Source organism: uncultured Porphyromonas sp. (assembly GCF_905372525.1).
GTDB lineage: Bacteria > Bacteroidota > Bacteroidia > Bacteroidales > Porphyromonadaceae > Porphyromonas.
Genome location: NZ_CAJPPN010000002.1, coordinates 1 through 57671 on the forward strand (window position 1 = coordinate 1; position 57671 = coordinate 57671).

Below are 57671 nucleotides of genomic sequence, written 5' to 3' on the forward strand. Positions count from 1 at the left end.
TACACAACTGTATACCCACGTGTACACAACAGTATACACGCGTGTACACTACCTCACTCTAAGTATCTCCTCTGTAGGGCTCGCTTGTATGTCTGTTTCTTGGGAATAATGCCTAGGATCTTTAGTGATGGGCTAAGGCTCCCTGGGATATGAAATAATGCCCCCGAAGATCCAAAGGCAGGAGTGCGAGCGAGATCATGCGTCGACCCTGGAATGTGGCATCCCGACGGTGTGGGCATCAGACTCGCTTTATTCTGAGAAATCATTAACTTTGTGCCCTGATAGCTAGAGGGGATTGTACACCCCTGGACTAACAGAATAACATATATAATATAGATACAATAGATATGGACAAGGTTAGCTACGCCCTAGGGCTGAGCATCGGTCAAAACTTCCGAGCCTCAGGCTTCGATGAGATCAACTTTGAGGACTTCCTCTCGGCCTTTCGTACTGTGTATGAGGAAGGGGAGCCCAAGATGAGCTACGAAGAGGCCCGAGAGGTCGTCAATAGCTACTTCCAGGACGTACAGCGCCGTGCCATAGAGCGTAACAAGGAGGCTGGCGAGGAATTCCTCAAGATCAACGGTCACAAGGCCGGTGTGACGACCCTCCCTAGTGGCCTCCAGTATGAGGTGATCAAGATGGGAGATGGCCCCAAGCCTCAGCTCACGGACTCCGTAGAGTGCCACTACCACGGCACACTCATCAATGGCCAGGTCTTCGACAGCTCGATGGATCGTGGAGAGACAGCCACCTTCCCTCTGCAGGGCGTCATCAAGGGCTGGACAGAGATCCTGCAGCTCATGCCCGTAGGATCCAAGTGGAAGGTCGTGATCCCCGCTGACCTAGCCTATGGCGATCGTGGAGCAGGGCAGATGATCCAGCCAGGGAGTACCCTCATCTTCATCATCGAGCTCATCGCCATCGTCAACAAGTAAGCTATGAAAGGCTCTACCCCACTCTTCTATGCCCTTCTGGTCGGGGGGCTCAGCCTCGGACTCGGAGCATGCTCCCTCGGGAAGAAGGCTAGCACTGTAGGCCTCGCCACCCAGCGGGACTCCATATCCTATGCCTTTGGGTTGCTCGGTAGCGAAGCCTTTCGCGAGGCTACAGCTCAGGCTCCAGGGGACTCACTAGATCGGCGACAGGTTCTTCAGGGCTTCTCAGATGCCTTCTTAGGAGGGGCAACTAAGATCACAGCAGAGGATGCCAAACGGCTCTTCGAGGACTACTATATGGAGGTAAGAGAGGCTGAGCGCAAGGCCTCTATAGCCAAGGCAGACTCTATCCTCAATGCCAATAAATCCAAAGAGGGAGTCAAGGTCACCGAGAGCGGACTACAGTACCGTATACTACGAGCCTCTCAGGGGCCTCGTCCTACACAGCGGGATACGGTGGTGGTAAACTACATCGGGAGACTGGCCGGGGGGAAGGTCTTTGACAACTCCTACGACCGTGGCGAGCCCGCGACCTTCTCTCTCGGAGACGTCATCCCCGGATGGACAGAGGGTATGGCCCTAATGACCCGGGGGGCAAAGTATGAGTTCCTCATCCCACCCGCTCTCGCCTATGGAGAGCGAGGAGCAGGAGGTGTGATACCAGCCAATGCCCCACTACTCTTCGAGGTAGAGCTCCTCGAGATCAAGCCCTACCAGAGCAAGGATACCGTAGCCTCACCTCAAGAGCAGACAGTGGAGTCCTCGGTCAAGACTATCCCAGCGAAGAAGAAGTCCCCCGAACGAAAAAGATAGCAACGAATACAAACTATTAATATCAAATAGATAACAATGAAGAAGATTTCAATCCTCCTAGCTGCCACAGCTATGGCCCTCGGTCTCTACTCCTGTGGAAAGGGGGGAGACGCCAACCTCAAGGACAACGCAGACAGCGTCTCCTATGCCGTCGGATTTGGCAGCGCAAGTGAGCTCCTCAACGCCATCAAGGGCGCACAGGCTCAGGGTGAGAACGTAGACTCTACCCTATTCTTCAAGGGCTTCGAAGAAGGCTTCAATAGCGACACCACCAAGCTCTGGTACTACGTCGGTCAGATGCAGGGGGTACAGGCTGCTATGCGCTTCAAGGACGACTCTGTCCTAAAGAAGGCTGTCTTCATGGCAGGCTTCAAGAAGGCTCTGAGTGCCGACTCTGCTTCACGAGCTAAGCTAAGTGATAGCCTCGGTGCAATCGCCCAGAAGTACTACGATATCAAGGCTGAGGCTGACCGCAAGAAGTACGAAGCTGAGATGGAGAAGCAGATGGAAGAGCAGTATGGTGAGAATAGAACCAAGGGTGCTGCCTTCATCGCTGAGTTCAAGAAGGAAGCTGGCGTACAGACCACGGCAAGTGGCCTTGCCTACAAGGTCCTCAAGGAAGGTAATGGTAACGCCCCCGCTGCTACGGATGTAGTCCAGGTGAACTATGTCGGGAAGCTCATTGATGGTACGGTCTTCGACGAATCAAAGGGCAAGCCCGCAGAGTTCCGCGTAGACGGCGTGATCAAGGGCTGGACCGAGATCCTACAGCTCATGAAGCCTGGTGGTAAGGTCAAGGTGGTCATCCCCTCAGACCTAGCCTATGGTGCACGCTATGCAGGAGAGAAGATCCCTCCCTTCAGCACCCTCGTCTTCGAGATTGAGCTCGTGAGGATCATGCCTGCCGTCGCTGAGGCTAGTGCAGACTCTACAGAGCTCTAGTCGAGGCACACGCCACGAGCACAATACAGAAAGGCTCAGGAGATTCCCCCACGAGGGGGAGTCTCCTGAGCCTTTCTATAGGGGCTCCTCTACTAGTTCTTTGAGATAAATGACGTATCTTTGCGCTAACGAGAAAAGTAAATATTCAGACAGCATAGATTAAGAAATGAATATCTTAGAGCTGAGCGAGCAGGAAATCTTCCGCCGTCGTAGCCTAGAGGAGCTTCGCAGCCTTGGTATTAACCCCTATCCCGCAGAGGAGTATAAGGTCACGGGGTATGCCCGTGAGATACTAGATACCTTCGAGGACGAAGCACCTCGCCGAGCCGTCAGTGTAGCAGGTCGAGTGATGAGTCGCCGTATCATGGGCAAGGCCTCCTTCCTAGAGCTACAGGACTCGACTGGACGTATCCAGATCTACATCACGAGAGATGACCTTTGCCCAGGCGAGGACAAGACCCTATATAATAGTATAGTGAAGAAGCTCATGGACATTGGTGACTTCATCGGTGTCTCGGGAGAAGTTTTCCGCACACAGATGGGCGAGATCTCCGTACAAGCTCACTCACTCACCTTCCTATCGAAGGCTCTGCGTCCCCTCCCCGTCGTCAAGGAGAAGGATGGCGAGGTCTTCGACAGCTTTACTGACCCCGAGCTACGCTTCCGCCAGCGTTACGTAGACCTCGTAGTCAACCCCCATGTCCGGGAGATCTTCCTCAAGCGTACTCGCATCTTCAATGCCATGCGTCAGTTCTTCAACGACCGTGGTTACATCGAGGTCGATACACCCGTCCTACAGCCCATACCCGGTGGTGCAGCAGCTAGACCCTTCATCACGCACCACAACGCACTAGACATCCCCCTCTATCTGCGTATCGCCAATGAGCTCTACCTAAAGCGCCTCATCGTGGGTGGCTTCGAGGGGGTCTATGAGTTCAGCCGTAACTTCCGCAACGAGGGCATGGATCGTACGCACAACCCCGAGTTCACCGCTATGGAGATCTATGTCTCCTACAAGGACTATGACTGGATGATGAGCTTCACGGAGCAGATGCTAGAGCATATCTGCCTGAGTGTGCTTGGTACCACAAAGGTCAAGGTCGGAGAGCGTGAGATCGACTTCAAGGCTCCCTATCGCAGAGTCACAATGCTCGATGCTATCCACGAGCATACGGGTATCGACGTCAGTGGTATGAACGAGGAGGAGCTACGTGCTACCTGCAAGAGCCTTGGCATAGAGGTCGATGATACAATGGGCAAGGGTAAGCTCATCGACGAACTCTTCGGAGAGAAGTGTGAGGGGAGCTATATCCAACCAACCTTCATCACCGATTACCCTAAGGAGATGTCCCCTCTAACTAAGGAGCATCGCACGAATCCACTCCTCACCGAGAGATTCGAGCTCATGGTCAACGGTAAGGAGCTTGCCAACGCCTACTCCGAACTGAATGACCCCATCGACCAGCGTGAGCGCTTCGAGGATCAGCTCCGTCTCTCGGAGAAGGGCGATGACGAGGCTATGTTCATCGACCACGACTTCCTCCGTGCCCTAGAGTACGGCATGCCGCCCACTAGCGGTATGGGCATAGGGATGGATCGTCTGGTCATGCTCCTGACAGGACAGGAAAGCATTCAGGAAGTACTACTCTTCCCTCAGATGCGCCCCGAGAAGGTCCTACCCCGTGACAAGAAGGAGGTCTTTACCTCCGCAGGTATTCCCGAGGAATGGGTACCCGTACTGCACAAGGCTGGCTACCTGACACTCGCTGCAGTAAAGGCAGAGGAGAAGCCCGGTCGCCTACTCCAGCAACTCATGGACATCAAGAAGAAGTATAAGCTAGAGCTCCCAGCCATCACCCTAGATGAGGTGACGGCTTGGACTGAGTAAAAGGACTATGGAGAGGCCTTTATTAGAGGCCTCTCCATAGCCGCTTCGACAGCGAAGATGTACGTAGCATCGCTAGTTAATATCTCCACTCTACAGGGTACATATAGAGTGCAAAAGCATAATATATGTAGTGCCACTGCAGGTATCACGAGCCATCCGTGTGACCGCCATTGGGCAGAGTCACAGATAGCTCAGCCAGCTTTGGAGTACCCTATTCACTGCACTGCAAGGATTTAGTATCATGGCAGAAGTCTCTTCAAACCTACCCGGACGTATAGGTATCCTCGGAGGAGGGAGCTGGGCAACAGCCTTGGCTAAGATCGTCCTGACGAGGCAGCCACACCTCAACTGGCTCCTTCGTACGGCCAATCATATCAAGGAGTTTACCCGCCTCAAGCACAACCCCAGCTATCTGACCTCGGTGACGTTCGATACCTCTCGTATCACCTTCTTCACTGACTCGGATATCAATGACTTCTTCCGTGCCTGCGACACAGTGATCCTGGCGACGCCCTCCCCCTATATCCGCTATTACCTGAAGCGGGTACGTACCTCGGTCATCCGCACCAAGCTCATCATCAATGCGATCAAGGGGATGGTACCAGAGGAGAACATCCTCATCTCCGACTACCTACAGGAGTACAAGGAGCTACGCCCAGGTCAGATCGGTGTTATCGCAGGGCCCTGCCATGCCGAAGAGATAGCTAAGGATCGGATGTCCTACTTGACTGTAGGATGCTTCGACCTCGGCAAGGCCAAGGTGCTTAGCGAGGAGCTCTTCAGCAACGACTACGTCCACTGTGCCGTAAGCCGTGACGTCGTGGGCATCGAGTACGCTGCCGTGCTCAAGAATATCTACGCTATCGCTGCTGGTATCTGCCATGGCATGAACAAGGGAGACAACTTCCAGTCTGTCCTTATCTCCAACGCGATTGCAGAGATGAGTCACTTCGTCGGGACAGTTCACCTGCTGAACCGTGATGTCACTGAGTCCGTCTACCTCGGAGACCTACTCGTGACAGCTTACTCGAGCTACAGCCGTAACCGCACCTTTGGGAACATGATCGGGAAGGGCTACAGCGTACGTGCAGCCCAGATGGAGATGAACATGGTGGCCGAAGGCTACTACGGAGCTAAGTGCATCCACGAGATCAACCAACGCTACCAAGTGACCATGCCCATCTGCGACACTGTCTACGGGATCCTCTACGAAGGTGCCCCAGTCGAGGAGAGCATCACGAAGCTAGCTGCGCTCTTTAAGTAAGTCATCTAATCTCACTAGATAAAAACTAAAAAGCTATGTATTTCAAAGACATCACCATTGATAATTTCCGTGGCATAGATCATCTTGAAGTCAAAGAGTTTGCCCCAATAAATGTCTTCGTTGGAGGGAATAACATCGGAAAAACCTCTATCTTAGAGGCAATCTTCCTACTGTCAGGAATGTCAAACCTCCCGTTATCTATCCAGATCAATAGAGCGCGAGGTATTTCCAGCCCTCAGCAACAGATGGGTATTCGCTATCTCTTTCATAATATATCCTTAGATCGGATATCTATCAAGGGAAATACAGTGGATGGGGAATATGAACTTGAAATATCGCCCAAGTTCAAAGCCATTGAGACAGATATACAAAGTTCCTTCATTCCTCAATCTACCAAGAATGCCCCCAAAAGACAAATAGAAGGATTGATCGCATCGTATGGTATAGAGGGTGATCTACATGAAAATGAATTATTGCTACGAGAAGACGGCTTCAAGTTTGCACATGAAAAAGATTATGAGGAAGCCATCCTTTGTACATTCCTATCTCCCATACAGCGTGCAAACAGCACCACACGGGAAGATCTAGATAAGCTAATAAAAGAAAGAAGGAAAGAAGAGATTATTGATTACTTAAAGAACTTCGACCCAAAGGTTACAGATCTTGAGTCGACCTCTTCTGGTATATTTATCGCGATTGATGATGTAAGGGAATTACTCCCTCTAGAAATGATGGGGGACGGTATATCGAAGTACTTAAATGTACTGACGTCTTCCCTAGAGCCCGTGTTCACGAAAAAAGTTATACTCATCGATGAGTTCGAAAATGGATTGCATTATACAGCTCTTAGGAAGCTTTGGAGGATTTTGCTGGATGTAGTTAAGAAGATAGAATTACAGCTATTCATCACCACACATAGTCTAGAAACACTACAAAGCCTAGCAGACGAAATCACAGATACAGGCCTTGATGATGATTTCATGAGCCTATATAGGATTGCTATGACCAAGCTTGGTGGACTACAAGCCTACAGATATAATACTGCAGGAATAAGAACTGCGATAGAGAATGAAACCGAACTGCGCAAATAGCATTATGTCGCAAAAAAAGGCACTGATTGTAGTAGAGGGAGAAGCTGATAAACGCTTCCTCGAGGAGTATATAGCTCATTTAGGTTATTCAGACTTTTTCAAAGAAATACACTCTGCTGGAGGATGGGGAAACTGGAGTACCTCAGCCTCTACACTAAAAGAGGCTGAGGATGATGGTCTACTTACGGCACTGATTTTCGATGCTGACGTGAATGTATCCACTAGGCGATCCCAGCTACAAAGCAAGCTTGATGAATTTGGTTCTAAAGCTCGCATCTTCCTAATTCCTGATGATGCGAATAGTGGTTGCCTTGAGGATCTCTTGGAGCACCTCGTACCTAAGGCGTACCAACCCGTTATTGACTGTTGGGATAATTTCATTAGTGCACTCCGTGGGCTAAAACCGTCTCTTGTCCCTTCGCATAATCTTCCTAGCTCTAAGACGAAGTTCTATTCCTATGCTAGCCTACTTCGAGATGAGAAGGATGAGAAAGTTGCAGCAGAAGGAGCCAGGCACTACAAGGACGTTAAACATTGGGATCTTAATGCACCTTACTTGGATCCTCTCAAGAAGTTTATCGACGGACTCATATAAGGCGATGAATAAACGAAAACCGTATATCCTCCTCAGCTTTGACATTGAGGAGTTCGACGTACCGAGGGAGCATGGTGTGGAGCTACCGATGGAGGAGCAAGCACGTATCTCGGTAGCGGGGACAGAGGCTATCCTAGACATCCTAAAAGAACATCAGGTAAAAGCAACCTTCTTCTCTACGGCTAACTTTGCTCAACTTGCCCCAGCTGTCATCACCCGTCTCCTCGACGAAGGACATGAACTTGCCTCACATGGCTACTATCACTGGACCTTCGAGGCGGCAGATCTAAAGCGAAGCAAGGATGCCCTAGAGACACAGACAGGTGTCACTATACGTGGCTATCGTCAGGCACGTATGATGCCCGTAGCAGAGCAAGAGGTGCAGAGGGCAGGATATACCTACAATTCTTCCCTAAACCCCACCTTCATTCCAGGGCGGTACATGCACCTATCTACACCTCGGACCTACTTCATGAAGGAGGGCATACTTCAGATCCCTGCTTCGGTAACCCCCATCTTACGTTTCCCTCTCTTTTGGCTATCGTGTCACAACCTACCCTTTGGGCTGTATCGCTGGCTCTGTAGACGCACGCTTAGGCATGATGGCTACCTCGTTGTCTACTTCCATCCATGGGAGTTTTATCCACTGGGTGACCATCCTGAGCTCAAGCTCCCCTTCATCGTCCGCAATAATGCCGGAGATGGCATGAAGGAGCGTCTCAGCAAGTGGATCTCAGCCTTCAAGGAGGAAGGGACAACCTTTGTCACCTTCACCGAATTTACTGATAGCCTAAATAGCCTTAGCTAACATGCCCCCTCGCCTTACGATTGTCTCCCCGTGTTACAATGAGGAGGCAACGCTCTCCCACTCTGCTGGCGCACTCTCTGCCTTCCTTGAGCGTATGATTAGCCTTGGGAAGGTTACCCCTGAGAGTCGTATCCTTTTCATCAATGATGGGAGTCAAGACCAGACATGGCCTATCATCAAGGAGCTACATCGTACCTGCCCCTATGTAGACGGGCTTAGCCTTGCAGGTAATGTAGGTAGCGAGCTAGCAATCATGGCAGGAATGATGCAGGCTCGTGAGTACTCAGATGCAGTAGTCACCATCGACTCCGACCTACAAGACGATTTGGATGCCGTAGAGGAGATGCTGGACAGGCTTGCCGAAGGCTACGATATAGTCTATGGAGTGAAGGTATCTCGTGCGGCAGATCCCTTCCTCAAGCGGACGACGGCACAAGCTTTCTATCGTCTACAGCAGGCAATGGGCATACGTATGATCTACAATCACACGAACTTTCGCCTTATGAGCCGTCGAGCCCTCGATGCTCTCGCCCTATACCCTGAGCGAAACCTCTATCTCAGGGGAATTATTCCTCAACTTGGCTTCCCCTCCACTACTGTGGATGACGTAATACGAGAGCGAGAGGCAGGTACCTCGAAGTACAACTATCGTAAGCTCCTCTTACTAGCCGTAGATGGGATTACGTCCTTCACTACACGCCCTATTAGTTGGATCATCGGTATGGGCTTAGCCTTCCTCCTCATCAGCATATGTATGGCGGTGTATGTCGTGGTCTCCTATGTAGAGCATCTCTCTGTGCCAGGCTGGGCTTCGCTAATGCTCTCCCTATGGTTCATCGGGAGTATCCTACTTTTATCCATCGGGGTCATAGGGCAGTATATCGGCAAGATCTATATAGAGATCAAGCAACGTCCCCGCTATCATATCGCACAGTTCCTCAAGCACAATGACGATGATCGATAAGCTCGTTATCCTATGGAATAAGGTCTACACCTTCCTCCGACGACCTTTCTTTTCTGACCCTCGCACGTTACTTGGTCTTTGGACTCTGCTTCCTATCCTAGCGGGCTTAACCAAGATAGTAGCACATAGGCATAATAACTTCTTGATCTTTCGTGGTGTCTTTTGGCACACCATTCAGCAGGTCTCACTCTACAACCCTTACCCCAACGAGTACAATGACCATAACTATTATGGGCCATTCTTTAGCCTCGTAATCGCTCCCTTTGCGCTGGTACCTGATGCCATCGGCTTGCTCCTATGGCTTGTCGCTCTCTCACTGGTGATGTACTATGCTGTACGCCGATTACCCTTGGAGCAAGGAAAGCAAATATTCCTCTATTGGTTCTGTGCTCACGAGCTCTTGACGGCTCTACAAATGCAGCAGTTTAACATAGCTATCGCTGCGATCATTATCGGTGCCTTTGCTGCTATCGAACGCAAACAAGAGGTATTGGCTGCCTTCCTCATCATTCTAGGGACTTTCGTCAAGCTCTACGGCATTGTAGGACTAGCATTCTTCTTCTTTGTCAAGCGAAAGCCCCGCTTCATATTAGCTCTTATTGGGTGGTCGGTCGTGTGCTTTGTTGCCCCGATGCTTCTAAGCAGTCCCGACTATGTACTTGGGCAATACGTCGAATGGTTCACAAGGCTAGCAGCTAAGAACGGAGAGAACCACTTCTCGCTCATGCAAAACATATCCCTCCTCGGGATGATACGCAAGGGGACGGGCTGTGCGACCTACTCTGATCTAGCAGTGATTTTGCCAGGGCTGGCGGTCTTTGCCCTTCCTTACCTGCGCATCAGCCAGTACAAGCACCTAGCCTTCCGCTATGCGATCCTTAGTTCGACGCTACTTTTCACTGTGCTCTTTAGTACGGGGAGCGAATCCAGCACATATATTATAGCCCTTGCTGGGGTTGCTTTGTGGTATATGACCTCTCCTTGGAAGCGCAATGGATGGGATATAGCACTTCTTGTCTTTACGTTCATTCTCTCAAGTCTTTCACCCTCGGATTTATTCCCAAGGTCTCTCCGAGAGAGCTACGTAATCCCCTATGCGCTAAAGGCTCTACCCCCGACCCTCGTTTGGCTACGGCTCTCGTGGGAGCTCCTCACGAAGGATTATAGCGACAGGAAGGAACAAGCATCCCTAACTCCAGCACAAGGCTAGCGAGCAAGCCCTCCCCACCCCAGCTAGGTCTACCCCAGGCATCACCCTCGTAGGATGCCTGGGGTAAATCGCTTTATACCTCAGCCGAAGGGATAGGGTGCTCTATGCCCCATCCTTCATATCCACTCCACAGAATGGTAGCGACGCACTATATAGGGCTATGGGGAGACCTTCGATGAAGGGGATCGTAGACCTATCAACGAGACGTAAGGGCAGGGCTCCCCATGAGGCTACTAGAGGTCAAAAAGCCTGCGGTCGAAGGGCATACACACGAGGTAGCAGTATACATACCCAGGTGTAGACGGATCGAGCATCGCCCTACTACCTAGGAGGGAAAAGTGTACACGTGAGTACACTAAGGTATACACACGTGTATACTACTATGTATCCACGTGTACACTACCTAGCTCTAAGTATCCTCGATAGAGCTCTCTCCTTTGGCACATTTCTCGGGGCGAACAGTTCGTCGCTCCAGAGAGTAGAGTTAAGCCTTCCCCGAGTATAAAATGACACACCCAATAGTGTCAGAGAGTGGAGGAGACTAAAAGGGGGCATACGTCTCCCTCCCCATTCACGAGAGGACTATTCCTAGGGATACTGCACCGCTTTTAGTATCTTTGTGAAGTACAAATTACACTATAGCAATTATGCGCAAATTACTCTCTCTCTCACTTCTGGCCCTTAGTCTTGGGGTAGGAAGTCTCTCTGCTCAGAATGGCTCCCGTATCATGACGATCGAGGAGATCAATGCTGGCATATTCTCTGCTCGCCCTGCAGGACGAGGTATGCGCTCCATGAGTGATGGTCTGCACTACACAATGATGGATGCGGGACATAGGGCGATCCTCCGGTATAGCTTTGCCACGGGGAAGCTCATCGACACCTTGTTCAGCGTAGATAGGGCTAGGGACTGTGAGTTCAAGCACTTCGACGACTACCTCCTCGAGCCAAAGGGGCATCACATCCTCCTGATCACCAACCGAGAGTCCATCTATCGTCGCTCGTGGAAAGGCAACGCTTACCACTACGACGTACGACGCAATCGTATCGAACCGCTCAGTCAGGAGCCGGGCAAGGTAATGATACCGACCTTCAGCCCAGATGGCAAGATGGTTGCCTTCGTACGTGAGGGGAACATCTTCATCAAGAAGTTTGAGTTTGATACCGAGGTACAGGTAACAAATGATGCCACACGTAACAAGGTCATGAACGGTATCACCGACTGGGTCTACGAGGAAGAGCTGGAGACGACCCGGCTAATGAGCTGGAGCGAAGATAGTGGCTACTTAGCCTTCGTCCGTACCGACGAAAGTGAGGTAAGCGAGTATAGTATGCCCATGTACGGAGAGGGGCAGTATCCCACCTCCTACACCTACAAGTATCCCAAGGCGGGTACCCCCAACTCCAAGGTATCCCTACATATCTACAACGTGACAGATCGATCACGCAAGGAGGTCTCCTTCCGTGATGGTGCCCCCTACTACATCCCCCGCATTACCTTCGTCGGGAGAGAGGGGCAGCTAGCGGTCTTCACCCTCAACCGCCAACAGAACCACCTACGCCTCTTCTACGTACAGGACAAGACCCTCCTGCCCAAACTCATCCTCGAGGACAAGAGCAAGACCTACGTAGATAGCCACAACATCACTTGGTGTCGCTTCATTCCCACAGGCTTCGTCTATCCCAGCGAGCGAGACGGCTACAGACACCTCTACCACTACTCCGACAAGGGAACACTCCTAAGGCAGGTAACGACTGGAAAGTATGATGTGACCAACTTCTACGGGGCAGACGCTTCGGGCAACCTCTATTACCAGGCTGCCGACGAATCTCCTATGACACGTAGCATCTATCGTGTCGATACGAAGGGGAAGCGCACTGCTCTACATCCAGATAAAGGCTCGAACCAAGCTATATTTAGTGATAGCTTCGCTTACTACATCAGCATCTTCAACAGCTCTACCACCCCCACCCGTACAGCTGTCTATGCTACCGGTAGCCTAAAGCCCCTACGAGTCCTAGAGGACAACCAAGCCCTCCAGACCAAGCTCTCTCAGTACAAGGTCTCTCCGAAGGAATTCATCACGCTGACCAATGCAGAGGGGCAAGAGATGAATGCCTGGATCGTCAAGCCCCACAGCTTTAACCCATCGACCAAGTACCCTGTCCTCATGGTTCAGTACAGCGGTCCCGACTCTCAGCAGGTACTAGATCAGTATGGATATGGATGGGAGCAGGTACTGGCTAGCCAAGGCTTCGTCGTCGTATGTGTAGACGGGCGAGGCACTGGAGCCCGAGGAGAGGAATGGCGTAAGTGTACCTACCTACGCCTCGGGGTCAAGGAGAGCGCAGACCAGATAGCTGCAGCCAAGGCTCTGGGACGTCTCTCCTACGTTGATCCTAGCCGTATAGCTATATGGGGCTGGAGCTTCGGTGGATATAATACCCTTATGAGCCTTTGCCATGGGCAGGGCACCTTCAAGGTGGGCATAGCAGTAGCTCCAGTGACCGACTGGCGATTCTACGACACGATCTACACGGAGCGGTTCATGCGCACCCCGCAGGAGAACCCCGAGAGGTACAAAGCCTCCTCCGTACTCGAGGCAGCAGGGAACCTTCAGGGGAAGCTCTTGTTAATTCATGGGAGCGCAGATGACAATGTCCATGTACAGAACTCGATGGACCTAGCTGAGCTCCTTGTCCAGCGGGACATCCCCTTTGACATGGCCGTCTACACAGACAAGAACCATAGCATATACGGAGGGAAGACTCGAGACCACCTCTACAAGAAGATGATCTCCTACCTCCGCGCACATCTCTAACCGCAGAGCTTCTCCACTCATGGAGAGGCTCTCTACCCTACTCTCTAGGGACTTTATACTTATGACGCAAGACGAACAGCGAGCAATCCCAAAGCGTACAGTGGTGCGCGTACGTAAGCCTGAGTGGCTCAAGATACGCCTGGGTGATAACTCTACCTTCACCGATACTAAGCAGACCATCGAAGGTCATGGACTCAACACGATCTGCCATAGTGGTCGGTGCCCCAACCAAGGCGAATGCTGGAGCGCTGGGACTGCAACCTTCATGATCGGGGGGGCAGTCTGCACACGTGCCTGCCGCTTCTGCAATACCCTCTCTAGCAAAAATCCAGCCCCCCTTGACCCGCTTGAACCGATGAAGGTGGCACAGAGCATCAAGAAGATGAACCTCAAGCATGCTGTCATCACTAGCGTGGACCGTGACGATCTCGCAGACTATGGTGCTGGGCACTGGGTACGTACCATAGAGGCTATCCGCCGTACGACTCCAGAGGTGACGATAGAGGTGCTCATCCCAGACTTCAACGGTAGGCTCGACTACGTGGATCAGATCATCGCCTGCAAGCCCCGTATCATATCTCACAACCTAGAGACTATCCGACGCCTCACCCCCGAGGTGCGCCATGTAGCTACCTACGATCAGAGCCTCTCTGTCCTAGGGCGTATCGCAGAGAGTGGGATACCGGCCAAGACCGGTATCATGCTTGGTCTCGGTGAGACTGAGGATGAGGTACTGGAGCTCATCGATGATGCCCATGCCGTAGGGGTATCCATCATGACTATAGGGCAGTATCTACAGCCTACGAGGCGTCACCTGCCGGTCGTAGAGTATATCCGTCCTCAGCAATTCGCCCGCCTGCGTACCCTTGGGCTAGAGAAGGGTCTTCGCCACATAGAGAGTGGCCCCCTCGTCCGCTCCTCCTACCACGCAGAGCGTCACGTCCTAGACTAGAGCCCAAGCGAGGAGAATCCGTATCACCTCCTACTACCCGCGACTTAGGAAGGAAATCACAGGAGAGCCCAGAGACTGTATGTACCTAACAGTGTGCAGACAGTCTCTGGGCTCTCCATTTCTACCTATGGCTCACCTATGTACTTGCCCGATTATCCCCCTTGAGCGAAGTATGTACCAACAGTGTGCATACAGTCTCTGGGCTCTCCATTTCTATCTAAGGCTCACCTATGTGCTTGCCCAATTATCCCCCTTGAGCGAAGAGAGCTGGGAGGAACAAATACCTAATTATATGGATTTTCTTCCTCCCCTAGGGTCTTTCCGGGGAAAATAGGCTATCTTTGGCAAACTTTGTATAAGGAAATAGAAGTATGGAAATAAGAAACTTCGACCTAGCGATCATCGGAGGGGGGCCAGCGGGGTACAATGCCGCAGCCAACGCCTCCGCCAACGGTCTACAGGTCGTACTCTTCGAGCACACCACCCTCGGAGGCGTCTGTCTCAACGAAGGGTGCATCCCCACAAAGACACTCCTACACACAGCGAACCTCTTCGATGAGATCCGCTCCTGCTCAGCCTATGGCATCTACATCGACGGCACAGTCTCAGCCCGCTACGAGGAAATAGCGAAGCGCAAGGACAAGGTCGTACAGACCCTCACCGCAGGCGTTGCTTACAAGCTCAAGAGTGCAGGCGTACATATCGTACCGGCCTCCGCACACCTCGATGGAGAGGAGGGAGAGCTGATACGTATCACAGCTGATGGGGAGACCTATCTAGCGAGCTTCGTCCTACTAGCGACTGGTAGTACGACCGTCATACCTCCTATACCCGGGCTAGACCAAGTCTCTTACTGGACGAGTCGGGAGGCTCTATCCGCCACAGAGCTCCCCGAGGACATCACGATCATCGGGGGCGGAGTCATCGGTATGGAGTTTGCTGGGATTTACTCGTCCCTCGGAGTCCCCGTGCAGGTCGTAGAGATGGCTCCCGAGATCCTCGGAGCTATGGACAAGGAGACCTCCGCTATGCTGCGTAAAGAGTATGTAGGGCGTGGGGTGAAGTTCCACCTAGGAGCAAAGGTCACCGCCGTCTCTAGCGAAGGTGTGACGATCCAGGACAAGGAGGGGAAGAGCGAACTACTCCCTGCCTCGCAGATTCTCCTGAGCGTAGGGCGTCGCCCCCAGACAGAGGGACTTGGACTAGAGACTTTAGGCATCGATACCGATCGCTCTGCTGTAGTAGTAGACCGATACATGCGGACTTCGCACCCCAGAGTATATGCGGCGGGCGACATCACGGGCTTCTCCCTACTAGCTCACACTGCGATCCGAGAGGGTGAGGTAGCCATCAACCATATCGTGGGTGGCGAGGATGACCCGATGCGCTACGAGGCTGTCCCCGGAGTCGTCTACACGCACCCAGAGATAGCAGGTGTGGGAGCGACCGAAGAGCAGCTCCAAGCTGAGGGGAGGTACTATCGTACCCTCAAGCTCCCCATGGCCTATGCTGGACGCTACGTCGTGGAGAACGAGAAGGCAGGAGGCCTCTGTAAGCTACTCGTCGATGAGAACAATGTCCTACTCGGGTGTCATATCCTGGGTAATCCCGCCTCTGAGCTTATCCTCATCGTAGGTATTGCCATCGCTGATGGCTCTACCGTAGAGGAATTCCGCAGACACATCTTCCCCCACCCTACAGTCGGAGAGATTATCCACGAGGTCCTCTTCTCCTAGTGTGAGGATTGATAGCATAGATACACATTACAGATAGACAATGGCAACATTCGATATTAAGATGCCCAAGATGGGCGAGAGTGTAACCGAGGGAACGATCACTGTGATCAACGTCAAGGTAGGTGACTTCGTCGAGGAGGACACAGAGCTCTTCGAGATCACCTCGGCAAAGACTGCAGCTACTATCCCCTCCCCCGTAGCAGGAAAGGTCGTCAAGATCAACTATGAAGAGGGGGATACCGTACCTATTGGTCTCCCCGTGATCGTAGTCGATACCGATGGAGAAGCCTCGGCAGAGCCCTCAGAAGGGCTGAGTCAGGAGCAGGCCAAGGAGGCAAGCACCGCCCCCAAGCCCACAGTCTCCCACCCGACTACCGAGGTACGTAGGGGCTCCGTAGAGCGGTGGTATTCCCCCGTAGTGCTTGAGCGAGCTAAGGCTGCCAAGGTGAGCCAAGAGGAGCTCGACAGCATCCAGGGAACTGGCTTCGGCGGACGAGTAAGTAAGGCTGATATTATCCGCTATATCGAGCAGAAGAAGGGTGCCCCCGCTCCTACCCCCCGTGCCGCACGCAGCACGACGAGCGTAGCTCCCAGCCCCGCACGCCCACAGGTCACAGCTCCTACGATCCAAGTCGGGGCAGAGGATCGGGTGATCCCTATGGATCCTATCCGCAGGATCATCGCCGACCGCATGACGCAGTCTGTACAGGTGGCGCCCCATGTCACGAGCTTCCTCAAGGTCGATATCACCGACCTCGTCCACTGGAGAGAGGCAGAGAAGGATGCCTTCAAGAAGCGCGAAGGCTTTGCCCTCACCTACATGACTCCCGTAATAGAGGCCGTCTCCCGTGCCCTCAAAGCATATCCTCGGATCAATGCCTCCGTCGATGGCTACAATATCGTAGAGCGGAAGCACATCCACGTAGGGATGGCCGTGGCACTCCCTGACGGCAACCTCGTCGTACCCGTGGTACGTGATGCCGATCGTCTCAGTAGGACTGGTCTGGCCGAGCAGATCGCACAGCTCGCGGATAAGGCTCGTCATAACAAACTCACCCCAGACGAAATGACGGGGAGTACCTTCACGATATCCAACTATGGCTCCTCGGGGACACTCTTCGGGACACCCATCATCAACCAACCCGAAGTGGCGATCCTCGGTATCGGTGCCATCGAGAAGGAACCCACCATCCTAGAGACCGAGGCTGGGGATGTAATCGCTGTACGACACAAGATCTACCTGTCCTTCTCCTATGACCATCGGATCATCGATGGGATGCTGGCTGGAGCCTTCCTACAGCATATCGCACATTACCTAGAGGACTGGAAGACAAATAGAGGACTATGAGCTCAGAGAAGAATTTAGTAAAGAAGAGATACGGTATCAAGACCACCGACAAGGAGACCCTCAGTCGCTGGTACTACCTCCTATATCTAGGTCGTCTACTAGACGAAAAAGCCCCCTCCTACCTCCTACAGTCTATCGGCTGGCAATTCCATGCCTCCAATGCTGGGCACGATGGTATCCAGCTAGCTATCGGCCAGGTATTCCAGCGTGGGAAGGATCACCTTTTCCTCTACTACCGAGACCTGCTAGCTGCCCTCTCGGCAGGTATGACAGCAGAAGAGATGATACTCAATGGGATCTCTAAGGCTACAGACCCAACTAGTGGCGGGCGACACATGTCCGACCACTATGCCAAGGTAGACTGGGGTATCCATAATGTCTCCTCGTGTGTCGCTGCACATGACTCGCAGGCTGTGGGGATCGCTCGAGCCCTAGACTACTACGGAGTGGACGGTGTCGCTATCGCCTCACACGGAGAGTCCTCGGCGTCCGAAGGCTATGTCTTCGAGGCTATCAATGGAGCTGCTCGGGAGCGGCTACCCGTGATCTTCGTCCTACAGAGCAACGGCTACGGGATCTCCGTACCCACCCACCAGCAGACAGCCAATCCCCGTGTAGGACAGAACTATGCTGGCATACGACACCTCAAGACACTCTTCTGTGACGGGAAGGACATCTTCGACTCTATGAATACAATGGCCGCCGCCCGAGAGTATGCAGTAGAGCACCGTACCCCAGTCGTCGTCACCGCCGAGTGCGTGCGCATCGGAGCACACTCCAACTCTGATAAGCATACCCTCTACCGAACCGAGGAGGAGCTAGAGCGAGCCAAGGCGGCTGATCCACTACCCAAGTTTCGCCGTATGCTCCTCCGCTATAATCGCTTCACCGAGGAGGAACTACAGCAGATAGAGCGGGAGGCCAAGGAGGAGCTCAAGATAGCCAACCGCAATGCACTCAAGGCCCCAGATCCCACCTCCGATACCGTCCTAGATAACGTAATCGGAGAAGCCTACCCTGCGCTCAAGTATGGCTCGGGGCTACCTGATGGCTCAGGCGAACAGCTCACTCTAGTACAGGCCCTGAATAAGACTCTAAAGCAGGAGTTCCGTCACAACCCCGATACCTTCATCTGGGGACAAGACGTAGCCAACAAGGAGAAAGGTGGGGTATTCAACGTCACAAAGGGGATGCTTCAGGAGTTCGGCCCTAAGCGTGTCTTCAGTGCCCCTATTGCAGAGGACTACATCGTCGGTACGGCGAATGGGATGAGTCGCTTCAGCGACAAGATCCGGATAGTCATCGAGGGGGCTGAATTCTCAGACTACTTCTGGGCGGCTATGGAGCAGTTTGTCAATTCCACTCACGACTTCTGGCGAAGCAATGGACAGTTCTCCCCTAATATCACCATCCGTCTCTGCACTGGAGGGTACATACAGGGTGGGCTCTATCACTCACAGAGCATAGAGGCAGTGCTGACCACATTCCCTGGGGCTCGAGTCGTCTATCCTTGCTTTGCCGACGATGCAGCAGGGCTACTGCGCACCTCGATGCGCTCCCGTGGAGTCACTGTCTTCCTCGAGCCTAAGGCGCAGTACAATAGCGCTGAGTCTACGGCCCTTGTCCCCGAGGACTTCGAGGTGCCCTTTGGCAAGGCTCGTATTCGGCGTGAGGGGACAGATGCGACGATCGTCACCTATGGCAATACGCTCCACTTCTCCCTCAACGTGGCCGAGCGTATCCAGCGAGAGCTCGGCAAGAGTATCGAGGTCATCGACCTACGCTCCCTATCTCCATGGGACGAGGAGACCGTCTATGCCTCGATTAAGAAGACCTCTAAGGTACTGATCGTACATGAGGATCGTCTCTTCGGGGGCTTCGGGGCGGAGCTAGCAGCCTCTATTGCGAAGAACGCCTTCCGCGATCTGGATGCTCCCGTCTTCCGTGTAGGTGCACTCTTCACTCCTGTAGGCTTCCACAAGTGCTTCGAGCTCACGACGCTCCCTAGCGAGGAGAAGATCTATCAGTCTGCCAAGGAGCTCATCGAGTACTAACCCTCAATAGCAACGAATATATGAAGACAATAGGCTTGCTCTATAGCAAGAAGACTGTCCAGACCGCAGAGCTCGGACAACGTATCGCAGAGGCTTGGGGCGAAGGTATCGAGTACGTAGACATCGAGACGGCTCGCCTAGCTGACATCACGAAGCATAGCAGCCTCATCCTCGGCACTCCCACCTACTTCAATGGCGAGCTACCCTATGCTTGGAGTGAGATGCTCCCCGAGCTAGAGGGCGCAGACCTCTCAGGCCTCCAAGTGGCGGTCTTTGGTACGGGTGATCAGGTACACGCTCCTATGAGCTTTGCCGATGGTGTCGGGCTACTTGCCGAATACTTCGAGGCACTCGGAGCGCAGATCGTCGGCAAGACCTCTACTGTAGGCTATAGCTATGAGCAGTCTCTGGCGGAGCGGGACGGAGCATTCCTTGGGCTCGTGATTGACTGGGTAAATCAGCCCGAGCTCACGGACTCTCGGCTCTCGGCTTGGCTAGAGCAGCTCCACAGCGAACTAGCTCAGTAGGCAAAGTAGCCGTAGGTACGACACTCTCTGACAGATAGCTGGGGGGAGGAGACCAAGGTTGGGGAAAGCCCCACCTAAGGTCTCCTCCCCCTATTCCTTACATGTATTGGCAAATAGGACAAAGGTAGATATGCTGAGCCCCCAGCCTCCTGCTAAGCAGGAGACTGGGGGCTCTGTCATATACTCTAGTCGGGATGAGAAGACTCGAACTTCCGACCTCCACGTCCCGAACGTGGCGCGCTACCAACTGTGCTACATCCCGAGTGTCTTAGTATCGATACTCCCTCGCTACCCTCTCAGAAGAGGGCATTGGGTAAGTCCCAGAAAGACGCCACAAAGGTAGTCAAAATACCCATATACCCGACAGCTGGAAGAAAAAAAGGAGGCTACACCGATACGATCAGTGTAGCCTCCCTTAGGTCGCTCCTCCCACTTTCGCTACGGAGGAGGCGTATCTATTACTTCCTGAGACGAGCTAGGATCTTAGAGGAAGACTCGGAGAGAAGGACGATAGCCCCTGCGAGGATAGCGGTATCCTTGATCACGAGGCGTCCTGCACCCGAGAGGAAGGGGAAGCCATCCGCCCACTCCCCAGCAGCTAGAGCCTCGGGAGAAGCGTGTACCCACACCTCTGGTGTCGTGACGAGGAAGCTCAGCGTACCGATGGTCATGATGATACAGAGCACCTCACCGATGAGCCCGAGATAGGGAGAGAAGAGGCCGAGGAAGACGAGGATACCGATCGACATGATCAGGATACCGAGCCCGTGGGAGAAGAGGTAGGTGCGGTTCTCTACGTGCCAGTTGTGCTTAGCTTCGTTGTACTGACCCTCGGGCATCTTGTTCAGGGTATATTCCTTGACGACCTTGCCTTCGTCGGTGGTTACCTTGTTGTTAGCATCCTTGAGGAAGAAGCTCATCAGAGGGCTATTGGCCACGAAGGGGATGATCCCATTAGCCTCGTAGTTAGCGAACTTGAGACCACCGATCCATACGAAGATGATGAGGATAGCGACTCGGATTAACTTGTACCCAAGACCCTTCAGTGTGCTTGCACACTCGAGGAACTTAATGAATGCAGCTTGCATCGATAGATTATTTCTTAGTTTGTTATTATTACGTACGGATAGATAACCTTACATTCTAGCTAAGGTTCATTTACTCCTCTCTCGACATAGCCCATTCTAGGGAAAGAATGAAGCCTATCTACCTCGAGGGGTAGATAGGCTTCACTGAGGGATGTTGGTCGGGAGGGACTAGAGTGCAGTGATGCAGGCTGCTAGCCCGAAGACAATCCCTGGAGCATTAGCCACCACGATAGGCCAGTCTATCTTGGGCTTCTTCAGCAGACCATAGGCGACCCAGAGGGTGCAGTTGATAGCCGCGACGAGGGGTTGTATAGGATCTCCCTTAGCTCCGGAGAGGTTATGCTGGATCGTAGTGATGTAGGAGACGTACATCAGGATAGCCGTGATGGAGGCTACGATACCGAGGATGGTGAGGAATCGATTTTTGTCCATTTGTTACTAATGTTTGGTGTAGATGACTCTTTGTTTACACAAAGGTATAAAAAAGCGAACACGCAAACACGTTATACACTCTTCACCCTCAGCTCCGAGCTAAACATCACTAACCAAACCAGCGAGAGAAGAGCGGGAGAAGGAGTGAGGTGATGAGCCCCATAATACCAATCGCTAGCCCACTGAGCGCTCCCTCGATCGCCCCCATCTGGATAGCCGCTGCCGTACCGATCCCGTGAGAGGAGGCTCCCATAGCGAGCCCCTTTGCCACTGGGCTCTTGATCCCCATGAGCTTCATGATCGGCGGGCCGATGATGCTACCGAGGATCCCGGCACATACCACGATGACAGCCGTGAGGCCGGGGACACCTCCGTTATTCCCAGCTAGTTCCATCGCGATCGGTGTCGTGACAGACTTCGGGGCGAGTGAGGCGATCAGAGCCTGCTTGACACCTAGTAGGTGGCCAATGCCGACGATAGAGGCGATACCGACCATAGCGCCTACTGTGATAGCCACCATGATAGAGATCACATTCCCCTTGAGGTGCCCCACCTGCTGGTAAAGGATGTAGCCAAGGGCAACCACTGACGGGCCAAGCATGAAGTGGATCATACGACTCCCCTCTCTGAAGGTCTGGTATGGCACACCGAGGCTCATCAGAAGTACAATGAGGATGATGATCGTCAGGAGTACAGGGTGGAAGAGGGCAAAGCGAACCGTACGATAGAGCTTGATACACGCTAGGTATAGCCCGATGACGAACATGATCGTGAAGACCTCACTCTGGAATAGCTGCTGTATCATATTACTTCGTTCTCCTCCTTTCCATCTGTTCTTGTATATAGGCCACTGAGGCGATGACCAGCACCGAGCTCACGAGGACGGCGACGAGAATCACCCACCAGTTCGCCAGCACGGTATCCATCTGAGCCATGAGGCCGACACCCGCGGGGATGAAGAAGAGTCCCATATTGTCCGTCAGAGCCTTCGCTGGGGCATCGACTTGCTCTTCCTTGATGAGCTTGGTCTGTAGTGCTAGGAAGAGGAGCACCATGCCGATAACACTCCCAGGGACGTAGTCGCCCGTGAGATGTGCGATAGCTTCTCCTAGTGCGTAGAAGAAGAAAATAAAGAATATCTTGATCAGTATCTTCATAAGCGATTATAGTGCTACGGGTTTACCCTACTTCAGGTCTCGCAGTAGTGTATCTTGTGCCACCTGATAGAGCGACTCGTAGGCATGTGAGCGAGCCCTCCAGGCAGGCTCATGTGCCCCCTCTGGGTGTAGGGGGATAGCCTCACTCCCGGAGCGGTCAATAGCATTCAGTAGATAGCCCAGCGTGAGTCGCTCTGGGGAGACGTTGGGGTGATAGTACCCCCCCTCTACCTCCTCTCGTCCATAGTTTACCTCCACGATGATCCCCATCGTGAGCAGCTGGGCAAGGGCCTCCTGAGTCTGTCTTAGGGGTAGGTCACAGTCCTTGGCCAAGGTCTCTGCCCGGTAGGGCTCCCCACTGTCGGAGACGAACTGCTGGACGATACGAGCCGTGACTGTCACGAGGATGACATCCATATATCTACGGGACAGTGGGACTGAGGTCGGGGGTGAGGTCAGATGCCACACGTGCTGTAGGGCATAGGAGATCTGGGCACCGAGTAGGACGATGATCCAAGAGAGCTGTATCCAGAGCAGTGCCAGGGGTACAGCTGCGAAGCTCCCATAGATAGCATTATATCTCGAGATCCATAGCACGCCATTGATATAGAGGCCTTGGAAGGCTTGGAAGGAAAGCCCTGCCACAACACCCGCAATAAGGGCAGGGACGAAGCGCACACGGACGTTAGGGATCAAAAGGTAGATCACCGTGAAGGTGAAGATAATCAGTACATACGGGACAAGCCCCAGGATCTCACTCGTGAGGGTGGAGATGATCTTGAGCTGACTGAGGTAGGTATGGTTCAGTGTCGAGAGGAAGAGCGTCGTACCACTCGAGATCGTGAGCAGGAGGGGAAAGAGAATGAATGCCCCTAAGTAGTTGATGATTCGCCTGGTCCAGGGGCGAGCATGAGGGGCCTGCCAGAGGCGGTTAAAGGCATCCTCTATCGTAGAGATCAGCATCAGCACGGTGTAGAAGAGCAGAGCTAGACCGACACCGATGAAGAGCCCTCCCTGTACCTGCTGTAGATAGTTCTCGACGTAGGCAAAGGTCTTATCCAGCTCTACCTGGTGTCCAGGTAGGGCATTGTTGAGAGCAACCCGCACATCATTCTGTAGCCCGAAGCCCTTCGCTATCCCTACGATCACGGCCAGCATCGGCACGATGGAGAGGACGGTGCTGTAGCAGAGGGAGCTGGCGAGCCCCCCGACACCCTCCCGCACATAGGTAGCCACGGTCATATAGATGACTCGTAGTGTAGCGACGAGCCAGCGACGAGGTATACTGAGCCGATCTCGGTTCAGTAGCCACATGTCTAGGGTGATGAAGCGATAGGCCTTGACACAGAGTGCCTCTATATGACGGACGGTAGCAGCCATGGACGATGTTATGATGGGACGAGGAGCAAGCAGGCGCAGTGGGGCTATAAGCCGAGTTCTGTCCTCCCTAGGCATTACCCTAGAGAGTATCTGTCATTTATCTGGGATAGGTGTCACCACCTACCTCGGTGCGATCTACCCTCCAGCTGGGGCGAGCAACCCTCGTTGCGCTGGTATACATGATCTTGCAACCCATAAGGTGTACGGCAGTCTATATCGCTATAGGCTCGGTGAGCTCTTACCTCACCTTTTCACCCTTACCCTGCACGAGGCAGGGCGGTCATTCTCTGTTACACTACTCCACCCTCGCGGACAGCTTCCCGTTAGGAAGTATGGTGCTCTGCGTTGCTCGGACGTTCCTCACCTCCTCAGGAGAGAAGGCGCGACAGATCGCCCCACTGCTTGCTTGCTCGTTATTTGTTTATCTCTACTCGTGTCGTAGGGGCTAGCTCCTCATTGCGCTTGGCTACCTGCTCAGCGACATTGCGGGCTAAGGTACGGAAGTAGATACCCATTAGGCTATCTCGGTCGGTGGCTATAGGCATCCCTCCATCACCAGACTCACAGATACTCTGGATGAGAGGTATCTGTCCCAGCAGGGGGATATCGAGCTCTTCGGCGAGCTCTTTGCCACCATCTCGACCGAAGATGTAGTACTTATTTTGTGGGAGCTCAGCAGGTGTGAACCATGCCATGTTCTCCACGAGACCTAGTATAGGGACTTGTACGTGCTCGTCTAGGAACATCCCTACGCCCTTGATTGCATCTGCCAGGGCGACCTGCTGGGGGGTGGTGACGATGATGGAGCCTGTGAGCCCAAGCGTCTGCACTAGGGTCAGGTGTATATCGCTCGTCCCCGGTGGTAGGTCTATGAGCAGGAAGTCTAGCTCACCCCAGTTGGTCTCGGTGAGGAGCTGCTTGAGGGCATTACTCGCCATGCTGCCACGCCATAGTACGGGGCTTTCCTTATTGACGAAGAAGCCTATGGAGAGTAAACGTATCCCATACTTCTCTACTGGGGCGATGAGCTCTCTTCCCTCTACCTCGTCTAGGATAGGGCGGGCATCTTCACAGCCAAACATCTTGGGCTGTGAAGGGCCGAAGATATCTGCGTCAAGGAGCCCGACCTTGTAGCCCTCCTGAGCTAGGGCAACGGCAAGGTTTGCCGACACCGTGCTCTTACCTACACCGCCCTTACCGGAGAAGATCGCAAGGGTATTCTTCACCTTTGGCAGTAGAGGTAGGGAGTCTGTGGGTACGACCTCTGGTACCTTGACACTGATATTACCTACGATATCGACCTCCTTAGAGATATAGGTCTGGATAGCGGTCTCAGCGGCCCGTACTACCGACTTAATGAAGGGCGAATTAGGCTTATCAAAGATCAGGGAGAAGCTCACCTTCATCCCCTCTATTCGTATGTCATCCTCTACCATACCTGCCTCTACGAGGTTCTGCCCCGTGCCGGGGTAGCGTACCTTGGTCAGAGCCTCTAGGATGAGGTTGGGATACAATGTTACGGCCATGACTATTGCACTCTACGTGATCGGCTGAAGCTACGATAGCTATCTGGCTCGATCTCTATATCTGGTTCTACGAAGCCCCCCTCGGGCTCATGCGGCTCGAAGGAGAGGTACTTGATCGTCAGCCCTCGACTGAGCCACTGACGCTCATAGTACGTCTGTATACCGAGTATCTTATCCTCGAAGGAGCCATCGTAGAGATCATCGGTATCGACGAAGATCTGCTGATGATTGAGCTCCACGAGTGCTCGGGTATATGTGTAGAGGAAGGGGCTGTCCGTCTTGAGGTGTATGCGACCTCCGGGACGGAGCACTTCCAGGTAGCGCTTGAGGAAGCGAGTGCTGGTGAGACGCTTGGTCACCTTCTTCATCTGTGGATCGGGGAAGGTGATCCAGATTTCATCGACTTCGCCCGGGGCAAAAAAGTTGGTCAAGGACTCGATCTCCCCTCTGAGGAAGGCGACATTAGCCATCCCTGCCTCATGGGAGAGCTTAGCTCCCGTCCAGATACGAGCCCCCTTGACGTCCACCCCGATGAAGTTCTTATCGGGATAGAGCTCTCCCAGCCCAACGGTGTACTCCCCCTTCCCACAGCCTAGCTCTAGGACTATGGGATGGTCGTTGTGGAAGAAGGCTTCGCCCCACTTCCCTCTCAGCGGGAAGGTCTCCTGCTGTAGCCGTGCAAACGGATACTGGAAGACGTGGGGAAAGGTCTCCATCTCGGCAAACTTCGCCAGCTTATTCTTACCCAATGCCTCCTCCGCTAGTCAAAGAGTTCGATACTATCGCAATACTCGAGTTCGCCCTGCACGATGAAGCGTATCTGCTCGGGCTCGAAGCGCCCTACTCCATCCTTCTTTGCATTCTTGACGACATACTCGACGAGCTCATCCTCATCTACCTCGATCACCTCATCCGACTCGGACTCATCAGCGTCCATGTAGCCACGGCTCTCGTAGTAGTCATAGATGAGATCTACGAAGTACACGATATCATCATCGCTCAGGAGCTCCTTGAGTTCCTGAGGTATATAGTTACGTATGAACGCTACAGATGCTGCATCGTCATACCCTATCAGATCTTCCTCTGCCATATTATATATGTAGTGATTATAGGTACACCTCAGGTGACATAGCCCGAGAGCACGCACAAAGGTAATAAAAAGCCCTATCTCTATGAGCTACCGGCGCCCTCGCTCCAGGCTCGGGTAGCACTCAAGGTTTGCATGAGCTTAGAGTTACGCCAAGGGGCTCCCCTATCTCTACCGACACTCACGAAGATATATTCATGCCCTCCACTAGGGAGGCGACGTGATAGGCAGAGTACTGGTAGGCCAGAATCTACGATGTATACCCTCTTCTTGTCCTTCTTGGTTCGCCTCTGAGATGAGGCTATGCGTCTGCCCTCCCCCTCCAATAGAGACATGTGGTAGACATTCAGATCCAGTCGCACAGTGCATTGGAGCATACGCACCCTTAGCTCCTGATAATCCCATTCGTAGTAGATCGGGAATCGGGAGACCCTGCGAAGGAACACAGTAAGTAAGAATAAAGCCAGCACATAGGCGAGCACAAAGTAGTATTGAGTGCCCAGCAAGCCAATCCATAGCCAATATCCAGCGAATAGGAGGCTCAATAGCAGTTCCTTGAGCCTCGTCACTATCGGATAATACCTTCTTGTCTTCATACCATCACGAGTCTGATTATATGGTAAAGCAAAGGTAGCTATTTTGGTTCCCTCGGTGGATCATCGTTGCGGATTTGGCTCGTAGTCGATATTCTTATTACTTTTGCATCCGTAATCACCTATGTAAGGTGACGTCTATCACCTATGATAGGTGATGGCAGACTTCTTACCTAGGGAATCAGAATCACCTTACATAGGTGATCAGAGACTTCTTCCTAGCAATTATATGGTGCTCCCGTAGTGGAGTCCTCCGAGACAAAATAAACGAATAGACCTATGATGACCTTTGAGATCAAGAGCAAGGTAAGTAGACAGGGACGTAGAGCGGGTAGTACCCTCTACTATGCTTATCCCACGAAGCGTCCTAAGCTGGAGCTAAAGGAAGTAGAGCGACGCATCAGCGAGAGCTGTTCACTCTCTGCCCCGGACGTACGGGCAGCTCTGGTAGCCTTCGCCGAGATCGTCTGTGCCAGCTTCCAGGAGGGGATAGGAGTGGATCTTGGGGAGATGGGTACCCTCATGCCCTTCACCCAAGGACGGCTCATGGATAGCCCAGAGGAAGTGACAACGGATACCCTTCAGCCCCCTAAAGTAATCCTTCACCCTAAGAAGAATATCCAGACGGCTCTGGGGAAGATCCACTACCGCATCAAGCGATAACTGAATAGCACTGTCCTCACTCCCCGATATAGTCATTGCTCTGATAGATCAGAGCACCATCACTTTAGACAAAGAAACGTAAGACATAGTATGCAGATTCGATTAGCCTCTCCCTCGAGATGGGCTATGCTGGGTATCGTGGTTACCCTTTCCTTCGCTGGACAAGCCCGGGCACAGAGGGTCTTGACCCTAGACTCCTGCCGAAGCCTCGCCAAGGAGCACAGCCGTACCCTCCAGCAGAAAGACGAGGAGATCAAGGCCGCTCATGCTAAGAAACAGCAGGTAATGACCAACTTCTTCCCTCAGGTAGCTGCCCGAGGGGTGTACCTACACATGCAGAAGGAGCTACACCTCATCGACTGGGACAAGCCCCTGGGACATCTAAACTTCCTTATCCCCGAGCGACTACGCCACCTCGGCACAGTAGACCTGCGCAACCTGTGGGTGGGGAACGTAACAGCTATCCAGCCTCTCTTCCTCGGGGGAAAGATCATCTCTGGGTATAAGATGGCGAGCCTAGCAGAGCGACTCCAAGGAGAGCTACGTCAGACGGCCGAGACAGAGGTCGAGACCAAGCTCGATGAGACCTATTGGCAAGTCATCTCCCTTCGCAGTAAAGAGCGACTACTGGATCAATTGGTACGCCTACTCGAGCAGACCGTCAAGGACGTGGATGCCTCTATCGATGCAGGCGTAGCGACTAAAGCCGATGGCCTCTCGGTACGCACTAAGCTCAGCGAAGCCGAAGTCAAGCGTAGCCAAGTGGTCAATGGCCTAGAGCTCTCCCGCATGCTCCTAGCTGACCTCTGTGGCCTTAGCGAAGATGAGCCCTTCACTCTAGCGGAGGAGGGGCACCTGCAGGAGCTTCTCCTCTCCACACAGACTGCTCCTATTGCCCGAGACGAAGACACCGAGGCTGCTATCGAGCGCCGCTCCGAGATCCGTAGCCTTCGCCTAGTAGATAGTATCTACAGCAAGCGGGTAAACATGGAGTCAGCCTCCCTCTTCCCCAAGCTCTACGGAGTAGCGAGCTATTCGACGACGAACCCCAATAGCTTCCAAGGACAAAAGAAGGAGTTCGCGGGGCAGTATTACCTCGGTCTCATGCTGGAGGTACCTATATCAGACTTGTTCTCTGGTACCTTCAAGCGCCGACAGGCTAAGGCAGAGCACCGAGTCAAGCAGCTAGAGCTCGCCGAGGCTCGTAGCAAGATCAACCTCCAGATCAAGCAGGCACTACGCACAGCAGACGATGCCCGTAGAGCCTACGCCACAGCCCTAAGTGCCGTCAAGATGGCAGAGGAGAACATGCGCTACGCCAAGGCTGGCTATGACGAAGGTGTGATACCGCTACTCAACTATACGATGGCTCAGACAGCCTGGATGAGTGCACAGGACAGCCTCATCGACGCACAGATACGGGTGCTACTCACCGAGAGTAAGCTCAAGAAGATACTTGCACTATAAACCAGTAGGTAAGAATGGACAACAAGCAGAACAAAGAGACGAAGGAAATAGGAGCTAAGAAGAGCATTATCCTCGGCGTAGGACTAGTCGTCCTAGCTATGGTACTATTAGCGGCATCGGGCTTCATCTTCTTCGGTAAGGGTGAAGACATCATCACAGGTCAGGCCGAGGTGGACGAAGTGCGGATCTCGGGCAAGGTACCGGGGCGCATATCCGAGTTCCTCGTCGAGGAGGGACAGAGAGTACACCGTGGTGACACCCTCGTACGTATATATTCGCCTGAGGTGCTCGCCAAGCTCGAGCAAGCAGAGGCCGCTAAGGCTGCTGCCGAGGCTCAGAACCAAAAGGCTCTCGCAGGAGCTAGAAAGGAGCAGAAGGAGGGAGCCTACGAGCTCTGGCAGAAGGCCAAGGCCGGCCTTGAGGTAGCCGAGAAGAGCTTCGCCCGGGTGGAACGTCTACACAAGGAGGGCGTCCTCCCGGCACAGAAGTACGACGAGGCCTCGGCACAGCTACGAGCTATGCAGGCTACAGAGCGTGCCGCTCGTAGCCAATACGACCTAGCGGTGAACGGTGCACAGCGGGAGGACAAGCTCGCCGCAGCTGCCCTCGTCGCCCGTGCCTCTGGTGCCGTCTCTGAGGTAGATGCCTACCTCAAGGAGGGAGCTCTCCTCTCCCCCATCGATGGGGAGGTCTCCGAGATCTATCCCCACCGGGGCGAACTCGTCGGTACGGGAGCCCCGATCATGACCATCTCGGACACCTCGGTCGTGCGCGTGCTCTTCTCCGTCAGAGAGGACAAGCTAGCCTCGATCAAGAAGGGGAGCAAGCTACGTGGCACGATCCCCGCCCTCGGAGGTAAGGCTATAGAAGTGGTGGTCACGAAGATGAAGGATATGGGGAGCTATGCCACCTGGAAAGCCACGAAGCCACGTGGAGAGCATGATCTTCGTACCTTTGAGGTCACAACCCGCCCCACCAGCCCCGTAGAGGGACTCCTAGCTGGCATGACGATCGTCCTAGACAAGGGGCAACTCTAGTAGATCACCTCACCCATGTACACCATCCTACGTGTAGCACGGAGGGAGCTAGACTACCTCCTCACCCGCCCGATCTATCTCTTCGGGATCATCGGGGCACCTCTATTGGTAACCCTGCTCCTACTGTATCTGATGGGGAGTGGGCTACCTACAGATATGCCCGTGGCTGTAGTGGATGAGGACCAGTCGGCGACCTCACGAGCTCTGGTGCGAAGCCTCGATGCCTTCCAGTCATCAGAGGTCGTACTGAAGTGCTCCAATATGAACGAAGCCCTCAGAGCGATGCGCCAAGGTAGGGTCTATGGGATCTACCACATCCCCCGAGGGCTACAAGCAGAGGCTGGATCAGCTCGCCAACCCAAGCTCCACTACTATACCAATAGTAGCTATCTAATGGCAGGGAGCTTTGTCTTCCGAGACATGAAGATGCTCTCCGAGCTAGCCTCTGCCAAGGTCGGTCTACAGACAGGACAGGCACGGGGCAAGACTCAGGAGGAGATCATGGGGAGCATTCAGCCCATCGTCGTACGGTCTGAGGTGATGAGCAATCCCCAGCTGAACTATGCCGCCTATCTGACGACGACGATACTACCCGGCGTGCTCCAGCTCATGATCTTCCTCATGACTAGCTATGCTATCGGGGTAGAGATCAAGCGTCAGACGGCTAAGGAGTGGCTTCGTCTCTCAGGGGGCTCCATAACGCTCGCTCTACTCGGGAAGCTCTGTGTCCATACCTTGATGTTCCTCGCTGTCGGGCTGGGGATACAAGGCATTCTGTATGGCTGGATGGGCTTCCCCCTACAGTCAGGTTGGGGTGCGATGGCACTGGCGATGCTCCTGCTTGTGCTGGCCTCTCAGGCCTTAGGGATCTTCTTCATTGCCCTGATCCCTATCCTTAGGATGGGGCTAAGCCTAGGGAGTCTCCTTGGGATGCTCTCCTTCTCGATCTCGGGGATGAGCGTACCCGTCTCCTCTATGATTGCCCCCGTACAAGCCCTAGCATTTATCTTCCCCCTACGCTACTACTATCAGATCGGGATCAACCAAGCCCTTATCGGGGCTCCACTAGCGGAGAGCGTACCCTATTATATAGGTCTACTAGCCTTCCCCCTACTTCCGCTTGTGACGCTTCCCCGACTGAAGCGTTACCTCACCAGCATAGACTACATCGCTTAATTCGGCATATGAGTATCATTGGATTTATCAAGGGGCATCTACAGGATATAGTGGCGATATGTGCGAGGGAGCTACGTAGGGTCTTTGCCGATAGTGCCTCGATCCTCTTCTTCTTTGTTGTACCCTTCATCTATCCCTTCCTCTATGCAGCCCTGTATGGCAACGAGGTAGCCCGCGAAGCTCCTCTCGTGGTACTTGACTACAGCCATTCGGCTCTAAGCAGGGAGTTTGTCCGTAGGGTCGATGCCTCACCTGACGTAGCAGTCATAGCACAGGTGGCAAGCGAAGCCGAGGCTTACCAACTCATCAACGAGGAGAAGGCCTACGGGATACTTATCTTCCCCGAGGACTTTAGCCAAAAGGCACACTTAGGGCGACAGGCCGAGGTCAATCTCCACACGACCTTTGCCTCGGCCCTCTACTACAAGGCCTTCGCTCTTACCGCTACCGAAGTGGCACTGACGATGGGACGTGAGCTAGAGGCTAGTCGTAGCCATGGAGCCTCTCACGAAGCTACCCGCATCCAGGTGCGCCCCATCGAGAGCGAATGGATCACCCCCTTCAATCCTCAGGGTGGCTTCCAAGGCTTCCTCCTACCTGGCGTACTCATACTGATCATCCAGCAGACACTCCTTATCGGGATCTCTATGGTGATGGGGACGGAGCGTGAGCGGGGTGGTCTCAGCCGTGGGCTATGTATCGGTAGGGGGGGACGCTATACGAGTACGATGCGCCTACTGGTAGGGCGTGCTCTGTGCTACCTACTGATCTATGCGGTGAGCTCACTCTTCACGCTGGTCATCGCACCGCGGATCTTCGGCTTGCCCCAGCTCACGGATGCGGGGACATTTGCCCTACTACTATTGCCTCTCCTCTTGGCCTGTATCTTCTTCTCCTTCTTCTGGAGCCTCGTGGTGAAGCACCGAGAGAAGGCGATGATCATCTGGGTCTTCACCTCCATCCCCTTCCTCTTCCTCACGGGCTTATCTTGGCCTCTCTCTGCTATACCGGCACCGCTCAGGGCGCTGGGCTTGCTCATCCCCTCTACGCCTGGGGTACAAGCCTTCGTCTCTATAAGCAGTATGGGGGCGAGCCTCAGAGATGTCTTACCCCAATACCTCACGCTGTGGGCACAGGCTCTGGGCTACTTCCTCATCGCCTCCTTCACCTATGCCCGTCTACTACGGAGTAGCAGCACCTCTCTATCACAGACAGCACATGCAACAGATCACACTCAGCCAGACTCTCCCCCACGTCTTCCGTGACCTCACTGACCTCAGGAGCGAGGTCTGGCTCTCCCAGCAGACCTTCCGTCGGGGAGAATACTACCTCATCGAGGCCACTTCAGGAGCAGGTAAGTCCTCCCTCTGTAGCTATATCTACGGGTGGCGTGGAGACTATAGCGGTACGATTAGCTTCGATGATCGGGATATACGAGGGCTGGACGCCGAGGCTTGGGGAGAGATACGCCGCTCTTCTCTTAGCTTCCTCTTTCAGGATATGCGCCTCTTCGAGGAGCTCACAGCCTGGGAGAATGTCAAGCTAAAGAACGACCTGACGAAGCACAAGGAGGAGAAGGAGCTCCGTCACTACTTCGACCTCCTAGGGATAGCTGACAAGCTAGATACCCCTGCACGCATCCTCTCCCTGGGGCAACAGCAGCGTGTAGCAGCCATTCGCTCGCTCTGCCAGCCCTTTGACTTCCTACTCCTCGATGAGCCCATCAGTCATCTGGACGAGGCGAACGCTACGTGTCTAGCCTCGCTCTTCGGGGAGGAAGCCAAGCGTCAGGAGGCTGGGATTATCACCACTTCTGTGGGCAAGCACCTCCCTCTCTCCTATACCTCCATCATACACCTATAGAGACTGCTATGAATAGGCTTGTACTTCGCCTACTACGTCGGCATATCAGCCCGCTGCAGCTAGTGGGTTTCTCGCTAGCTAACCTCGTAGGGATAGCGATCATCCTCCTCGGGATACAGTTCTACCAAGATGCCCTCTCCTCACTAGGAGCCAAGGATAAGCTCCTACAGGGAGACTACATCATCCTATCGAAGAAGGTCGGGGCTGCGAGCCTCTTTGGTGCCGGGGATAACACCTTTTCGCCTAGGGAGATCAAGGAGCTAGAGAGTCAAGGATTCGTCAAGAAGGTAGGAGCCTTCACCCCCTCGAAGTTCCAGGTCTCGGCGGGTCTCGGCATAGGCAGTGGGGTCTATACCTATATGTTCTTTGAGGCTGTACCCGATGCCTTCCTAGACGTACGGAGTGAGGACTGGAGGTACCGTAGTGGCGACACCGAGGTACCTATCATCATCCCTCGCAACTACCTAGGGCTCTACAACTCAGCCTTTGCTCAGAGCCAAGGCCTTCCCCTACTCTCCGAGGCAACCATGAGCAAGATCCCCCTAAGTATCGAAGCCATAGGGCGGACAGAGACCGTGCACTTCAAGGGACGTATCGTAGCCTTCACCAATCGACTAAATACCCTCCTCGTCCCCCAATCCTTCATCGAGGAGATGAATGCCCGCCTAGCAGGTGGAGAGGAGGCTAAGCCTACACGTCTCATCGTGGAGGTCACCTCGGTATCAGATGCCAATATCCCGATCTACCTCAAGGAGAACGGCTACGAGAGCGAAGGAGAGCGACTCGCCTCTGGGGAGTCCATGTACCTACTGCGCCTCATCGCTGGGGTCGTCCTAGCTATTGGGCTCATCATCTCGGCTCTATCTATCTATCTGCTGATGCTCTCGATCTACCTCCTACTGCAGAAGAATACGAGGCAGCTCGAAGGCCTCCTCCTACTCGGATACAGCCGTGGCCAACTGATACGCCCCTACCTAGCCCTCACCCTCATACTCAATGTGTTGGTACTCGCCCTCGCCCTCATCGGGGTCATGCAGCTACGTGCCTACTATCTAGGTGTAGCAGGACGTCTACTCTCTAGTGAACTCGGTGGTACTACGACCTATACCTATCTCACGGCGCTCACCCTACTCATCGTGACGACCCTACTCAACGGGCTAGCCATACGTCGCAAGATCCACTCCCTTCCCATCTTCGCCCCTCGCACCGAGAAGAAGTAAATTAGGAATGTATAGGGCGAGCTTTCCCCCTTTCATCGCTGACCTAATACCCTACTTCGTATGAACACCTACCACATCGAGGGGCGAAGCATTATCGAATGGCTCCTTGCCCTAGCAGAGCGTGGGAACAAGCCCTTCACAGAGCGTCTTCATCCCAATATCCCAGGCGTGCTGGGCTTGCGCCTTCCCGACCTCAGGAAGCTAGCCAAGATGATCGCTAAAGACCCTAATTGGCAGGAATATCTGGCCGAGGCTGAGCGTGGAGCCTCCTCACTCAAGGAAGACTTCATGGAGGCACGTACCCTACATGGACTTGTCCTAGGAGCCATCCCCCACAGAGACCTGGAGGAGTACCTAGGATACGTAGCTCGCTGGATACCTCGGATCAACTCTTGGTCTGTCTGCGACTGCTTTTCGTTCTCTGGTGGGAAGAGCTTAGTTGCCCAGCATTCGGATCGCCTTTGGTCATTCCTACTTCCCTACTTCGATGCCAAGGGCGAGTATGAAGTGCGCTTTGGGGTCGTTGCTACCATGCAGTACTTCATCGATAAGGATCATCTACTCCCGCTCCTTGACCACTATGCTAGGGTACAGCACGAGGACTACTATGTACAGATGGCACTGGCTTGGGCGGTCGCAGAGTGCTATATCCGCTTCCCTGACCAAACGCTTCCCTACCTGAGACAGCTCCACTTCCACCCCTGGGTACATAATAAGGCGATACAGAAGATCTGCGAGTCTTACCGAATCGATCCAAGTACCAAGGTGGAGCTAAAGAGCCTCAGGATATAGAAGGAACACCTATCCCTTACCCTTGGGGATCAAGCCTAAGAGTTCCTCCCAGATAGGGAGAGCATCGCCCCCTACATATCCCAGTGGCCTTCTCCCCCGGAGTCTAGTGGAGTAGGACTAGGTGTACCCTCAGTGGGTGGCTCTGTGACAATTATTTGTTGTACCTTTGCAGGCGAACCCTACGACAGTGCATGCTGGAGTAGGGTTCGCTATTGTAACTAAACAGCGAATAAATCAACAAACTAGAATAGGAGCATCCAGCTCCCCCTACATCAATTATGGCATACAACTATATGACCCAGGCAGGCTACGACAAGCTCGTAGCTGAGATCAACGAACTCGAAGCGGTACATCGCCCCGAGATCTCCCGTCAGATCGCTGAGGCACGTGACAAGGGCGACCTCTCGGAGAATGCCGAGTATGACGCAGCTAAGGAGGCTCAAGGTCTGCTCGAGGGTAAGATCGCCCAGCTCAAGGCTACTCTAGCCAACACCCGTATCATCGACGAGTCTCGCCTCTCCACAGATACCGTCCAGATCCTCTCCAAGGTCACCATACGCAATGTCAAGACCTCGGCTGAGCTCACCTACACGCTCGTCTCCGACTCCGAGGCTAACCTCAAGGAGAAGAAGATCTCTGTCAATACCCCTATCGCTAAGGGACTCGTAGGGAAGAAGGTCGGTGACATCGCTGAGGTACAGACCCCAGGCGGGCTACTGACCTTCGAGATCCTAGATATTTCTATTTAACCCCCCCTTTGCCCTAGGAGGCTTATTCGATATGGCAACCCTCTTCACTCGTATCATCGAGGGCGAGATCCCCTCGTACAAAGTCGCCGAAGACAGCGAATTCTACGCCTTCCTCGACATCAACCCTGTACAGCCTGCACACACCCTCGTCGTCCCCCGACAGGAGGTAGACTACATCTTTGACCTAGAGGATGAGCTCCTCGGACGTATGATGACCTTCGCCAAGAAGGTCGCACAGCAGATCCAGGAGGTCACGGCATGCCGTAAGGTCGCCGTACTAGTCCTAGGGCTAGAGGTGAACCATGCCCACATACACCTCATCCCTATCAATAGCGAGGGTGACATAGACCTCAAGCACAAACTCCAGCTCCCTCAAGCCGAGATGGAGCGTATCGCAGCAGAGCTACGTCAGCACGCTAAGTAAAGGAGCCGTATGCGTATCGCTATCGTCGGGATCGGCTACGTCGGTCTAGTCAGTGCGGCCTGCTTCGCAGACCTCGGAGCAGAGGTATACTGTGTGGATGTAGATGAGGCGAAGATCCAGGGGCTACGAGAGGGCATTATCCCGATCTATGAGCCTGGGTTAGACACCCTCGTACGCCGAGGTATGGAGGCGGGACGCCTACACTTCGGCACCTCGATCGCAGAGGTCCTTCCCCACGTAGAGATCATATTCAGTGCTGTCGGTACACCACCCGACGAGGATGGCTCTGCCGACCTCAGGCACGTACTAGCTGTCGCTCGCTCCATCGGGGCAGCTATGACCAGCTACTGTCTCGTAGTGACCAAGAGCACCGTACCCGTAGGCACCTGGAGGCAGATCCAGCGAGTGATCGAGGAGGAGCAAGCTAAGCGAGGTGTCTCGATACCCTTCGATGTAGCCTCCAACCCAGAGTTCCTCAAGGAGGGTAATGCTATCGATGACTTCATGAAGCCCGATCGGGTCGTCGTCGGGGTACAGAGTGAGCGAGCTAAGGAGCTGATGACTCGGCTCTATAAGCCCATACTGCTGAACAACTTCCGAGTGCTCTTCATGGACATCCCCTCTGCCGAGATGACTAAGTATGCAGCCAATGCCATGCTGGCCACGCGCATCAGCTTCATGAACGAGGTGGCTAGGCTATGCGAGGCCGTAGGAGCCAATGTATCGATGGTACGCCGGGGGATGGGCAGTGACGCCCGTATCGGTAGCAAGTTCCTCTATGCAGGGTGTGGCTATGGGGGCTCCTGCTTCCCCAAGGATGTCCAGGCCTTCATCCGCACGGCACATGAGCATGGTGAGCGGATGCAGATCCTGGAGGCTGTGGAGGCAGTGAATGAACAGCAGAAGCACATACTCTTCGATAAGTTCGCCCACTACTTCGGAGGCGACATCAGAGGACGCAAGGTCGCCGTCTGGGGGCTAGCCTTCAAGCCCGAGACTGATGATATGCGTCAGGCGCCCTCGCTCGTACTCATAGAGGCACTCCTGGAGGCCGGCTGTGAGGTATCCGTCTACGACCCTGTCGCTATGGAGGAGGCTCGCCGTCAGCTAGGAGACCGGGTACACTATGCCGCAGACCTATATAGCTCAGCACTAGACGCTGATGCGATCTTCCACGTGACGGAGTGGAAGGCATTCCGAATGCCTGCGTGGGAAGTCCTTCGCCGCTCGGTACGGACTCCACTACTGATCGATGGACGCAACGTCTTCGACGCCGGGCCACGAGAAGCAGGCTTTACCCTCCTACAGATCGGGCAGTAGCTCCCCTCTCTACTATCATACGAGAGGGTCTATCGGCTACCGGCAGCCTTGATGCACCTCAGTTCCACCACCTAGTAGGGTGTAAGCGAGGCTGTGAGGGAGGATTATATCCAAGCAAAGATTGAACAACGATGATTTCTGTCGATTCCCTTACCGTAGAGATTGGGGGGGCTCCCCTCTTCTCTAATATCTCCTTTGTCATTAACCCGAAGGATCGTATAGCCCTCATGGGCAAGAATGGTGCTGGCAAGAGTACCCTACTCAAGATCCTTAGTGGTAGCCGTGAGGCTACACGGGGCAAGGTCTCCGTACCCGAAGGAGTCTCGGTAGCCTACCTCCCACAGCACCTGATGACCGAGGATGGTCGCACCGTCTTCGAGGAAGCTGAGCAGGCCTTTAGCCACATCCATGAGATGGCGGCTCGGATGGAAGCGCTGAACCAAGAGCTGACTACCCGTACAGACTACGACAGCCCCGAGTACATGGCGATCATCGAGGAGGTCACCACTCTAGGAGAGAAGTACTACGCTATCGAAGAGATCAACTACGACAAGGCCGTAGAGCTGACCCTGCTGGGCTTAGGCTTCCGACGCGAGGACTTCACACGACAGACCTCAGAGTTCTCGGGTGGATGGCGTATGCGCATCGAGCTAGCTAAGCTCCTACTCCAGCGCCCAGACGTTCTCCTGCTGGACGAGCCGACCAACCACCTAGACATAGAGTCGATCCAGTGGCTGGAGGACTTCCTCGTCGAGAGCAACCAGACTGTAGTAGTCATTAGCCACGATAGAGCCTTCGTAGACCGCATCACGACACGTACCATCGAGATCACAGGTGGGCGAATCTACGACTACAAGGTAAACTATACCGAGTATCAGCGTCTGCGAGCGGAGCGGAGAGACCAGCAGCTACGTGCTTATGAAGAGCAGCAGAAGTTCATCGCCGAGACAGAGGAGTTCATAGAGCGCTTCAAGGGTACTTACTCAAAGACCAATCAGGTACAGAGCCGTGTACGTATGCTCGAGAAGCTCGAGCGTGTGGAGGTAGATGAGATCGATACCTCATCGATCCGCCTACGCTTCCCACCAGCCCCCCGCTCTGGGAACTACCCCGTAGAGATGCAGTCTGTGGGCAAGGCCTTCGCAGATAAGAGGATCTTCTCCAACGTAGATCTAATGATCGGACGTGGAGATAAGATAGCCTTCGTAGGCAAGAACGGTGAGGGTAAGAGTACCCTTGTACGGTGTATCATGGGAGAGCTCGAGCACGAGGGCGAGCTGAAGCTCGGGCACAATGTCCGTGTAGGCTACTTTGCTCAGAATAGTGCAGCAGCAGAGGATGAGACCCGCACCGTCTTCGAGGTCATCGACAGCGTCGCAGAGGGAGACATCCGTACACGCATCAAGGATCTACTGGGGGCATTCATGTTCGGAGGCGAGGCTTCGACTAAAAAGGTCAAGGTACTCAGCGGTGGTGAGCGTACACGCCTAGCCCTGCTGAAGCTCCTACTAGAGCCCTACAACCTGCTGATCCTCGACGAGCCCACGAACCACCTAGATATGAAGACTAAGGAGGTCCTCAAGCAAGCTCTCCTCAACTACGATGGGACACTCATCCTCGTATCGCACGACAGAGACTTCCTCGATGGACTGGTCAGTAAGGTATATGAATTCGGGGGAGGAAAGGTCGTCGAGCACCTAGAGGGTATCTATGACTTCATGCAGCGCAAGAAGCTAGAGAATCTACGTGAGCTAGAGCGTGTAGGTAGCTAGCGTATAGGCTATCTACCAGCAACCTTTTGCCCTCTACCTGTGTTGTAGGAGCAATAGGATAGATCCGCAAACCCAATAAACAATATAGACATATGGCATTACTAGATGATCTGACCTGGCGACATGCGACCAAGGCATACGATCCCACACGCAAGGTAAGTGACGAAGATCTGCACAAGATCGTAGAGGCCGCACGCCTAGCCCCTACCTCCTCTGGGCTACAGCAGTTCCGCCTCATCGTCGTAGGTGACCAAGCCCTCAAGGAGAAGATGGTAGCTGGTGCCCTCAACCCCGACTGCATGAGAGAGTGCTCGCACGTCATCGTCTTCGCAGCCTGGGATGAGTACACCCCAGAGCGTATCGATGCTATCTACGACCTCACGACAGATGAGCGTGGACTCGTACGTGGCCGCTTCAAGAGATATACGGATATGCTCAAGGAGACCTTTGGCAAGATGAGCAAGGAGGAGCAGTTCCAGCACGCAGCGAACCAGACCTTCATCGCACTCGGGCTAGCACTCGCACAGGCCGCTGAGCTCAAGGTGGATAGTACGCCCATCGGGGGCTTTGATCCTAAGCTCGTAGATGAGCTCCTCGGTCTACGAGAAAAGGGACTACGTAGCGTCTCCCTACTCTATCTAGGATATGCGGATCCCGAGCGTGACTGGCTCGGCTCAATGAAGAAGGTACGTAATCCCTACGAGGAGTTCGTCACCTTCATCTAGTCCATAGATCTATTGGCATAGAGGAGACTACCATCAGGTCCACCTCCTCTAAGAGGGAAACCCTCTACCTAATAAGCCCCAGCCCGCTTAGCTCCACCGAGCCCTCTCCATTGTGGTTCGTTTAGGGATAAGCGGGCTGGGGCTCTCTACCTCATAGCGTATCATGAGAGCCTCAGACTAGAGTGGTCAGGCGGATGTGTACATATACACTAGTGACGACAGCTCCCTATCACATGGGTGGCAAAGCTTTATACGAAGAGCAGGGCACGGGAGTTTTTGTTATCTTTGATGAGTTTTACAAACTCTATCGTCAGTACATATCATCAATCGTATGGCAAACTCTACCTACACCCTCCTCGATGGTAAGGCAACCTCAGCCCAGATCAAAGAGGAGATCGCTACCGAAGTCGCAGCCATGGTCGCACGAGGGGAGCAAGCACCACACCTAGTCGCCATCCTCGTGGGGCATGATGGTGGAAGCGAGACCTACGTTGCCTCCAAGATCAAGACTTGCCAAGAAGTCGGCTTCCGCTCCTCACTCATCCGCTTTGAGGACGATGTCACCGAAGAGACTCTACTAGCCGAGATCAAGCGCCTAAATGAAGACCCAGACGTCACGGGCTTCATCGTACAGCTCCCTCTACCTAAGCACATCGACGAGCAGAAGGTCATCGAGGCAGTCGATCCCCGCAAGGACGTCGATGGCTTCCACCCAATCAACGTCGGGAAGATGAGCATAGGCCTCCCCTGCTTCGTCTCCGCTACCCCACAGGGGATCATCGAGCTCCTACGCCGCTATGACATAGAGACGAGAGGCAAGCACTGTGTCGTACTCGGGCGAAGCAATATCGTCGGTAAGCCCATGGCACAGCTCCTACTGCACAAGGCTAACCCCGGAGACTGCACCGTCACAGTATGCCATAGCCGCACACCGAACATCAAGGAGCTCTGCCTACAGGCTGACATCATCGTCGCTGCTCTCGGCGTGCCCGAGTTCCTACGTGCCGATATGGTACGTCCAGGTACTGTGATCATAGACGTCGGGACGACGCGCGTCCCCGATGCGACACGCAAGAGTGGCTTCCGCCTGACGGGGGATGTCGCCTTCGCAGAGGTAGCTCCTCTAGCCTCATTCATCACACCAGTCCCCGGAGGTGTCGGTCCGATGACGATCGTCTCTCTCATGCTCAACACCCTGAAGGCGGCTAAGCAACAGCATGGATAGATCCGCCTACCCACTTCCCCAATCTAAACGTAATCCCATAGCCTGGGTCCCCTCCGTCTACTTCGGGATGGGACTCCCCTATGTAGCCCTCTCCCTAGTGTCGGTGATCATGTTCACCGACCTAGGAGTGGAGGAGGAGAAGGTAGCCTTCTGGACTTCCCTCCTCGTCCTACCTTGGTCGCTGAAGCCCCTCTTTAGCCTCTGTATGGAGCTCTTCGGCACAAAGCGTAGATATATCTTCCTAACGGAGCTCATTACCTCCCTGATGTTCGGGGCGATATGCTTTGCCCTACCCCTCCCGAGCTTCTTCGTCTATGTAGTAGCACTCATGGGCGTACTCGCTATCAGTGGCTCAATGCACGACATAGCGGGTGATGGAGTATATATGCAGGAACTGACGAAGGCTCAGCAAGGACAGTATGCAGGCTGGCAAGGAGCCTTCTATAATCTAGCTAAGATCCTCACCAATGGTGGTCTAGTGTATCTGGCAGGTTATCTGGCCAAGCAACAGGGTATCGTCTCTGCCTGGATGACGATCATGGGTATCTGTGCTGGGATTATGCTCCTACTCGCCCTATATCATCTATTCATACTCCCACGGGAGGAAGCCAAGCCGAAGAGGTCTGCTCAGGAGGCGACACGGGAGCTCATGGAGGTCTTAGTATCCTTCTTTAGAAAGAAGTATATCTGGCTCTATCTCGTCTTTATCTTCCTCTATCGCTTGGCAGAGGGGCTTGCGATGAAGATCGCACCTATATTCCTCAAAGCCGACTTAGCCAAGGGGGGGATAGCTCTCTCCAACGAGACCTATGGTCTGATCTATGGTACTGCAGGTACGATAGCATTCATCTTGGGCTCAATCCTATCGGGATATTACATTTCACACTTCGGGCTGAAGAAGGTACTCTTCTCTCTAGTTTGTATCTTCAACATTCCCTTTGCGGTCTATCTCCTCTTCGCTATATTCCAGCCCCAGCAGATTGCTTGGCTAGCTACAGGTATTATATTTGAGTACTTCAGCTTCGGATTTGGCTTCGTAGGGATTACGCTCTTCATGATGCAGCAGATCGCCCCCGGGAAGTATCAGATGGCTCACTATGCCTTCGCCAATAGCCTCATGAACCTCAGTGTAGCCGTACCTGGTATGGCTAGTGGCTGGCTAGCGAAGCATCTAGGCTATGAGACCTTCTTCATCCTCGTGATGGTCGCTACCCTTCCTGCGATCATCATGGCACTACGTCTCCCATTTGCCCATACAGAGGGAGAGGGCGAGGCTTAGCACAGAGACAACGTTTATCAATCACAATAAGAACCTAATGAGCAAACTCAAGATCGTAGGGCAAGCCCTACCCGATATGCCCTGGGAAGATCGTCCTAGTGGCTGCCAGGATGTGATGTGGCGCTACAGTGCCAATCCCATCATTCCACGAGACCTCCTACCTACCTCCAATAGCATATTCAATAGTGCCGTCGTCCCCTTCGGCGAGGGCTACGCTGGCGTCTTCAGGTGTGATGACACCAACCGACGTATGCGTCTGCACGTAGGCTTCAGTGAGGATGCTATTCACTGGGACATCAATCCCGAACCCTTACACTTCGAGTGCGAGGATCGGGAGATCGGGGAGTGGGTCTATGGCTATGACCCCCGTGTCGTCTTTATCGAAGATCGTTACTATGTGACGTGGTGCAACGGCTACCATGGCCCGACGATCGGTGTGGCCTATACGTTTGACTTCAAGACATTCCACCAGCTGGAGAATGCCTTCCTGCCCTTCAATCGCAATGGAGTCCTCTTCCCCCGCAAGTTCCATGGGAAGTTCGCTATGCTCTCTCGCCCAAGCGACAATGGGCATACTCCCTTCGGCGATATCTTCTATAGCGAATCTCCCGACCTAGAGTTCTGGGGACGTCATCGCCACGTCATGTCCCCAGCCCCCTTCGAGGACAGCGCCTGGCAGTGCACCAAGATCGGTGCTGGGCCTATCCCCATCGAGACTAGTGAGGGATGGCTCCTGATCTATCATGGAGTACTGGCCTCATGCAATGGCTTCGTCTATGCCTTCGGCTCTGCTCTCCTTGACCTCGATGAGCCCTGGAGGGTAAAGTATCGCTCTGGGCCCTACCTAATCTCTCCTCGGGAGCCCTACGAGTGCATGGGTGACGTCCCCAATGTGACCTTCCCCTGCGCTGCCCTACATGATGCAGAGACTGGGCGTATCGCCGTCTACTATGGCTGTGCAGACACCGTGACGGGTCTCGCCTTTGGCTACATAGATGAGATCGTAGAGTTCACAAAGCAGAACTCTATCATCTAGCAGATAGCTCACCCCAAGCGAAGCCCCCACAATCCCCTTTTTAGGGGATTGTGGGGGCTTCGCTATTTCTATGGGAAGAGACCCGGGGAGGGTCTACTCATGCTACGTCCATACCTACTGAGGAGTGTGATAGGGAGGGGCTAATTATTACGATTATTTGTATATTGCAGTCCCAAACGCATCACAAAACGTCTAAAACACACCACTAGTTGGTGTCCTCCCCCCCTACTTAGTTCTCACCCCCTTAAACAACGAACACGTATGAAAAAGCTATCAATCCTTACCCTAGGACTAGCCACACTCACCCTATCCACCCTATGGAGCTGTCGCTCCAAGAGAGGAGAAGGCCCCGAACCCACTCCTACCCCCCAGAAAGAATACCTCCAGAAGAAGGTCGTCACTGAGCTCTTCACGGATCAGACTCAGAGCTTCAAGACAACGAGTATCTATGATGCCTTCGGGAAGCTCATCGAGGAATACCGATCCGACTGGGAGGCTGGAGACAAATTCGTCGTCGATAGTCGAGCCTACTATGCTTACTCCGCCACCGGTAAACTGACGAAGATAACCCACGTCGATGAAGCGACCAAGAAGGAAAGTGGTGGGATCAGCTACGAGTACGATGCGAAAGATCAGCTCCAGAAAGAGGAGAGCTATGGCATACACCAAGGGAAACGAGAGGTCTACAACTACTCCGTCTATACCTGGGTCGATGGCAAGAAGGCTACCCAAGCCTTCCATAGCTCCAGTGGAGGAAAGACCTCGCTACGGTATACCATCAAGTATAGCTACAAGGATGGGTACGAGTACCAAGATACATACCCCCTACTCGTCCCCAATTCCTACAGCGAACGAAAAGCCTTCCGCTACGACGCTCAGGGGCGTGTCATCGAGATGCTCGATGTCCTGAGGAGTGCGATCCCAGACCCCAATGACGGGACGAAGATCTTACGCTACGAGGATGCAACGATCACGAAGTATGTCACGACCTACAACGAGCGTGGTGACATCGCAAAGGTCGTATGTACCAATCAGCCGACTGGTGGTACAGAGACCCATGTGCGTACGACAGAGTACACCTATCTCGCTCCCGACAAAAAGGGCAATCCAACGAAGTACCAGATCAAGGATACCTTCGATACCAACAAGGATCGTATCCAGACCCGTGAGGTCACGATCGAGTACACCTATGCTAAGTAACACCCCATATCCCCGAAGACAATGAAGACAATCTCATTAGCCCTACTGGGGCTCCTCGTCATGGGGGCTCTCTCCGGCTGTAGCTCTAGGGGCAAAGAGCCACCTACCCCACCTACGCCCCCACCGCCTCCCTCACCTACGGAGTACATCCAGTCGAAGCGTATAGTCAGCTACAACGATCAATTAGTCCCTACTAGTGGGGTAATCCTCGCCTACAATAGCCAAGGGCAAGTCATCAAGCAGCAAGACCAGTACTACGACAGAGACAAGAAAGAGCTCGTCAATAGCCAGTACAACATCTACACCTATCAGGGCGCTCAGCTCACCAAGGTAGAAAGCTTCTATGATGGAGGTACAGGCTCCTATCGTCGGGTGGGGGCGACCACCTATTCCTACCAAGGCTCCCAACTTCTCAAGAAGGAGGACTTCGAAATCGATCTGAATGGCAACCTTGACCCCAAAGGATACGAGGAGTATACCTGGGTCGGGGGGCGCAAGTCTATCATGAAGCGGTATCAAATCTTCCAAGGCAGGACAACCCTCTCCCAGAGCAAGAAGTACCTCTATCAGGATGGTAAGGAGATCGAGGAGGACTATGCAGCTGGGGCCAAGACCCCAAGCATGAGGAATGAGTATCGCTATGATGACAAAGGCCGGACGATAGAACTTACCCACATCCAGTACCTCCCAGAGTTTGACAATGAAGGTAAGCCAACAGACCGCTACAACGAAGTCTCCCGACAAGTCACGTACACTGAGTATAACCAGCGGGGAGACATCTCGAGGGCGAGGTATACCTTCAGTGCAGGGGGCGTCAGTAGCGGATCCACTGACACCTATGCCTACTCAGAGCTTGATGAGAAGGGTAATCCTCAGAAGCTCATCGTCACGAGGTCTACACCAGGGAGTGTCGATCAGATAATGGTACAGCAGACCTTTGCCTATACCTACGCTAAGCTATAGGACGACCAGACATAGAGTCTACCCCTCTCTAGTGTGAGAGGAGACCACAGAGCCCCGGGGGCAGAGCGTTCAGGATATTCTCTCCTGGCTCTGTACCCCGGGGCTCTTCGTTTGGGTATTGTCCCGAGAGGTGAAAGCTATCCCAGGGAGTCCCCTCTATAGGCGGGTGCACCCTGACTGCAGCGACGGAGTCAGAACCGATGCGAGAGCACTAGAGAATGGGGACAGCAGGCTCGAGAGTACACATCCCCGAATAGGAGCATCTGTATCCTAGCTATATACACAACTAACATACATCTACTATCTAGGAGTGAAAGGTGTACACGTGTGTACACTATAGTGTGCCCGCGTGTATACAACAGTGTACCCACGTGTACACTACACCGCTCTAGGTATATCCTCTATAGAGCACTCTCCTTGGCTTAACCTCGGGGATAACGTCTAGTCACCCCAGAGGTACGACGGTGGCTCCCTTCGGCACGAAGTAACATATCGAGGACACTAGACAGTGGAGCCTACGACGAAGGATCATGTGACGATCCTATCGCCTATGGGGAAGTACTAGCTCCAGCTATTCCACCTCCACACCCTCTGGTATTATGCCCAGATGAGGCAGGACAGAGATCCAACATCATGGGTATCCCGAGGATACGTCTATGGATATGAGGGTATAGGTCAGAAGGACTCTGTATGGATATAGGGATGCTCTCGGTGAGAGGACGGAGGTATGCTCCGCATACACTCCTGTATCGCATCAGAGTAGCAGAGATATAGTGCATTAGGAAGGGGGTTTGTGACGATCCTTGGGGGACTAGGTATGGAAGGGTAAGTACCCCGTGAGCGTTATTTCTCAAATCATTGTATCTTTGTGTGCTCTGTAGCTTATCAGCGATCTTTGGCTAGTGGATATACAGTATCTTCCGTATGCTGGCATAGACTTCGCTGAGCCTATCTGGAGCATATGTGACTACTGAATTATGATCAATAGAGTACTTATACGCACCCGCGTGCTACAGACGGCCTACACTCACCTACATCGGGGAGAGCTAAGGCTAACGGCGGCAGAGCAAGATCTGCAGCTCAGCCTAGAGCGCACCTACGACCTCTATCTCTACCTACTCCAGCTCATCCCTTCGCTGACAGACTTCTACCAGGAGGTATTGGAGATCCGTCGGAGGAAGCACCTAGCCACACACCAGGAGCGTACCCCCAACCTTCGTCTCGTAGAGAACCAGTTGGCTCGCCAGCTTGCCTCATCGGAGAAGCTCCAGCAGTGGTACGATCAGTTCGGTCTACGCTGGGAGGAGGATGAGGCATTGCTCCGCCATCTCATCCGCCTCATAGAGGACTCAGAGCTCTATGAAGCCTACCTGAGCGATCGGGAGACGAGCTATGAACGTGATCAGGCCTTCTGGGCAGATGTCTTTCACCAGCTCTTCACTCAGGATGAGCACCTCAACGAGTGGCTCGAGCAGCACTCGCTCTACTGGGAGGATGACCTCCAGGTGCTAGAGAAGATCGAGTGCGAGGAGCGTCCCTCCAGCGAGGAAGAGCAGATCCTACAGGTCATCACCAGCGCCAAGGAGCAGGGGGGGTACCAGGCCTCTCGATTCGAGAACGGGCCCGTGGAGATCGTCAAGGACTTTGTCGAGAAGTCCATACGCAAGGCCACTCAGGAGCTCCCAATCGATGATCAGCTCTTGCCCATGTTCCGAGACAGCGAAGATGAGACCTTCGCCCGACATCTGCTACGGCAGGTGCTCCTCAAGCAAGAGGAGTACCTACAGCTCATCGAGCCCGTCTTGACCGAGGGATGGAGTAGCGAGCGACTAGCTGACATCGATGCGCTCCTACTGAGGCTTGGGGTCACTGAGTTCCTACACTTCCCCGGTATCCCGACGCACATCACGATCAATGAGTATGTGGAGCTGGCCAAGCACTACTCCACGGCTCATAGTGCTTCCTTCGTCAACGGGATCCTAGACGCTATGGCTAGGAAGTTCCGAGAGGAAGGGAAGATCCTCAAGCAGTAAAGAAGAGACCATAACAATCATACTAACCAATAATAACGATTAGAAGTAATGGAAACAATCCTCCTCCAAGCACAAGCATCTCAGGGCGGTAGTGGATGGACATCGATCATCATGATGGCAGCCGTGATACTCATCTTCTGGCTCTTCATGATCCGTCCTCAGCAGAAGCGACAGAAGGAAATACAGCAGAAGCGAGAAGCTCTGACGACAGGCGACCGCATCGTCACCTCAGGAGGACTCTTTGGGGTCATCCGTGATATCAAGGAGAAGGAGTTCGTCGTCGAGATCGCCGATGGAGTACGAGTCCGAGTAGATAAGGGCTCTGTCTTCCCCGCTGCGGACGATCAAGGACAGAAGTAGAGCTTCCCCCGATACATATACTACAGAGAGGCTGTCGTCTCGGAGCCATGTACTCTGAGGGATAGCCTCTCTGTCTCCTACTAGACTCAGAGAGCACGCTGACTCTCTCCCCCAATCATCAGTAAGCTATGCAACTGGATCTCAAGAGCATCAAGAGGCGCAAGGGGCAAAAGACGGATAGCCTAGCCCCAGACCTAAAGAAAAAGAGGACAGGACAGGTCTTGACCTTCCTCTTCTTCGTCTTCCTCTCTGCTATCTTTTGGTTCATCCAGAGCCTCCAGATGCGCTTCCCCTACGTACTACATATCCCAGTCGTCTACGACTCTATTCCCCCAGAGATAGGCCTCCAGGGGCATCCGCCTGAGTTCATCGAGGTGAGCCTAGAGGATGAAGGTGCGAACATCCTAGAGTACTCAATCCAAGGGACGACGCCCATCCGACTGAAGCTCAAGCGACAGCAGGATGGTAACGAGGGCTTCACCCTCAGTAGCACGGTCCTCAGTCAGGAGGTGCGCAAGCGCCTCTCTACCTCGGCTCGCATCACAGCCATCACGCCTACCTCAGTAGATGTGGTGGCCTATCGTAGGGCTCGCAAGGTCGTCTCCATCACGCTAGGCCGTCTCCCCCTCGTCGCTCAGGGCTATTCTCTCGGCGAGGTAGAGCTGACCCCCTCAGAGGTGACGATCTTTGCCCCAGCCAAGGTGCTTGACACGATCCATACGATACGTACAGCCCCCTTCGAGGAGCAGCTCCTAGAGGCGACGACGACGACCAAGGTCAAGCTCGACCTCCCTGAGGGAGTGTATGCCTCGCTCAGTCGCGTACAAGCCCATCTCCCTGTAGAGCAGCTCACAGAGCAGACCTTCACCCTACCCGTATCCGTGGTGGGAGTACCAGAGGGCTATAGTCTCCTACCCCTGCCCAGCAGCGTCTCCCTGCAGATCACACTCCCCCGCTCGCGCTATACCGAGGTGCGAGCTGAGGACTTCGAGGTCACGGTATCCTATCCGCTGCAGGAGCAGACCAAGCAAAGAGAGACGCCGCGAGAGCTCGTCCTAGAGCTAACAAAGAAGCCCGACTGGCTACGGCACTATCGTCTCACCCCCGACCGAGTACAGTACGTGATCGAGGAGCACAAAGTCCCCAAGAGCTAAGTAACGACGTAGGCATATAATAGAGTAAATATGGTGGAGCCCAAGATCCTCACCCTAGGGATCACAGGGGGGATAGGCAGTGGCAAGAGCTACGTAGCCAGTCTCCTATCCGAGCGAGGGATACCTGTATACGATACCGATAGCCGTGCCAAAGCACTCTATGACGAGGATAGCACTCTACGGCAGGAGCTCATACAGCTCTTCGGCAGTCAGCTCTATGGGACGGCTGACGGGAGACTGGATCGCCAGGCCCTAGCTAAGATTATCTTTGGTGACCGAGAGGCTTTGGCGAAGGTGAATGCCTTGGTTCACCCTGCTGTGCGACGAGACTTCCTACACTGGCGGGAGGGGCTCCTCACCGAGGATATGCGCCTATGTGCCCTAGAGAGTGCCCTCCTCCTAGATGCTGGGCTAGAGGCCTACGCAGACTATAGTATCGCCGTGGTAGCCTCCGACACGCTTCGACTAGAGCGAGCGATGCAGCGCGATGGTGTCCCCCAGGAGGCCATACGCTCTCGGATGGCTCATCAGCTACCTCAGCAGGAGATGATACGACGCTGCGACTACACAATCTACAATGAGCCACCGCATGACCTAGAGGAGCAGATCGATGACATCCTCACCGAGATTGCGCGAGATTATATACATTTGCACCAAGATAAATCAGAATAGACAACGATCTAGTTATGTTGAAGACCATTCTCTCCGTCTCTGGCAAGCCAGGACTCTACCGCCTCCTATCACAGGGGAAGAATAACCTCATCGTCGAATCACTCCAGACAGGGCAGCGTATCCCCATCCATCCCAAGGATTGCGTCGTGTCCCTCGGAGATATATCGATGTTCACTGACGCTGAGGATATCGCCCTCTCAGAGGTCCTCACACGTGTCCACCAGAGACAGTCTGGGGCGCCGTTCACCGACGACCTACTCAAGGATGGTGATGCCCTACGGTCTGTCTTCGCAGAGATACTCCCCTCCTATGATCGAGACCGAGTCTATACATCCGACATCAAGAAGCTCTTCACCTGGTATAATATCCTTGTCTCTGCCGGTATCACGTCCTTTGGCGAAGCAGAGGAGGATACCAGAGACCACTAAACAAGTATTCACGAGGGTAGCTCCCACCATGGGAGCTACCCTCTCTCTGTCTAACACACATACATATTACGTCTAAGATTATGTTCAAAGGCATGAAGAAGTACCTCTCCGAGGAACTGAAAGCCATCGATGAAGCGGGGCTCTACAAGAGAGAACGTATCATCATCACCCCGCAGAGTGCAGACATCAAGATCAGCACAGGACAGGAGGTCATCAACTTCTGCGCCAACAACTACCTTGGCCTATCCGATCACCCTCGCCTCATACAGGCTGCCAAGGCTGCTATGGATAGCCATGGCTTCGGCATGAGCTCCGTGCGCTTCATTTGTGGCACTCAGGACATCCACAAGGAGCTGGAGCAGGCCATCGCTCGCTACTTCCACACCGAGGATACGATCCTCTATGCAGCTTGCTTCGATGCCAATGGCGGTATCTTCGAGCCTCTATTTGGCCCTGAGGATGCTATCATCAGCGATGCTCTGAACCACGCCTCCATCATCGATGGTGTGCGCCTATGCAAGGCTCAGCGCTACCGCTATGAGAATGCCAATATGGAAGACCTAGAGCGTGTACTCCAGGAGGCTCAGTCCGCACGCTTCCGTATCATCGTCACCGATGGGGTCTTCTCTATGGACGGTAACGTAGCTCCTATGGATAAGATCTGTGATCTTGCCGATAAGTATGATGCCCTCGTCATGGTAGACGAATGCCACTCCGCAGGTGTCGTCGGAGCTACGGGACGGGGTGTAGCTGAGCAGTTCAATTGCTATGGACGTATCGACCTCCATACGGGGACTCTGGGTAAGGCCTTCGGCGGTGCTATCGGAGGCTTCACCACTGGGCCTAAGGAGGTAATCGATATGCTACGTCAGCGCTCTCGTCCTTATCTCTTCAGCAACTCCATCCCACCAGCTGTAGTAGGTGCAGGGCTAGAGGTCTTCAAGATGCTCGAGGAGAGCGATGCCCTACATACCAAGCTCATGGAGAACGTCGTCTACTTCAGAGACAAGATGCTCGCAGCAGGCTTCGACATCAAGCCTACCCAGTCTGCCATCTGTGCCGTAATGCTCTACGACGCTAAGCTCTCTCAGGAGTATGCAGCACGTCTCCTAGATGAAGGAATATACGTCACAGGCTTCTACTACCCTGTCGTCCCGAAGGGGCAAGCACGTATACGGGTACAGCTCTCCGCTGCACACGAACGCCACCACCTCGACAAGGCTATTGAGGCCTTCATCAAGGTCGGGCGCGAGCTCGGCACCCTGAAGTAGCATCTCTATCCCTCTCACCCCATATCGGGCAAAAATAAGACAAGCCCCATAGGTTTCGGCCTATGGGGCTTGTCTCATTATACAACCACACTCCAATACTCCACGCCATACAACCGTGCTCCGCTCCCTCTGTCTAGTCTCCTACGATGGATATCCTCGCCTTCGCTAAGGACACCTACCCTCGTACTGTAGCTCCGTAGCACCCCAATGCGAGGCTATACGTACTCAATGGGATACTCTAGGGGGCTCCTCAAATGGGGGTCACTCAGGGGCGGTAAAGCTTGATCGTACGCTGCTCCCTAGATATATTGGGCGTGGAGAGGGTTACTACGAGGAGGAGAAGCCCTCGGCGTACCCCGAGGAGGCCCTCTAGGCTCGGCTCGGGGTGCTCCAGCAGTGAGATCAGGTTGGACGGATGACTCCCCTCATCCTGCTGCGCTACGAGCCGCCCCATCAGATCATAGATCCGCCATGTGATCTGCCGATCGGAGAGGGCTCGAAGCTCCTGTAGGAGCTCTGCAGGGGTCGTTGGGCTCTGCGTAGTAGAGGAGTTAGGATTGGAGGCCTTGGGGTCTCGTGTTGCGGGGCCTTTGCCCCAGAGCGAATTAGCTCGCCCTGGTGTTGCATAGTTCTGAGTGACACGTGCCGGTAGCCAGTTGGTAGCACCCTCGTCGTCATGTAGGGGATCGACACGCTCCCAGGCTATCCCAGCCTTGGACTTCATCCCACGGGGTAGACGTGCGGTATCGTAGCTACCAGCATCGATCGTCTGCCCCTTGGCATCGATTAGACCAGCCACACCGGCTCGATCAGGTAGGCGGGGAAGAGCGACCTCGAGTACCCCCTGAGCGGGGAGGTCATAGAGAGCCATCAGAGAGGAGGGATTACTCGTAAGGACGACGAACGTGTGCGGGAGGAGTGAGACGTCGGGAAGCGAGATGACCGAGACCGTCTCGGCATCCCGTCCTACGACGAGCCGGTAGGGAGAGAGAGCTAGGGGCTCGTCTGTAGGGTTATGTAGCTCTATGTACTCTGCTCCTTCCTTCTGGGGGTGAGGCATGATCTCAGAGAGGATCACATGATGCCCCGCACGGGTATCTATAGACGGTGTAGGCTTCGGATCAGGAGTGGCGGGGGGATCAGGGTTGGGCTGAGGCTCGGGGCGAGGTTGGGGTTGGGGTTTCGGAGGATCTTTTTCCCCCGTGAGGGCAGAGGAGATACGTAGCTGGCTGAGTTGCCAGGCCTCGTTATTCTTCTTTGAATATTGGCAGACCCAAGCAAGCGAGTTCTTAGGCTCGAATGTGGGCTGGAATTCCTTATTTGTCCCGACGAGTAGCCGTTGACCCTCCTTGGTGGGGAAAGCCACCTCAAGTCTCCAGCCCACCCCCTCATGATAATCCACCCGATAGTCTAGGCAGGAGACATGAGCCGAGGCATCCCCTTCCTCCTCAATGAGGGTCTTAGTCTCATGATAGCTAATCTGGGGTGAGCTCCCCTCTGCTCTGAGTCTCAAGGAGAGGGTGACGAGGGCAACACCATAGTGCATGCCACCGATGGAGAGTGCTACATAGTCGTAGGTATCTCCCTGCTGGGAGAGGCAGCATAATAGGACATAGCTACAGTTCGCCGAGGAGGGGGGTACCTGCCAACGTAGTCTCCCCTCAAAGCGAGGAGACCGAGGCAAGACCGTAGAGGTAGAGAGGACGCTCAGTCCACGAGACTTAGGGATAGGAGCGTGGAGCTGAATAGCTCCACCTTGGAGGCGAAAGTGGCTACGATCTAGTCGCCACGTCGGGGCCGGGGGCTCAATACCTTCACCTCCGAGATCGGGTTCCCAGATCTGAGCTCTGAGGGGGAGGCCTACAGATAGTAGGAGGCAGAGTAGATAGGTAGATAGACGCATGGTCTTGTGTGTGTGGTATGAGAGGGATATACGAGAGGGGGAAGAGCCCTCAGGAGGACAGGGAGTAGACTAGGGCTTACTAGAGCCTATGTGATACGGTGGAGGGAGGAGACTCTGGGTCTCGGGATAGGGATAGGTCTTTCACTTAGGAAACTGCTTATTCAATGATTGATAGAGCAAATCTACCAACGATCTACGACACGGCAAAATATCAGCGGAATATCCGCGAGAGGTCGTACGTTCTCCTCTGGGTCTAACAAGGGGGAGAGGTCACGGGTATAGCCCTATCCTCTCGCCTAGGAGAAGCTCAGTCCTTGAGTCTTTAGCAGGGGGAGAAGATATAGTCTGCGGACGAAACATTATACGGGCATTGAATTGTTTTAGTGTATATTTTAAGTTCATCTCATAATAAAGTATAGCGCACTATGAGTATCAATATTCCTCAGTCTTCGCTCCCCAGGGTAGTGATAGCAGGTGGAGGCTTCGGTGGGCTCAAGCTCGCACAGAGCCTAGATAGTGACCTCTTCCAAGTCGTACTCATTGACCATCATAACTATCATCAGTTCCCCCCGCTGATCTATCAAGTAGCCTCCTCGGGGCTAGAGCCGAGCTCCATCGCCTTCCCCTTCCGTTCAGCCTTCCGTAAGAAAAAGAACTTCCTCTTTCGCATGGCCGAGGTAGAGGGTGTAGACACTCTTCGTAGTGTCCTCATCACCTCTGTAGGTGAGGTACCCTATGACTATCTCGTACTAGCCTGTGGCGGGACGACCAACTTCTTCGGTAACGAGGAGGTCGCACGCCATAGCCTCCCGATGAAGACCCTCTATGAGGCCATCAACCTACGCAATATCCTCTTACAAAACATTGAGAAGGCCTTGGTCTCTGACGATGAGGCACGGCGTGACGCACTCCTCACGGTAGCGATCGTCGGGGGCGGCCCCTCAGGGGTAGAGATCGCAGGGGCACTCGCAGAGATGAAGCGGTACGTACTGCCCAAGGACTATCCTTATCTCGACTCTTCGCTCTTCCGCATACATCTCCTGGATGCCTCGCCACGACTCCTACAGGCGATGAGTGAGAAGAGCTCTGAGACAGCGGCTCGGGGACTCGCTGAGCTCGGAGTAGAGATCCATACAGGTACGATGGTCTCGGGCTATGATGGGAAGACCCTTACCCTAAGTGATGGGACAGAGATGCAGACTCGTACTGTCATCTGGGTCAGTGGTATCGTCGCCAACACGATCGAAGGGATCAGCGCAGAGACACTCGGTCGGGGCAGGCGTATCCTAGTAGATGAGCATAGCCAGGTGCTCGGGCTGACAAACATCTTTGCTATCGGGGACCAGAGTCTCATGACTGCAGATCCCAAGTATCCGAACGGACACCCACAGCTGGCTCAGGTAGCACTACAGCAGGCCAAGTTCCTAGCCCACAACCTCAAGGCTCGTCTACAGAACCAGCCCGAGTCCCCCTTCCGCTACCGAGACCTTGGCTCTATGGCTACGATCGGACGTAACCGTGCCGTGGCCGAGATAGGTAAGGCTAAGTGGGGAGGCTTCACAGCCTGGGTACTTTGGCTCGTAGTCCACCTTCGCTCGATCCTCTCTGTCCGTAATAAGGTCGTCGTCCTGCTGAACTGGATATGGAACTACGTCACCTACGACCGCTCGCTCCGCCTAATCCTCAAGCGTAATGTCCCTGTAGAGCCCTACCACCAGAGGCTACAGAGAGAGCTCAAGGAGCGCCCACATGACGAGGACTGCCCGCCACACAAGTAGAGAGTATCCCCCGTAACACCATACTCATCATGTATATAATAGACACTCTCATCCGCCGTGTGTCGGGACTATTCCTTATCCTCCTCGGCCTCCTCTGCTCCTGTAGCGGAGGAAAGAAAGAGCAGGAGACTCCCCCTGTACAAGTCCTACTCACGCAAGCCCAGAGCCTCTCACGCCTAGAGCTGGCCACAAGCGAACTACGTACGACCCTTGCCTTAGACCCAAGGCAAGACGGGTTTCTCGGCTGGAAGCGTCTCCTTGGGAGCAGAGAGACCAAGGTAGAGATTGTTAGCCAAGCCTCGGCCTACTGCGACCTTAGGCTGCTCACTGAGCAGATGATCCGACAGCGCAACGATAGCGTTATCGACCTTGTCCTCCCACCCATAGAAGTCACGAGGGAACTAGAGTCCATGCACCGTGCCGTGAGTAAGGAGGCAGACCCGATGCGTTCGCGCCTCACGGAGAACGAGATCGAGGAGCTCCTACAGCGACAGCGTACCAAGGTAAACAAGATCCTCGACGATGCTCTCCAACAGGTACGCCCTCAACTCCTGGCTGATGCCCGCGCTGCAGCAGAGAGCAAGCTCTCTGAGATGATGCAGCAGCTCGGGGTACGTATCCGAGTCACCCTCTCACCTAGCGATGAGGCCGAGAGTACCCGCAATCCCTCCTTCACCCCAACCTCCAAGACTAAGTGATGAAAGCACTCCGTACACTCCTGCTGATCCTCATTCTCATCCTCCTCTTGGTCGGGGTAGCACTCTACCTCTACCACTCCTACACCGCGGAGAAGGCCAAGGAGCCTCAGATCACCCCCGTAGAGCTACAAGCCAAGATCACCCAGCGGCTACGGCTCATCACCCAGGAGATTACCTACCGTCAGTCCGTCAAGGCCTATTCGGGCTCCTATATGGCCGAGGGCGTAGCTGACCTAGTAGCCTACGTCAAGTTCGACCTAGAGCGACTCCACATCCAGCAGGGGCAGGGCGATACACTCTATGTCTCCCTCCCGATGCCTCAGGTGGAGCTAGGGCGTAGGCCTAATGGCACGCACTCGATCAAGTACTACTATATGGCTAAGTCCATCTTCGGTATCCATCCCGAGCCCACCTCTGACCGGACGGCTACCCAAGAACTAGAGACCAAGATCCTCTCTCAGGCACATGCTGATATTGACGGTGATCCACGCTTCCTACCCCAGGCGAAACTAGAGGCTCGGGGGCAGCTCCAGCAGCTCATCGCAGCACTCTTACCGGGACGCCCAATCATCGTGGTTGAGGAGGTCCTGATCCCGGGGGAGGCAACCCTACCTAAGCCATCTACCGCCTTCCCCACCCACACATCTGCCCCCATCACCACTCCATAATGATTAGCGCCAATAACGTCTCAGTATACTTCGGGGCTAAGCCCCTCTTCGAGGATATATCCTTCGTCATCTCTGCCAAGGAGCGTATAGCCCTAGTGGGGAAGAATGGAGCAGGGAAGTCTACCCTTCTGAAGCTCCTAGCTGGGATAGACGAGCCTACAGAGGGCTCTATCTCTCGTCCTAAGGACATACGCATAGGTTACCTACCGCAGGTCATGCAGATGAGTGATGAGCGGACAGTCCTCGCTGAATGTCAGCAGGTCTTCAACCACATCACAGAGCTGGAGCAGGAGGTGGAGCGTCTAGCCCAAGAGATGGCAACACGTACCGACTACGAAAGTGACGAATATATGGAGCTCATCGAGCGACATGCTCAGCGCTCCGACCTCCTGCTGATGCAGTCTAGTGGTAGCATACAGGCGGACATCGAGCGTACACTACTCGGACTGGGCTTTGAGCGTACAGACTTTGAGCGTCCCACTAGTGAGTTCTCGGGGGGATGGCGTATGCGTATTGAGCTAGCCAAGATACTGCTGCAGCGTCCTGATGTCCTCCTCTTGGACGAGCCGACAAACCACTT

At 53.9% G+C, this 57671-nt stretch carries 53 protein-coding genes, 1 tRNA gene and 1 other RNA gene (1 of these 55 running past the window's edge); 44 read left to right on the forward strand and 11 right to left on the reverse strand.

From position 1 onward, the window contains the following. The first annotated feature begins 347 nt into the window (after positions 1-347). The 16 genes from QZ170_RS00530 (at position 348) to QZ170_RS00605 (ending at position 19952) form a co-directional block, all read left to right on the forward strand. Positions 348-938 (forward strand): FKBP-type peptidyl-prolyl cis-trans isomerase, encoded by a 591-nt coding sequence (locus tag QZ170_RS00530; RefSeq protein WP_297175862.1) that lies wholly within the window; start codon positions 348-350, stop codon positions 936-938. 3 nt (positions 939-941) lie between these two features. Further along, positions 942-1751 (forward strand): FKBP-type peptidyl-prolyl cis-trans isomerase, encoded by an 810-nt coding sequence (locus QZ170_RS00535; protein ID WP_297175863.1) that lies wholly within the window; start codon positions 942-944, stop codon positions 1749-1751. A 36-nt stretch (positions 1752-1787) separates the two neighbouring features. After that, the gene (locus QZ170_RS00540; RefSeq protein WP_297175864.1) at positions 1788-2693 is read left to right on the forward strand and encodes an FKBP-type peptidyl-prolyl cis-trans isomerase; all 906 of its coding nucleotides are present in this window, start codon (positions 1788-1790) and stop codon (positions 2691-2693) included. Between the two features lie 166 nt (positions 2694-2859). Continuing rightward, entirely contained in the window at positions 2860-4581 is a 1722-nt protein-coding gene (gene lysS, locus QZ170_RS00545) for a lysine--tRNA ligase (protein WP_297175865.1), read from the forward strand. A 241-nt stretch (positions 4582-4822) separates the two neighbouring features. Then, a complete protein-coding gene (locus QZ170_RS00550; RefSeq protein WP_297175866.1) occupies positions 4823-5845 on the forward strand; it encodes an NAD(P)H-dependent glycerol-3-phosphate dehydrogenase in 1023 nt (340 codons plus the stop codon). A gap of 35 nt (positions 5846-5880) precedes the next feature. Beyond that, positions 5881-6936 (forward strand): ATP-binding protein, encoded by a 1056-nt coding sequence (locus QZ170_RS00555; RefSeq protein ID WP_297175867.1) that lies wholly within the window; start codon positions 5881-5883, stop codon positions 6934-6936. After that, on the forward strand, positions 6914-7531 hold the full coding sequence (locus QZ170_RS00560; RefSeq protein ID WP_297175868.1) for a DUF3226 domain-containing protein: 618 nt from the start codon (positions 6914-6916) through the stop codon (positions 7529-7531). The genes QZ170_RS00555 and QZ170_RS00560 overlap by 23 nt, the downstream gene beginning before the upstream one ends. A gap of 4 nt (positions 7532-7535) precedes the next feature. Further along, a complete protein-coding gene (locus QZ170_RS00565) occupies positions 7536-8339 on the forward strand; it encodes a polysaccharide deacetylase family protein (protein ID WP_297175869.1) in 804 nt (267 codons plus the stop codon). 1 nt (position 8340) lies between these two features. Beyond that, positions 8341-9303 carry a glycosyltransferase family 2 protein gene (locus tag QZ170_RS00570; protein ID WP_297175870.1) on the forward strand — a complete coding sequence of 321 codons (963 nt, stop codon included), beginning with the start codon at positions 8341-8343 and terminating at the stop codon, positions 9301-9303. Further along, positions 9287-10513 carry a glycosyltransferase family 87 protein gene (locus QZ170_RS00575; protein WP_297175871.1) on the forward strand — a complete coding sequence of 409 codons (1227 nt, stop codon included), beginning with the start codon at positions 9287-9289 and terminating at the stop codon, positions 10511-10513. Before QZ170_RS00570 ends, QZ170_RS00575 begins: the two co-directional genes overlap by 17 nt. Positions 10514-11160: 647 nt before the next feature. Then, complete coding sequence (locus QZ170_RS00580) at positions 11161-13335, forward strand: S9 family peptidase (protein ID WP_297175872.1); 2175 nt, start codon at positions 11161-11163, stop codon at positions 13333-13335. A gap of 61 nt (positions 13336-13396) precedes the next feature. Continuing rightward, entirely contained in the window at positions 13397-14287 is an 891-nt protein-coding gene (lipA, locus tag QZ170_RS00585; RefSeq protein WP_297175873.1) for a lipoyl synthase, read from the forward strand. Positions 14288-14658: 371 nt separating this feature from the next. Then, on the forward strand, positions 14659-16023 hold the full coding sequence (lpdA, locus tag QZ170_RS00590) for a dihydrolipoyl dehydrogenase (protein ID WP_297175874.1): 1365 nt from the start codon (positions 14659-14661) through the stop codon (positions 16021-16023). 40 nt (positions 16024-16063) lie between these two features. Then, positions 16064-17371 carry a dihydrolipoamide acetyltransferase family protein gene (locus tag QZ170_RS00595; RefSeq protein ID WP_297175875.1) on the forward strand — a complete coding sequence of 436 codons (1308 nt, stop codon included), beginning with the start codon at positions 16064-16066 and terminating at the stop codon, positions 17369-17371. After that, positions 17368-19425, forward strand: a complete 2058-nt coding sequence (locus QZ170_RS00600) for an alpha-ketoacid dehydrogenase subunit alpha/beta (protein WP_297175876.1) — start codon at positions 17368-17370, stop codon at positions 19423-19425. Before QZ170_RS00595 ends, QZ170_RS00600 begins: the two co-directional genes overlap by 4 nt. Positions 19426-19445: 20 nt before the next feature. Beyond that, positions 19446-19952 (forward strand): flavodoxin, encoded by a 507-nt coding sequence (locus QZ170_RS00605; protein ID WP_297175877.1) that lies wholly within the window; start codon positions 19446-19448, stop codon positions 19950-19952. Between the two features lie 189 nt (positions 19953-20141). Here QZ170_RS00605 and QZ170_RS00610 read toward each other — a convergent pair. The 10 genes from QZ170_RS00610 to QZ170_RS00655 all read right to left on the reverse strand — a co-directional run bounded on the left by QZ170_RS00610 (position 20142) and on the right by QZ170_RS00655 (position 26625). After that, positions 20142-20214: transfer RNA gene (locus QZ170_RS00610), tRNA-Pro, on the reverse strand. A gap of 196 nt (positions 20215-20410) precedes the next feature. Continuing rightward, the gene (locus QZ170_RS00615; protein WP_297175878.1) at positions 20411-21040 is read right to left on the reverse strand and encodes a DUF417 family protein; all 630 of its coding nucleotides are present in this window, start codon (positions 21038-21040) and stop codon (positions 20411-20413) included. 168 nt (positions 21041-21208) lie between these two features. Next, complete coding sequence (locus QZ170_RS00620; protein ID WP_297175879.1) at positions 21209-21472, reverse strand: SemiSWEET family transporter; 264 nt, start codon at positions 21470-21472, stop codon at positions 21209-21211. Positions 21473-21581: 109 nt separating this feature from the next. Further along, positions 21582-22277 carry an LrgB family protein gene (locus tag QZ170_RS00625; protein WP_297175880.1) on the reverse strand — a complete coding sequence of 232 codons (696 nt, stop codon included), beginning with the start codon at positions 22275-22277 and terminating at the stop codon, positions 21582-21584. Position 22278: 1 nt separating this feature from the next. Continuing rightward, on the reverse strand, positions 22279-22629 hold the full coding sequence (locus tag QZ170_RS00630; RefSeq protein ID WP_297175881.1) for a CidA/LrgA family protein: 351 nt from the start codon (positions 22627-22629) through the stop codon (positions 22279-22281). 27 nt (positions 22630-22656) lie between these two features. Further along, a complete protein-coding gene (locus QZ170_RS00635) occupies positions 22657-24009 on the reverse strand; it encodes a YihY/virulence factor BrkB family protein (protein WP_297175882.1) in 1353 nt (450 codons plus the stop codon). A gap of 31 nt (positions 24010-24040) precedes the next feature. Then, positions 24041-24411: RNase P RNA component class A (rnpB, locus tag QZ170_RS00640), an RNA gene on the reverse strand. Positions 24412-24422: 11 nt separating this feature from the next. Continuing rightward, the gene (locus QZ170_RS00645; protein WP_297175883.1) at positions 24423-25535 is read right to left on the reverse strand and encodes an Mrp/NBP35 family ATP-binding protein; all 1113 of its coding nucleotides are present in this window, start codon (positions 25533-25535) and stop codon (positions 24423-24425) included. 2 nt (positions 25536-25537) lie between these two features. Continuing rightward, positions 25538-26284, reverse strand: a complete 747-nt coding sequence (trmB, locus tag QZ170_RS00650; protein WP_297175884.1) for a tRNA (guanosine(46)-N7)-methyltransferase TrmB — start codon at positions 26282-26284, stop codon at positions 25538-25540. A gap of 11 nt (positions 26285-26295) precedes the next feature. Continuing rightward, on the reverse strand, positions 26296-26625 hold the full coding sequence (locus QZ170_RS00655) for a hypothetical protein (RefSeq protein WP_297175885.1): 330 nt from the start codon (positions 26623-26625) through the stop codon (positions 26296-26298). Positions 26626-27494: 869 nt separating this feature from the next. Between QZ170_RS00655 and QZ170_RS00660 the strand changes: the two genes are divergently transcribed. From QZ170_RS00660 to kbl, 24 genes are all read left to right on the forward strand, one after another. Continuing rightward, positions 27495-27878: an HU family DNA-binding protein gene (locus QZ170_RS00660; protein ID WP_297175886.1), complete on the forward strand. Its 384-nt coding sequence runs from the start codon at positions 27495-27497 to the stop codon at positions 27876-27878. A 90-nt stretch (positions 27879-27968) separates the two neighbouring features. Continuing rightward, positions 27969-29345 (forward strand): TolC family protein, encoded by a 1377-nt coding sequence (locus tag QZ170_RS00665; RefSeq protein ID WP_297175887.1) that lies wholly within the window; start codon positions 27969-27971, stop codon positions 29343-29345. A 14-nt stretch (positions 29346-29359) separates the two neighbouring features. Continuing rightward, positions 29360-30382 (forward strand): efflux RND transporter periplasmic adaptor subunit, encoded by a 1023-nt coding sequence (locus QZ170_RS00670; protein ID WP_297175888.1) that lies wholly within the window; start codon positions 29360-29362, stop codon positions 30380-30382. A gap of 15 nt (positions 30383-30397) precedes the next feature. Then, a complete protein-coding gene (locus tag QZ170_RS00675) occupies positions 30398-31558 on the forward strand; it encodes an ABC transporter permease (protein ID WP_297175889.1) in 1161 nt (386 codons plus the stop codon). A gap of 8 nt (positions 31559-31566) precedes the next feature. Next, on the forward strand, positions 31567-32823 hold the full coding sequence (locus tag QZ170_RS00680; protein WP_297175890.1) for an ABC transporter permease: 1257 nt from the start codon (positions 31567-31569) through the stop codon (positions 32821-32823). Further along, on the forward strand, positions 32777-33421 hold the full coding sequence (locus tag QZ170_RS00685) for an ATP-binding cassette domain-containing protein (RefSeq protein WP_297175891.1): 645 nt from the start codon (positions 32777-32779) through the stop codon (positions 33419-33421). Before QZ170_RS00680 ends, QZ170_RS00685 begins: the two co-directional genes overlap by 47 nt. A gap of 8 nt (positions 33422-33429) precedes the next feature. Beyond that, entirely contained in the window at positions 33430-34641 is a 1212-nt protein-coding gene (locus QZ170_RS00690) for an ABC transporter permease (protein WP_297175892.1), read from the forward strand. Between the two features lie 60 nt (positions 34642-34701). After that, on the forward strand, positions 34702-35433 hold the full coding sequence (locus QZ170_RS00695) for a DNA alkylation repair protein (RefSeq protein WP_297175893.1): 732 nt from the start codon (positions 34702-34704) through the stop codon (positions 35431-35433). A gap of 278 nt (positions 35434-35711) precedes the next feature. Then, complete coding sequence (greA, locus tag QZ170_RS00700; protein ID WP_297175894.1) at positions 35712-36182, forward strand: transcription elongation factor GreA; 471 nt, start codon at positions 35712-35714, stop codon at positions 36180-36182. 31 nt (positions 36183-36213) lie between these two features. Continuing rightward, on the forward strand, positions 36214-36606 hold the full coding sequence (locus QZ170_RS00705; protein WP_297175895.1) for an HIT family protein: 393 nt from the start codon (positions 36214-36216) through the stop codon (positions 36604-36606). A 9-nt stretch (positions 36607-36615) separates the two neighbouring features. Beyond that, on the forward strand, positions 36616-37926 hold the full coding sequence (locus tag QZ170_RS00710) for a UDP-glucose/GDP-mannose dehydrogenase family protein (RefSeq protein WP_297175896.1): 1311 nt from the start codon (positions 36616-36618) through the stop codon (positions 37924-37926). 131 nt (positions 37927-38057) lie between these two features. Then, on the forward strand, positions 38058-39698 hold the full coding sequence (locus QZ170_RS00715) for an ABC-F family ATP-binding cassette domain-containing protein (protein WP_297175897.1): 1641 nt from the start codon (positions 38058-38060) through the stop codon (positions 39696-39698). A 92-nt stretch (positions 39699-39790) separates the two neighbouring features. Then, positions 39791-40423 (forward strand): nitroreductase family protein, encoded by a 633-nt coding sequence (locus QZ170_RS00720; RefSeq protein ID WP_297175898.1) that lies wholly within the window; start codon positions 39791-39793, stop codon positions 40421-40423. 331 nt (positions 40424-40754) lie between these two features. Continuing rightward, positions 40755-41648 carry a bifunctional methylenetetrahydrofolate dehydrogenase/methenyltetrahydrofolate cyclohydrolase FolD gene (gene folD, locus QZ170_RS00725; RefSeq protein WP_297175899.1) on the forward strand — a complete coding sequence of 298 codons (894 nt, stop codon included), beginning with the start codon at positions 40755-40757 and terminating at the stop codon, positions 41646-41648. Next, positions 41641-42927 carry an MFS transporter gene (locus QZ170_RS00730; protein WP_297175900.1) on the forward strand — a complete coding sequence of 429 codons (1287 nt, stop codon included), beginning with the start codon at positions 41641-41643 and terminating at the stop codon, positions 42925-42927. Before folD ends, QZ170_RS00730 begins: the two co-directional genes overlap by 8 nt. Positions 42928-42964: 37 nt before the next feature. Next, on the forward strand, positions 42965-43963 hold the full coding sequence (locus tag QZ170_RS00735) for a glycoside hydrolase family 130 protein (RefSeq protein WP_297175901.1): 999 nt from the start codon (positions 42965-42967) through the stop codon (positions 43961-43963). 261 nt (positions 43964-44224) lie between these two features. After that, positions 44225-45163, forward strand: coding sequence for a hypothetical protein (locus QZ170_RS00740; protein WP_297175902.1), 939 nt, complete (start codon positions 44225-44227; stop codon positions 45161-45163). A gap of 21 nt (positions 45164-45184) precedes the next feature. Then, positions 45185-46126, forward strand: a complete 942-nt coding sequence (locus QZ170_RS00745; RefSeq protein ID WP_297175903.1) for a hypothetical protein — start codon at positions 45185-45187, stop codon at positions 46124-46126. A gap of 977 nt (positions 46127-47103) precedes the next feature. Then, entirely contained in the window at positions 47104-48159 is a 1056-nt protein-coding gene (gene nusB, locus QZ170_RS00750; protein WP_297175904.1) for a transcription antitermination factor NusB, read from the forward strand. 48 nt (positions 48160-48207) lie between these two features. After that, the gene (yajC, locus tag QZ170_RS00755; protein WP_297175905.1) at positions 48208-48519 is read left to right on the forward strand and encodes a preprotein translocase subunit YajC; all 312 of its coding nucleotides are present in this window, start codon (positions 48208-48210) and stop codon (positions 48517-48519) included. A 128-nt stretch (positions 48520-48647) separates the two neighbouring features. Further along, entirely contained in the window at positions 48648-49673 is a 1026-nt protein-coding gene (locus QZ170_RS00760; protein ID WP_297175906.1) for a CdaR family protein, read from the forward strand. Between the two features lie 30 nt (positions 49674-49703). Beyond that, entirely contained in the window at positions 49704-50345 is a 642-nt protein-coding gene (gene coaE / locus QZ170_RS00765; protein ID WP_297175907.1) for a dephospho-CoA kinase, read from the forward strand. A 14-nt stretch (positions 50346-50359) separates the two neighbouring features. After that, positions 50360-50773, forward strand: a complete 414-nt coding sequence (locus tag QZ170_RS00770; RefSeq protein ID WP_297175908.1) for a DUF5606 domain-containing protein — start codon at positions 50360-50362, stop codon at positions 50771-50773. A gap of 80 nt (positions 50774-50853) precedes the next feature. After that, positions 50854-52044 (forward strand): glycine C-acetyltransferase, encoded by a 1191-nt coding sequence (kbl, locus tag QZ170_RS00775; RefSeq protein WP_297175909.1) that lies wholly within the window; start codon positions 50854-50856, stop codon positions 52042-52044. Positions 52045-52309: 265 nt separating this feature from the next. Here the strand turns inward: kbl and QZ170_RS00780 are convergent, their stop codons facing one another. Continuing rightward, on the reverse strand, positions 52310-53947 hold the full coding sequence (locus QZ170_RS00780) for a lamin tail domain-containing protein (protein ID WP_297175910.1): 1638 nt from the start codon (positions 53945-53947) through the stop codon (positions 52310-52312). A 425-nt stretch (positions 53948-54372) separates the two neighbouring features. Here QZ170_RS00780 and QZ170_RS00785 point away from each other — a divergent pair, with 425 nt between their 5' ends. The 4 genes in view from QZ170_RS00785 to QZ170_RS00800 are tightly spaced (at most 29 nt apart) and all read left to right on the forward strand, a layout consistent with a single transcriptional unit that may run on beyond the window. After that, positions 54373-55725 carry an NAD(P)/FAD-dependent oxidoreductase gene (locus QZ170_RS00785; RefSeq protein ID WP_297175911.1) on the forward strand — a complete coding sequence of 451 codons (1353 nt, stop codon included), beginning with the start codon at positions 54373-54375 and terminating at the stop codon, positions 55723-55725. 29 nt (positions 55726-55754) lie between these two features. Next, entirely contained in the window at positions 55755-56423 is a 669-nt protein-coding gene (locus tag QZ170_RS00790) for a DUF4230 domain-containing protein (RefSeq protein ID WP_297175912.1), read from the forward strand. Further along, positions 56423-57091, forward strand: coding sequence for a hypothetical protein (locus tag QZ170_RS00795; protein WP_297175913.1), 669 nt, complete (start codon positions 56423-56425; stop codon positions 57089-57091). Before QZ170_RS00790 ends, QZ170_RS00795 begins: the two co-directional genes overlap by 1 nt. Further along, positions 57091-57671: the 5' end (the start) of an ABC-F family ATP-binding cassette domain-containing protein gene (locus tag QZ170_RS00800; RefSeq protein WP_297175914.1), read on the forward strand. It continues 1348 nt past the right edge of the window; the window shows 581 of its 1929 coding nt (coding positions 1-581); its start codon is at positions 57091-57093; its stop codon lies off the right edge, out of view. The genes QZ170_RS00795 and QZ170_RS00800 overlap by 1 nt, the downstream gene beginning before the upstream one ends.

What these genes read in the sequence shown, in the direction of transcription:
- QZ170_RS00530 (WP_297175862.1), top strand. Translation starts at nt 348, where the DNA reads ATGGACAAGGTTAGCTACGCCCTAGGGCTGAGCATCGGTCAAAACTTC.
- QZ170_RS00535 (WP_297175863.1), top strand. Translation starts at nt 942, where the DNA reads ATGAAAGGCTCTACCCCACTCTTCTATGCCCTTCTGGTCGGGGGGCTC.
- QZ170_RS00540 (WP_297175864.1), top strand. Translation starts at nt 1,788, where the DNA reads ATGAAGAAGATTTCAATCCTCCTAGCTGCCACAGCTATGGCCCTCGGT.
- lysS (WP_297175865.1), top strand. Translation starts at nt 2,860, where the DNA reads ATGAATATCTTAGAGCTGAGCGAGCAGGAAATCTTCCGCCGTCGTAGC.
- QZ170_RS00550 (WP_297175866.1), top strand. Translation starts at nt 4,823, where the DNA reads ATGGCAGAAGTCTCTTCAAACCTACCCGGACGTATAGGTATCCTCGGA.
- QZ170_RS00555 (WP_297175867.1), top strand. Translation starts at nt 5,881, where the DNA reads ATGTATTTCAAAGACATCACCATTGATAATTTCCGTGGCATAGATCAT.
- QZ170_RS00560 (WP_297175868.1), top strand. Translation starts at nt 6,914, where the DNA reads ATGAAACCGAACTGCGCAAATAGCATTATGTCGCAAAAAAAGGCACTG.
- QZ170_RS00565 (WP_297175869.1), top strand. Translation starts at nt 7,536, where the DNA reads ATGAATAAACGAAAACCGTATATCCTCCTCAGCTTTGACATTGAGGAG.
- QZ170_RS00570 (WP_297175870.1), top strand. Translation starts at nt 8,341, where the DNA reads ATGCCCCCTCGCCTTACGATTGTCTCCCCGTGTTACAATGAGGAGGCA.
- QZ170_RS00575 (WP_297175871.1), top strand. Translation starts at nt 9,287, where the DNA reads ATGACGATGATCGATAAGCTCGTTATCCTATGGAATAAGGTCTACACC.
- QZ170_RS00580 (WP_297175872.1), top strand. Translation starts at nt 11,161, where the DNA reads ATGCGCAAATTACTCTCTCTCTCACTTCTGGCCCTTAGTCTTGGGGTA.
- lipA (WP_297175873.1), top strand. Translation starts at nt 13,397, where the DNA reads ATGACGCAAGACGAACAGCGAGCAATCCCAAAGCGTACAGTGGTGCGC.
- lpdA (WP_297175874.1), top strand. Translation starts at nt 14,659, where the DNA reads ATGGAAATAAGAAACTTCGACCTAGCGATCATCGGAGGGGGGCCAGCG.
- QZ170_RS00595 (WP_297175875.1), top strand. Translation starts at nt 16,064, where the DNA reads ATGGCAACATTCGATATTAAGATGCCCAAGATGGGCGAGAGTGTAACC.
- QZ170_RS00600 (WP_297175876.1), top strand. Translation starts at nt 17,368, where the DNA reads ATGAGCTCAGAGAAGAATTTAGTAAAGAAGAGATACGGTATCAAGACC.
- QZ170_RS00605 (WP_297175877.1), top strand. Translation starts at nt 19,446, where the DNA reads ATGAAGACAATAGGCTTGCTCTATAGCAAGAAGACTGTCCAGACCGCA.
- QZ170_RS00615 (WP_297175878.1), bottom strand. Translation starts at nt 21,040, where the DNA reads ATGCAAGCTGCATTCATTAAGTTCCTCGAGTGTGCAAGCACACTGAAG.
- QZ170_RS00620 (WP_297175879.1), bottom strand. Translation starts at nt 21,472, where the DNA reads ATGGACAAAAATCGATTCCTCACCATCCTCGGTATCGTAGCCTCCATC.
- QZ170_RS00625 (WP_297175880.1), bottom strand. Translation starts at nt 22,277, where the DNA reads ATGATACAGCAGCTATTCCAGAGTGAGGTCTTCACGATCATGTTCGTC.
- QZ170_RS00630 (WP_297175881.1), bottom strand. Translation starts at nt 22,629, where the DNA reads ATGAAGATACTGATCAAGATATTCTTTATTTTCTTCTTCTACGCACTA.
- QZ170_RS00635 (WP_297175882.1), bottom strand. Translation starts at nt 24,009, where the DNA reads ATGGCTGCTACCGTCCGTCATATAGAGGCACTCTGTGTCAAGGCCTAT.
- QZ170_RS00645 (WP_297175883.1), bottom strand. Translation starts at nt 25,535, where the DNA reads ATGGCCGTAACATTGTATCCCAACCTCATCCTAGAGGCTCTGACCAAG.
- QZ170_RS00655 (WP_297175885.1), bottom strand. Translation starts at nt 26,625, where the DNA reads ATGGCAGAGGAAGATCTGATAGGGTATGACGATGCAGCATCTGTAGCG.
- QZ170_RS00660 (WP_297175886.1), top strand. Translation starts at nt 27,495, where the DNA reads ATGATGACCTTTGAGATCAAGAGCAAGGTAAGTAGACAGGGACGTAGA.
- QZ170_RS00665 (WP_297175887.1), top strand. Translation starts at nt 27,969, where the DNA reads ATGCAGATTCGATTAGCCTCTCCCTCGAGATGGGCTATGCTGGGTATC.
- QZ170_RS00670 (WP_297175888.1), top strand. Translation starts at nt 29,360, where the DNA reads ATGGACAACAAGCAGAACAAAGAGACGAAGGAAATAGGAGCTAAGAAG.
- QZ170_RS00675 (WP_297175889.1), top strand. Translation starts at nt 30,398, where the DNA reads ATGTACACCATCCTACGTGTAGCACGGAGGGAGCTAGACTACCTCCTC.
- QZ170_RS00680 (WP_297175890.1), top strand. Translation starts at nt 31,567, where the DNA reads ATGAGTATCATTGGATTTATCAAGGGGCATCTACAGGATATAGTGGCG.
- QZ170_RS00685 (WP_297175891.1), top strand. Translation starts at nt 32,777, where the DNA reads ATGCAACAGATCACACTCAGCCAGACTCTCCCCCACGTCTTCCGTGAC.
- QZ170_RS00690 (WP_297175892.1), top strand. Translation starts at nt 33,430, where the DNA reads ATGAATAGGCTTGTACTTCGCCTACTACGTCGGCATATCAGCCCGCTG.
- QZ170_RS00695 (WP_297175893.1), top strand. Translation starts at nt 34,702, where the DNA reads ATGAACACCTACCACATCGAGGGGCGAAGCATTATCGAATGGCTCCTT.
- greA (WP_297175894.1), top strand. Translation starts at nt 35,712, where the DNA reads ATGGCATACAACTATATGACCCAGGCAGGCTACGACAAGCTCGTAGCT.
- QZ170_RS00705 (WP_297175895.1), top strand. Translation starts at nt 36,214, where the DNA reads ATGGCAACCCTCTTCACTCGTATCATCGAGGGCGAGATCCCCTCGTAC.
- QZ170_RS00710 (WP_297175896.1), top strand. Translation starts at nt 36,616, where the DNA reads ATGCGTATCGCTATCGTCGGGATCGGCTACGTCGGTCTAGTCAGTGCG.
- QZ170_RS00715 (WP_297175897.1), top strand. Translation starts at nt 38,058, where the DNA reads ATGATTTCTGTCGATTCCCTTACCGTAGAGATTGGGGGGGCTCCCCTC.
- QZ170_RS00720 (WP_297175898.1), top strand. Translation starts at nt 39,791, where the DNA reads ATGGCATTACTAGATGATCTGACCTGGCGACATGCGACCAAGGCATAC.
- folD (WP_297175899.1), top strand. Translation starts at nt 40,755, where the DNA reads ATGGCAAACTCTACCTACACCCTCCTCGATGGTAAGGCAACCTCAGCC.
- QZ170_RS00730 (WP_297175900.1), top strand. Translation starts at nt 41,641, where the DNA reads ATGGATAGATCCGCCTACCCACTTCCCCAATCTAAACGTAATCCCATA.
- QZ170_RS00735 (WP_297175901.1), top strand. Translation starts at nt 42,965, where the DNA reads ATGAGCAAACTCAAGATCGTAGGGCAAGCCCTACCCGATATGCCCTGG.
- QZ170_RS00740 (WP_297175902.1), top strand. Translation starts at nt 44,225, where the DNA reads ATGAAAAAGCTATCAATCCTTACCCTAGGACTAGCCACACTCACCCTA.
- QZ170_RS00745 (WP_297175903.1), top strand. Translation starts at nt 45,185, where the DNA reads ATGAAGACAATCTCATTAGCCCTACTGGGGCTCCTCGTCATGGGGGCT.
- nusB (WP_297175904.1), top strand. Translation starts at nt 47,104, where the DNA reads ATGATCAATAGAGTACTTATACGCACCCGCGTGCTACAGACGGCCTAC.
- yajC (WP_297175905.1), top strand. Translation starts at nt 48,208, where the DNA reads ATGGAAACAATCCTCCTCCAAGCACAAGCATCTCAGGGCGGTAGTGGA.
- QZ170_RS00760 (WP_297175906.1), top strand. Translation starts at nt 48,648, where the DNA reads ATGCAACTGGATCTCAAGAGCATCAAGAGGCGCAAGGGGCAAAAGACG.
- coaE (WP_297175907.1), top strand. Translation starts at nt 49,704, where the DNA reads ATGGTGGAGCCCAAGATCCTCACCCTAGGGATCACAGGGGGGATAGGC.
- QZ170_RS00770 (WP_297175908.1), top strand. Translation starts at nt 50,360, where the DNA reads ATGTTGAAGACCATTCTCTCCGTCTCTGGCAAGCCAGGACTCTACCGC.
- kbl (WP_297175909.1), top strand. Translation starts at nt 50,854, where the DNA reads ATGTTCAAAGGCATGAAGAAGTACCTCTCCGAGGAACTGAAAGCCATC.
- QZ170_RS00780 (WP_297175910.1), bottom strand. Translation starts at nt 53,947, where the DNA reads ATGCGTCTATCTACCTATCTACTCTGCCTCCTACTATCTGTAGGCCTC.
- QZ170_RS00785 (WP_297175911.1), top strand. Translation starts at nt 54,373, where the DNA reads ATGAGTATCAATATTCCTCAGTCTTCGCTCCCCAGGGTAGTGATAGCA.
- QZ170_RS00790 (WP_297175912.1), top strand. Translation starts at nt 55,755, where the DNA reads ATGTATATAATAGACACTCTCATCCGCCGTGTGTCGGGACTATTCCTT.
- QZ170_RS00795 (WP_297175913.1), top strand. Translation starts at nt 56,423, where the DNA reads ATGAAAGCACTCCGTACACTCCTGCTGATCCTCATTCTCATCCTCCTC.